The organism is Clostridium omnivorum (assembly GCF_026012015.1).
GTDB lineage: Bacteria > Bacillota > Clostridia > Clostridiales > Clostridiaceae > Clostridium_AX > Clostridium_AX omnivorum.
Map to the genome: position 1 here is coordinate 3,121,520 of NZ_BRXR01000001.1, position 57,671 is coordinate 3,179,190.

The following is a 57,671-nucleotide window of genomic DNA, read 5'->3' on the forward strand; positions in this document are numbered from 1 at the left end:
TAGTAGGATCTGAACTTGTATTCCAAGTAGATGCAGCTTATCAAGACAACAGAATGATACTATATAAATTTATTAAAATTTATTCTGATGGAAGAATAAAATGCCTTCAGGATTATTCCACAAAGAGGATTGTAGAATATATTGAAAAAAAAGATGGAGATTATAGGTTGCTTTGTATGGCTAGGGACATGTATTCTCAAAATGAGTATGATGATAGAGCAGTAATAAATTATACAGTTAAGCCATATAGGGAAGTATGTATTCAAAGTTTTACTAGTGATTTAAGTTCTCCTCAGATAAGTTCTACAAATGTTACTTTAAAGACTATTGTAAAGGGTGGAAGAGAACTATTATATAGATATATAATAGATGGAAATGAAGGGGAAGATTCAGGCTATATAAAAAATGATACTTACCTATGGAAAACAAAAAAACCTGGTGAATATAAAATTATAGTCTGGGTAAAGGACTCAAGTTCTAAAGAAAATTACGAAGCTTCTAGTACAATGAATTTTACAATAGATGAGCTTAATAGAGAGCCAGCTAAGATACAAGATATAATTTTAGATAAAGACAATAAGCTGGTAAAAAATGATACAGTTAATATTAAGGTTATTGCTCATGGTGGAACTGAGCTTAGGTATAGCTTTCATGTGTTCAAAGATGGTGCTGAAGTTGAGAAGATTGACTATGGAAGCTGCTGCTGGGTAAATTTTACTCCTGAAGAAGGCGGGAACTATGAGATTGAAGCTAGAGTAAAGGATAAATACTCTAAGCGAAATTATGATAGCCATTATGTAATTAATTTAGAAGTGTATGATTTTATGCCTGCACGCATAGATCATATTCTACTACCAACAAAAGAGTACTATGTAGTAGGAGATAATATTTCTTATAGTATTATTACACTAAATACAAAGAAAATTTTAATGAGATATGTAATGTATATAAATGGACACCAAGTGGAGGATACTGGATATGTTAAACATAAAAAGTATGCACTTACTCCAAAGTGCAGCGGTGTTTACTCCTTTCAGATATATGCAAAAAATGTAGATAGTACAAAGGATTTTGATTGCAGAAGAGATATTAAGATTATAGTCCATGAGGCTTTACCTGTTACAAATACCAGACTTCAATTTGACAGAACTAAAATAAACATAAATGAAACTTTAACTGTCACTGCAGCTAGTGAGGGAGGTAAAGAAGTAAAATATGAATTTTATCTAATGGAAAGAGGAGATTGGTGCCTTGTGCAGAGGTACAGCAGAAAAAACTATTATAGTTTTATACCATTTTCCACGGGAAACTATAAAATTCTCGTACTTAGTAAAAGTGAACATAAGAGGTCTGCTTATGAGGACTATGCAATGATGGAGTTTAATGTAGAGTAAACAATGGAATTTAAAAAATAAATTGCCATTGAAAAGTTATATATTTTCTAGGATAATATTATATAGGTAAGAAGTAAGAAGTAATCTATTTATATGTAGGAGTGTGGGTGATATTTTGAAGATAGATAACAGTACAAGTGCAGAAAAACTTATTCAATTTCAGCTCATGACGCAAATTCTTAAGTCTGTATCTGGTGAATCAGGTGCCTTTGAAATGGTTTTACAGAATTTAATGCAGTCAGCCGCTGAAGGTAAGGGGGATCTTAGTTCCTTGGGACTCGGTGAAGAGGACTTAAGCAAGCTTGGATATGGCGGTGGACAATCCCTAGAAGGCATTGTAAGCAATATAAAATCTGATTTTAATAATAGCCTTAGCAGTGGCAACATTACTATTGATGAAGCTGCTGAAAAAGCCGCTGAAAAATACGGAGTAGACAAGGAATTAATAATGGCAGTAATTAAACAGGAGTCAGATTTTAATCCTACATCCACTTCTGGAGCAGGGGCTATGGGCCTTATGCAGCTTATGCCTGGTACTGCTGAATCTTTAGGAGTAAAAAATCCTTATGATGTTCAGCAGAATGTAGAGGGCGGTACAAAATATTTAAAACAACTGCTAGATATGTATGGAAATTCAAAAGAATTAGCTCTTGCAGCATATAATGCTGGTCCAGGGGCCGTGGCTAAGTATAACGGCATACCTAAGTACAAAGAAACTCAAGATTATGTTAAAAAAGTTATGGGTTACTACAAGAATAATATAGGATAAAAGTAAGAAGTGTTTTTAGAAGAATAATATAGTATACTAATTGACAGCCTGAGCAAGGCTGTTTTTATTTTGTTTTAAAGGTTATAATAATCATGGAATATTTTGTGTAGAGAGAGGGAAATAAATGGAGAGATTAGATAAAGTGTTGTCAAACCTTGGATATGGAACAAGAAAAGAAATAAAAGTTTTAGCGAGGTCTGGAGAAGTAGAAGTAGATGGTAAGGTTATAAAAGATAGCTCCTTTCAAGTAGATCCTGAAAAAGCTGTAATTAAAGTTTCAGGTGAGACTATAGCTTATAGAAAATATATATATTTAATGATGAATAAACCAGATGGAGTAGTTTCTGCAACCTTTGATAATAGAGATGAAACTGTTATTGATTTGTTAGAACCGGAATATCAAACATTTGAGCCTTTTCCAGTGGGAAGGCTTGACAAAGATACTGTAGGACTTTTACTTATAACCAATGATGGAGATTTGAACCACAAGCTAATATCACCTAAATGGCATGTTGACAAAGTTTATTATGCAGAGATTGATAAGCCGGTTGATGAAAGTGATATAAAGGCCTTTGAAGCTGGAGTAGAACTTGACGATGGCTATAAGTGTATGCCTGCTAGGTTAGAAATTATTAATTCCAGTGAACATGGTGCTGAGGTTTACGTAACTATTCAAGAAGGAAAATTTCATCAAGTAAAAAGAATGTTTAATAGTGTGAATAAGAATGTTGTATATTTAAAAAGAATAAAATTTGGCGCATTATCCCTCGATAGTAATTTACAAGAAGGAGAAAGTCGGGAATTGTCGAATGAGGAATTGATACTTTTGAAGCAAATTTAATATTATTATAAACAAACAAGAAAGTGTATATACAGGTGAAAATATGAATAGATTATAGTCATATTAATATATTATTTACAATTTAATTTGCAAAAATACTTGCATTTTAATTAGAAATTTAATATAATAATCTTGCAAGGATAAATAAAAAGATAAATAGCCCCCTTTTTATTTATTAAAAACAGCCTCGCCCCAAAGGCTGTTTTTCGTTTTTTTGTCATTTTTAGAAGTTCGACAAAATTTGATGTTGCTTTATCTCGAAAAATAAATTATTTATATAGAATTATATATAAAAAAAGCAGAGATTTTTTCTCTGCTTTATTCATAGGATACTTTGGCTTCAACATATTTAAATACTGTAGTGAATACTGTAGTCATGGTTAAATAGAGTATAGCTGCTATAAAAAATATCTCTAATGGTTTAAAAGTGGTACTAACCATTTGCTGTGCAGTTCTCATCAAGTCTACCATAGCAATAGTAGAAACAAGAGAAGTATCTTTAATAAGTGCAATAAATTCATTAGTCATAGAAGGAATCATTCTTTTATAGCTTTGAGGTAATATTATTATAAATACTGTTTGCCAATAATTCATTCCTTCAGTTGCTGCTGCTTCCCATTGGCATTTGTCTATAGATTCAATAGCACCTCTTATAACTTCTGCGATATAGGCTGAGATATTTAAGGTCAATCCTATAACTGCTGCCGTAAATGGTTCAAGTTTAATTCCTATTTGAGGAAGACCATAATATATTACAAATAATTGCATAAGTAAAGGTGTGCCTCTGAAGAACCAAGTATAAAAGCTGCCGATAGCTTTGAAAACATTATTTTTGCTTATTTTTGTAAAGGTTATAAGCAGTCCTAATATGCTTCCTAATATCATTGAAATGAATGTAAGTTCTACTGTTATAAGACTTCCCTTTAAAAGTACAGGAAAGAAGTTTTTAATAATACTTATATCCATAAATTCGCCTCCTTTCAGTAATCGCACTGAGAAACTTGCCATAAATAATTTCATGGCAAGTTATAGATTTAAGGTCATCTAAAGCTTTAACCTGCTCAAATCTTAAAATAGAAATTTAACATAATTATTATTTTGTAATATTTTCACCAAACCATTTCTTAGAGATGGATTCCATAGTTCCATCTTTTTGCATTTCATCTAAAACTTTATCAAATTTATCTTTTAAAACTGTGTCTTCTTTTCTAAAGCCTATTGCAATTGGTTCTTTTGAAAGGGACTGTGAAAGAACTCTATATTTATCACTGTGCTCTTTAATGTAATATCTGCCAACAAGCTCGTCTACAACAACTGCTTGAGTTCGTCCTATAGCAAGATCTTCAAGAGCCTCAGTATTTTTTTCGTATTTTTTTACTTCTTTAATAGTTCCTACTAAAGGTTTCATTGCTGCTTCACTAGTACTTCCAAGTTGGACACCTACAATTTTACCTTTTAAATCTTCTGGAACATTTATATCAGTATTGTTTTTAGAAACTACTACTATTTGATTTCCTTGCAAATAAGGCTTTGAAAATGCTATTTGCTGTTCTCTTTCGGGAGTAACACTTAAAGATGAAAGAATAATATCAAATCTTTTAGCATTTAGTGATTGAATTACTCCGTTCCAGTCAGTAGGCATAAATTCAAACTTTATATTTAACCTCTTTGATATTTCATTTGCTAAGTCTATGTCAAATCCTTGAAGATTATTAGAACTATCTCTAAATTCCATAGGTGGAAAAGAATCGTCCATACCAATAACAATTTTTTGTTGCTTGTCCGAAGGTGATTCAGACTTTTTAGTGCTGCAGCCAGATAAGCCAGCAATGAAGACTGTAGAAATTAATGTTAAAGCTATAAATTTAATTCTTTTATTTATCATTTTAAACTCTCCTTTTTTATAAATTATTAGTGACAAGATTTATTATACTTTAGTATGGTAGCGTTGTAAAGTACTAAAATAAAAAAATTATTTTATGCTGGAATATTGTACAGTAAAATGATAGAATTTATGTAGATACATTATTTGAACCAACTAAAGTTATGAGGGGTGTAATCAATGTCAAATTATAGTTCAAAATTGGAAAGCAAGCAGATGGATTTTCTCTGTGATGCTATTCTTAGTTTGGAAACAAGAGAAGATGTATACAGATTTTTTGAGGATATATGTACAATAAATGAAATAAAGGATTTAGAGCAAAGACTTCAGGTGGCGAAGATGCTGAAGCAAAAGAGAACTTATCAGGATATTGCTAGCACAACCGGTGCAAGCACTGCAACTATAAGCAGGGTAAATAGATCTCTAAACTATGGAAGCGATGGTTATAATAAAGTATTTGAAAGAATTGATTGGCATAAAGATTAAATAGGCACCACCCAAAAGGTGGTGCTTAAATTTTGTATTGAGATATTAGTTATATTTTCAAATGTTATATATAAGCATAAATATGATATAATGAAAGGTATGAATTAGAGAGAAAGATTGCTATATGCTTCAACTGAGAAGCGAGGAGGAAAGTAATGGACTTAAAAAGTTTATTAAATAAAGAACAGTATGATGCAGCAAATACTATTAATGGACCAGTACTTATTTTGGCTGGAGCAGGATCTGGGAAAACTAGAGTGCTTACTTATAGAATAGCGCATATGATACAAGATCTTGAAATTTGGCCATCACAGATATTGGCCATTACTTTTACTAATAAAGCTGCAGGAGAGATGAAGGAAAGAGTTAAGGCACTTGTTGGCGATGAAGCAAATAATATGTGGATATCAACCTTTCACTCAAGCTGTGTAAGGATATTAAGAAGAGAGATTGATAAGCTTGGTGGATATAACAAAAATTTTGTAATATATGATAGTTATGATCAAAAAACTCTTGTTAAACAGTGTATGCAAGAACTTAATGTAAATGACAAGGATATTGATGATAAAGAAATTATTAATAAAATAGGTGATGCTAAGGATAATTTTATTACTCCAGAGCAGTTCAAAAGAGACAATCAATACAATTACAGAATGAATAAAATAGCAGATGTTTATATGATGTATCAGAAAAAATTGAAGAGTAATAATGCTTTGGATTTTGATGATATAATTTTTAAGACAGTTCAGCTTTTTAAAGAACATGAGGATGTGCTTGAATTTTATCAGAGAAAATTTAAATATATTATGGTGGATGAATACCAGGATACTAACATGACTCAATATGAGTTTGTTAGATTACTAGCTGCTTCACATAAAAACATTTGCGTTGTAGGTGATGATGACCAATGTATTTACGAGTGGAGAGGTGCTAATATTAGAAATATTTTGGATTTCGAGAAGGATTATCCTAATGCTAAGGTTATTAAGCTTGAACAGAATTATAGATCTAAGGGAAATATACTAGATGCAGCCAATTATGTTATAAAAAATAACATTGAAAGAAAAGATAAAGTTTTAAGAACTACCAATGAGTCTGGAGAAAAAATAAGAATCTATAGAGCACCTTCAGACATTGATGAAGGAAACTTTGTAGCAAGACAGATTAAAAATCTAATGGAAGCAGAAGACAGAAGCTTTAAGGATTTTGCTATTTTATATAGAACTAATGCTCAGTCTCGTATATTTGAAGAGAGCTTCATGAAGTTTAATATACCTTATAGACTTATAGGCGGACTTAAATTCTATGATAGAAAAGAAATAAAAGATATAATGGCATATTTAAAGCTAATTAATAATCCATTGGATGATTTAAGTCTTAGAAGAATAATAAATGTTCCAAAGAGAAGCATAGGAGATGCCACTGTAGCAAAAATTCAAGACTTTGCAAATAGTATAGATGAATGTCTATATAGTGTATTGCTTGATATAGAGACTGTACCAGGGTTAACTGCAAGAAACATGACTTGTATAAATAAATTTGTAGGTCTAATTAATAGCTTTATATTAAAAAAAGATGAGATAACGGTATCTGAGCTTATTGAGGACATACTAGAGCAGAGTGGATACCTTGAGGAACTTAAAAAATCTGGTGATATAGAAGACCAAAGTAGAATTGAAAACTTAAAAGAATTAGTTTCTGCAGCTGTTGAATTTGAGCAGAGAGCTGAGGACAAATCATTACTTTCCTTTTTAGAAGAAGTGACTTTGGTTTCTGATATAGATAACTTTGATGAGGAGGCAGATACTGTAGTTTTGATGACCTTGCATAGTGCAAAGGGACTTGAATTCCCAGTGGTATTTATGGTTGGTATGGAAAATGGAATATTTCCAGGCCAGGCATCCTTTAATAGTGACAGTGAAATGCAGGAATCAAGAAGATTATGTTACGTTGGAATAACAAGAGCAAAAGAGAAGCTGTTTATGACCTCTGCGGAAATAAGAAGAGTATTTGGTAGAACTGTGGCTTATGCATCTTCAGACTTTATAAACGAAATACCTACTCATCTTAAAGAATATGCAAACATGGCTACTAGGAGTGGATTTGGAGGGCAAAGTTCTTCTTATAATGGAGGAATTGGCAGTAAAAGCGTTATGTATAATCAAAATACTATTGGTAATGTAAAAACACCATCAAATATACAGAACACTACAAGTATGTCTTATAAGACAGCACTGGCTGGATTAAATAATTCTGGAGGAAAAAAGCTAACCCCAGAGGAAGCCACTCTAGGAAGAAAGGTTAAACATCCTAAGTTTGGAGTTGGGACTATTGTTAGTGCAAGCAAGGATGGCAGCGATGTGAAGTTGACTATAGCTTTCAATACTATGGGGATAAAAAATCTTTTGCTTAGTATAGCAAATTTAGAAGCAGTATAATTTTAGGGCACACTAAAGATGTGCTCTAAAAATACATAGAAAATTATTAATGAAATAATGAAGGAGGATTTAAAATGGAACGTGAACAAAAAATAGACAGAATTAAAGAGCTCATAGAAGAACTCAATAAATATGCCTACCAGTATTATGTTCTAGATAATCCAACTATTTCTGATAAAGAATACGATAAGAAATACGATGAACTTATATCGCTGGAAAAAGAGACAGGATTTATTCTGCCATATTCACCATCTCAAAGGGTGGGAGATGTCATTTTATCTGAGTTTCAAAAATATACTCATAAGGGGAGACTATGGAGCTTAGATAAGGCTCAATCATTGGTGGAATTAAAGGAGTGGGACATTAAAAGCAGGAAATTTGTTGAAGAATATAACAAAACTCACGAAGATAAGCTTCCTAAAGTAAGTTATGTTCTTACTAAAAAGTTTGATGGTCTTACTTTAAATTTAACCTATGATGACAGCGGAATTCTTGTAAAAGCAGCTACAAGAGGTACTGGAACCATTGGAGAGGATGTAACGGCTCAGGCAAAGACTATAAAAGCTATACCACTTAAAATAGATAATAAGCATTTGCTAGAAATACATGGTGAAGCCATTATGACTAAACAAGCATTTGATGCGTACAATAGCTCTTCAGAGGTACCTCTGAAGAATTTAAGAAATGGTGCAGCAGGAGCCCTTAGAAACTTAAATCTAAAGGAAACAGCTAAAAGAAATTTGTCAGCCTTTTTTTATGATATTGGTTATAATGAAGGTGATCCATTTAGAAGTTATATTGAAATGATGAATTTTATAAAAAGCAGTGGGTTTCCTGTAGATGACTATATGAAGGTTTGCAGTACCTATGAAGAGATGGAAAAAGAAATAGACTATATTGAAAGCATTAGAAATGACTTAAACTATGATATTGATGGTGTTGTGGTGGTAATAGATGATATGAGAACAAGGGAACTCATGGGGTATACTATAAAGTTTCCCAAATGGGCGATTGCGTTTAAATTTGAGGCACAAGAAGCTACCACTACACTATTAGATGTGGAATGGAATGTTGGTAGGAGCGGAAGAGTAACACCTACAGCAATACTTGAACCAGTAGAACTCGCCGGAGCAACTGTTAAAAGGGCTACCCTTAATAATATGGATGATATAAGCAGGAAAGGGGTTCGAATAGGAGCTCAAGTTTTTGTTAGACGTTCCAATGATGTTATACCAGAGATAATGGGAGTTTCGGAAGATTCCTTAGAGGGAACAAAAGAAATTGACCCACCTAAGAATTGTCCTTATTGTGGCAGCGAATTGGTTCAAGATGGAGTGCATTATTTTTGCGAAAATACGCTATCTTGCAAACCCCAAATGGTAAAAAGTATCGTCCATTTTGGTAGTCGAGAAGCTATGAACATTGAAGGCTTTAGCGAAAAAACTGCAGAACAGCTTTTTGAAAAGTTGGACATTAAGTCCATAGCTGATTTATACAGAATAGACAAAAATGAACTGCTTACCCTGGAAAAGTTTGGTGAAAAGAAGGCTCAAAACTTACTAGACGCTATTGAAAAGAGCAAGAATTGTGAGCTTTCATCTTTTATATATGCTCTAGGTATCCCTAATGTAGGCAAAAAAACTGCTAAAGATCTAGTAAAAAAATTTAAGACTCTAGAAAATATTATTAAGGCCAGCTTAGAGGAATTGGTTTCCATACAGGATGTTGGAGATATTGTAGCTGAAAGTGTATTAGAATTCTTTAAAGAGGAAAAAATAATTAATAGTATCGAAGAGCTGATTAGCTTAGGAGTAAAAACTCACCATGAGGAAGAGGATGTAAAGGAAAATAGCTTTTCAAATAAGACAGTTGTAGTTACAGGATCATTAGAAGGGTATAGTAGAATAGAAATTAAAGAAAAGCTTGAAGCACTTGGAGCAAAGGTATCGGGAAGCGTAAGTAAAAAAACAGATTTTGTGTTGGTTGGAAAAGAGCCTGGATCAAAATATGATAAAGCAGTGGAACTTGGAATTAAAGTCATTACAGAAGAAGAATTTAACCATATGCTTTAATTACTTACATAATATGTAAAGTGCCTTTACAAATTTAAATAATTGTATTATTATTTAAAGTGTTAAAAATTTGTCTTGCATAAGAAGCTAACATAATAAATATTAGGATTTAGATAGAACATAAGGAAAACGAGGGGCGAGAGTGATGAAAAAAACCATAAATATGCTTGGATGGGTTAGCGTTTTTATAACCATACTTGCATTAGTATGTACGATTTTAACTACATATCACTTTACGTATATTAAATATTTTAATGATTATTATACCCTACAATGGTGCTTGTTTTTTACTATGCTTATATGGGGAATTAAAACCTTTGACATAAAAGCAAGCTTAAATAATATAATGTATACTATAATTTGTATTTTGATGGCAGCAGGAACTATTTTCTTTATGTACATGAAAGTATATTAACAGTTTTAAAATACACCAGTATTTTTATATATTGGTGTATTTTTTTGCCTTTAATTCGTAGGAAAATAAATATTGCAGTTATAAATGAATATTAATAATTTAAGATAAATCATATACTTTAATGTGAACTTATTATGCTTAATGGGAGGCCTAAATGCAAAGGGTTTTCGACAGCATGTATCTTAAACTTAGAAAAGAAGAAATTGGGAAAGCAAGATTTAGATTGAAGACTATAAAGATGGATTCAGTACTACAGAATATAACCAAGAGCTGTTGGAAATTTAATTTACCTTATGAAATTTATTTAAAAACAAAAGATTGTGTAGTAATAAAACTATTGGGCTTAAGCGAATCTGTTTTAATCAAATACCATAATAGAGATTTGGTTTCAATTAGCGATATTAATATATTTATAAATGAAATAGATGAGACAAGTGCTGATAGGGGAATTTATATTACTACAGGAAGATTTAAGGTACGTAAAAAATATATTTCTTTATTAGAAAAAGAAAAGAACATTGTACTTGAAGATGGAACAAGTTTTATTATTGAGCAGTTGGGGATTCAAGGGAGGGTAGAGGAAGCATTAAAAGAAAACAGATTGAAATTTTATAAATATTTTCCTAATTAGGATTTGAAGGTTTATTTTTAATAGCAAAGGCAATAATTAAAATAATTATGTTTTACTGCAAATACTTTAAAATGGAGAAAACACATGAAAAAGTATATAAAAAAATTAACTTCAGTTCTAATTGTAATTTTCATGGTTACTTTTACAAGCTGCGTAGAGAAAAAGGCACCAATATCCTCAATAAAAGCAACTGAACTTAATAGTATAATATGTAGTTTTGGAGATAGGCCTAAAGATTTAATATCTCTAGACAATAACAGCATAAGGCAAAAGGACCTTTTATTAATGCTGTTTGAGGGTCTTGTGAGAATAGACGAGAATAACAATATTGTTCCTGGCATAGCTGAAAACTGGATTGTAAGCAAGGATGAGCTTACTTATACTTTTAACATAAGAAGTAATGCTCAATGGAGTGATGGTATAGAGATAACAGCAAAAGACTTTGTAGATTTTTTCTCAGTTGTACTTAATCCAAAAACAAATAACATATATGCAAGTACATTATTTCCTGTTTTTGGAGCACAGGAATATAGAGAAGGTAAGCGTGGTTTTGATGGAGTTGCTATAAGAGCTGTAAATGATAAAACTTTAGAGTTTAAATTAAATTCACCATGCAGTTATTTTCTGGATATTATAAGCAATCCAGTATTTGTGCTTAGAAAAATAGATTCAAGCTTAATTGATTGGGATAAAAATTATAAAGATATCCAGTTTAGCGGGCCGTATAAAATACAGGAAGTAAAATCGAAGGATGAGGCTTTACTTATTAGAAATGAAAATTATTATAATAAAGCTGAGGTAAAAAGTGAAAAAATATGGGCTGAATTTATAGAAAGCAGAGAATTTGCACTAGCTAGTTTTAAAAATTCAAAAATAAATGTTATGGCTGACCCTCCTGAAAATGAAAGCGCATTTCTCATGGGTGCAGATGAGGCTATAGCAATGCCTATTGAAAAGGGTGTTGGACTAAGTTTTAACTTGAAAGAAAATGGTATAGCATCAGATGTGAATTTTAGAAAGGCTTTAGCTAATGTAATTAATAGAGAACAAATACTAGAAAATGATTTAAACGGGGTAGGGAGAGCAGCTAGTGCCTATATCCCTAATTTACAAGAGAGCAAGTCTAATAAGCCTTTTTTTAATACGTATGGAAACACCAACTTAGCAATGAGTTATTTAAATAAAAGTAAATATAATAAAAAAGATAACATAAAACTCATATATATAGAAGAAAATCAGAATAAACAATTATGTGAAGCTGTGGCAAAAAATGTTAGGGATGCTCTTGATGTTCCAATTCAATGTATAGGTTATAATGAAGAAGAATTTAAAGAAGCTATGCAAAAAGGAGAATATGATATTGCAGCTAGTGAGTATACAGGATTATATAGTGATTCTCTAGCATTTTTAGAAGGTTGGCGTACAAATAGTAATGTTTTTGGATATAAAAATACAGAATTTGATAGTTTGGTTGCAAAGGCTAAGGTGGAAAAGGATAAGACTAAAAGGAAGGAATTTATATCAAAGGGTGAAGAAATATTACTTTTAGACCTGCCAGTAATACCTATATATTATGAAAATTTAGTTGTATGCAGAAAAAGCAATGTAGAAGATATTTACATAACTAAAGAAGGAAACTTAAAACTGGATAGAGCATATGTAAAGTCTTCAAAATAATAAATATTGAAGAAGCTCCCTTTAATTTTAAAGGGAGCTTTTGTTCAAGTTTAAAAAATAACTCATTAAAATTAATCTGGGTTTTCTATCCACAGGCTATTTTTTAAATATAGAACTAGGAAGAAAATAAGCATGTTTTTACTGCTGTCAAAAGTAGGCTTTCCTGAACTAAATATTTCTTTTTTTCTATTATAAGTTACGTTTTTCATGAATATAGATGATAATTCATTGGCTTCAGGGGTTGGAATAGTGGCCATTCTAAAGTTTTGTTCATCAAGTAAATCTTCAGATTTAGAACTAAAATTTTTATATCTTTCTACATCGTCTAAATCTGGGCTAGAAGGCCAGCTTGTTATTATCCCTGAGTCCATTACTTGACGTCGATACACATCTAAAATAATACTATTGTCTTCGAGATTATCATCAAAGTTCTTTTGATGATGCATGATGCTTAGTAAATACAACATTATATCTGTACAGGAGTAGTTAATTTCCTTTTTGTTATTTTCTTTTACAAAGATACCTAATTCAGGGCTATAGAGTTTTAATAATGAATTGTAAATTTCTTTAGCTGAATCCTTAAATTTATAAATATCAGTGTTTTCATATAGAAGCATATGATTTAAAAACATAAAACAGTTATTTTCAACATTACTACCCAAAATCAAGCAGTTATTTTCTATACAATTATCTAAAAGAAATTCTGATATATCTACTAGTAGAATTTTAGCTTCCTCTGATTTGGAATGTTTATAAAATATGTTTAGACATAGGCATATTTTATTTAATTCATCCTGAGGTAGAGTGTACAGTTCTTCACGATACTGTAAAAACATATTCAATATATCAAATGAAAAGTTTTTATAGTCAGGTCCATATTTTTCTGGGTCAAAGCAGGAGTATCTGTAAAATGATGCCATTATAATTGCTTGATCAGAAAATTTAAATTTTTTATTTTTTTCTTCAAACTCCAAATCATTGGAGAGAGTTGTTGAAATGTTTTTCTTATCAACAAAAACTCCTTCTATATTTCTTAAATACGATGCATAAAATTCAAGCTGCTTCCTTGCAAGAGTTAAGTACAATTGACTTAAGGTATATTTTTTTGCATCAACGCCTTCAAAGGATTTATAATAAGGTACTAACTCCAAAAGTGATAGAGTCATAAGGCCATTACTCCAAACATTAACCTCCTGCTTGAAGGTATCTTCATCCCAGCATATACTTTTTTCAGAGTCTATTAGCTTAGGTGTTGCTTTTTTATAAATGCATAAAAGTGGAGAAAAAGAACTAAGTATGTTAATATCAATATTAGGTATGTTTTTCATTTTTAGTTCACTTATGGGAACGGTGACTCCACACTTTGAATTTAAAACAATGTTTTTTAATGTTTCTTTTGATAGATGAAAAAGCTGATTTTCAATATTCTTAGTATTTAAAGTGTTAATTCTCAAAAATGGGCCTATATACTTCAATAATTTCACCACCATAAATTAATCCTTATATAAATAATATGAAGTATATAGTTAAAATGTGCATAAATACCTTATAAAAGAAAGGAAGAATTTTCATGAAGGTTGGAAAACTTAATTGGGATGATTTAAAATCAATTATTGATGAGAATAGAGGGTATAAAAGAGAAGATGTCAGGATTAGAAGCTCTATTGGTGAAGATTGTAGTGTAATTAATTTTGGTGATTATGAATGCATACTCTCAACTGATCCTATAACTGGAGCAGAAAGCGGCATTGGCAAGTTAGCTGTTCATATAAATTGTAATGATATAGCCTCCTCGGGGGTAGAACCAGTGGGTATTCTTGTTACAATACTTGCACCAGAAAATACTACTTTGGATCAAATAAAGCAAGTTATGAAGGAAATACATGAAGAAACTCAAAAATTAAATGTAGAAATTCTAGGTGGACATACAGAAATAACAACTGCAGTTAATAGAATAATAGTGTCATGTACAGCAATAGGAAAAGGACTAAAAGAAACGGCAGTTGCTACTGCAGGAGCAAAAGTTGGAGATGATATTGTAGTTACAAAGCAGTTAGGCATGGAAGGTACTGCAATTATTGTGAACGATTATTATGATACAGCAAGGGAAATATTATCAGCAAGTGAAATAGAAGAAGCTAAAAATTATGTAGAGGAACTTAGTGTGGTAAAGGAAGGAATTATCTCTGGGAAATTTGGTGTGAATTCAATGCATGATATCACTGAAGGGGGAGTACTAGGGGCACTTTGGGAAGTTGCTAAAGCTAGTAATGTAGGATTTAGAGTTTATAAGGATAAGATGCCTATTAGTGAAGCTACTAATAAACTTTGCAATAAATATGAAATAGATGTATTGAGGTTTATATCCTCTGGAAGTATGCTTATCACTACTGATAATGGCGAAGCACTTGCTAAAAAGTTGAAAACGAAAGGTATTAATGCTGCTATTGTAGGTAATATTACTAACGATAAAGGGATACTGATTGAGAACCAGGTTGAAATAGAAGTTGAACCACCAGAGAGAGATGAATTATTTTCACTTCAAGAAAAGATAAATAAATTTACAAGATAAATATATTATATGATATCATAGATAGTGAATTTCTATAAAAATAGTATTTTTGATAAAATACATAGAGTATTAAGGTTACCAAGTTTATTTTATTAGACTAATCTACGTTAATAGGATTACTTAAATGAAAAGTAATAGACATATAAGGAGGATATTATGAGAGTTGATGGACGTCGTAACGATCAATTGAGAAATGTTAAAATAACTAGGAATTATACAAAATATGCAGAGGGATCTGTACTTATTGAAGTAGGAGATACTAAGGTAATATGTACAGCATCTATTGAGGATAAAGTACCACCTTTTTTAAAAGGAACTGGTGAGGGATGGATAACCTCCGAATATAATATGCTTCCAAGATCAACCCAGACAAGAAAGCCTAGGGATATATCAAAGCTAAAAATAGATGGTAGAACAATGGAGATTCAAAGGCTTATAGGAAGAGCTTTAAGATCAGTGGTGGATTTAAAGGCAATTGGTGAAAAAACGATATGGATAGATTGTGATGTTATTCAAGCAGATGGAGGTACAAGAACTTCATCTATTACTGGCGCATTTGTGGCCTTAGTAGATGCAGTGAACAAGCTTCATAAACAATCGCCCTTTGATGTATACCCAATTAGGAACTTTGTCAGCGCTGTGAGTGTAGGGATTGTTAAGGATATTAAAATCCTAGACTTGTGCTATGCTGAAGATTCTATGGCAAAAGTGGATATGAATATTGTTATGACAGATGAAGGTGAATTTATAGAGGTACAAGGGACTGGTGAAGAAAGTCCATTCTCTAGAAAGGATTTGGATGAATTACTCGCCTTAGGGGAAAAAGGAATTAAGCATATGACTCAGATTCAAAAGGATGTTTTAAAAACTGATTGTCTATGGATTGGAACTGGCAAAAGATAATATAAATTTACATAAGAAGAAAGCTTAACGAACAAAAATAGAATAAAGGAGAAAAGTAATGAAAAGAATTATAGTAGCAAGTAACAATGCTCACAAGATAAAAGAAATTAAACAAATTTTAGAAGCCTTAGAGTTTGAAGTAATATCACTAAAAGAGGCAGGAATAAATGTTGATGTAGAAGAAAATGGAAATACATTTATGGAAAATGCCTACATTAAAGCTAGTGAAATACATAAGCTTCATAAAGAAGATTTAATATTAGCAGATGATTCTGGACTAATGGTTGATGTTTTAGGGGGAGCACCTGGCGTATACTCTGCTAGATATGCTGGAGAACACGGAAATGATAAGAAAAACAATGAAAAACTATTAGCAGAATTAAAAGGTAAGAAAATAGAGGAAAGAACAGCTAGGTTTGTTTGTGCAATGGTTCTAATTACTGATGATGAAAGAGTTATAAAGGTTCAAGGTGAGATTGAGGGATATATCAAGGAAGAACTAAGTGGTGGTGGAGGTTTTGGATATGATCCTCTATTCTATGTTCCGGAATATGAAATGACTTTTGGAGAGATGACTGAAGAAATGAAAAATAGTATAAGCCATCGCTCAAGGGCATTAAGTAAATTAAAAGAAGAACTTCAAAAAATCAAATAATTAATATAAAATATAAGAATGAAGAATTAGGAAGTTAAAATCCCTGGTTTTTCATTCTTATTTTGCTAATAGAAAGCATAACACTTTAGTGTTTATGGAGATAAAACGGGTAGCCTGCCCATGGGAAACGGCAAGAATAAGTTACCCCCGTGTGACCACTGATAAGGAGGTAAAAGTCCTAAATGGACTTTTACGGGTAACCTGCCGATGGAAATCGGCAAGAATAGGTTACCCCGTGCGACCACTGATAAGGAGGAGACATATGAAAATAGGAGTAATGAGTGATACCCATAGACATTATTCATCAATAAATGAAGGAATTAAGCTGCTAGGGGACATAGATGAGTTAATTCATCTTGGAGATAATACCGATGATGTTGAAGTTATTAGAAGAAGTTTTACGGGTAAAATATATAATGTAAAAGGAAATTGCGATTTTAGCAGTTCAATACCTAGCGAAAGAATAGAAATTATAGAAGGAAAAAAGTTCTTTATAACTCATGGACATAGATATGATGTAAAATATGATTTGCTTAATTTAAGATATAGGGCAGAGGAGCTTGGGGCAGATGTAGCATTATTTGGGCATACACACCAGTCCTACATATCCTATGAACAAGGCATATGGATAGTTAATCCTGGAAGCGTATCTCTTCCAAGAGATAATGTAAAAAGTATTGCAGTTATTGAAATTACTGATGAGGGAATAAATCCGTATTTAAGATGCATAAAATAGATAAAAAAATTAAAAATAGGTATTGACGAAATTATTTATATCGTGTATTATAATACATGTCGCTGGGCGATGCCAAAGCAAATGAGCGACATACCGGGGTGTAGCGCAGATGGGAGCGCGCGTGGTTTGGGACCATGAGGTCGCAGGTTCAATCCCTGTCACCCCGACCATCAAAAGTATTAGTTGAAAAATACTAAATACTATGATATAATATAAATCTGTAAAATACACATGCGGGTGTAGCTCAACGGTAGAGTTCCAGCCTTCCAAGCTGGCTGCGAGGGTTCGATTCCCTTCACCCGCTCCATTATGCGACTTTAGCTCAGTTGGATAGAGCAATTGCCTTCTAAGCAATGGGCCAGGGGTTCGAATCCCTTAAGTCGCACCAATATATGCGCTATTAGCTCAGTTGGTAGAGCAACTGACTCTTAATCAGTGGGTCCCGGGTTCGAATCCCTGATGGCGCATCAAAATATGGTGGACGTAGTTCAGTTGGTAGAGCGCCAGATTGTGGTTCTGGTTGTCGTGGGTTCGAGCCCCATCGTCCACCCCATTTAATTTAATTAATGTTGGGATGTCGCCAAGCGGTAAGGCACCAGACTTTGACTCTGGCATTCGTAGGTTCAAATCCTGCCTTCCCAGCCAATGTGGTTCACTAGCTCAGTCGGTAGAGCACATGACTTTTAATCATGGTGTCCGGGGTTCGATTCCCCGGTGAGCCACCAAAATTAAATATAAAATATAAAAACGTGCAGGTGTGGCGGAATTGGCAGACGCACTAGACTTAGGATCTAGCGCCTACGGCGTGGGGGTTCGACTCCCTTCACCTGCACCAAATATGCGGGAGTGGCTCAGTTGGTAGAGCGTCACCTTGCCAAGGTGAATGTCGCGAGTTCGAGTCTCGTCTCCCGCTCCATATTATCGGGGTGTAGCGCAGATGGGAGCGCGCGTGGTTTGGGACCATGAGGTCGCAGGTTCAATCCCTGTCACCCCGACCACTTAAAACAATAAATAATACATATGCGGGTGTAGCTCAACGGTAGAGTTCCAGCCTTCCAAGCTGGCTGCGAGGGTTCGATTCCCTTCACCCGCTCCATATGCGACTTTAGCTCAGTTGGATAGAGCAATTGCCTTCTAAGCAATGGGCCAGGGGTTCGAATCCCTTAAGTCGCACCATTTAAATACCGGGGTGTAGCGCAGATGGGAGCGCGCGTGGTTTGGGACCATGAGGTCGCAGGTTCAATCCCTGTCACCCCGACCACTTAAAATAATAAATAATACACATGCGGGTGTAGCTCAACGGTAGAGTTCCAGCCTTCCAAGCTGGCTGCGAGGGTTCGATTCCCTTCACCCGCTCCATTATGCGACTTTAGCTCAGTTGGATAGAGCAATTGCCTTCTAAGCAATGGGCCAGGGGTTCGAATCCCTTAAGTCGCACCAAAGATGCGCTATTAGCTCAGTTGGTAGAGCAACTGACTCTTAATCAGTGGGTCCCGGGTTCGAATCCCTGATGGCGCACCAAAATATGGTGAACGTAGTTCAATTGGTAGAGCACCAGATTGTGGTCCTGGTTGTCGTGGGTTCGATTCCCATCGTTCACCCCATTTAATTTAAACAATGTTGGGATGTCGCCAAGCGGTAAGGCACCAGACTTTGACTCTGGCATTCGTAGGTTCAAATCCTGCCTTCCCAGCCAATGTGGTTCACTAGCTCAGTCGGTAGAGCACATGACTTTTAATCATGGTGTCCGGGGTTCGATTCCCCGGTGAGCCACCAAAATTAAATATAAAATATAAAAACGTGCAGGTGTGGCGGAATTGGCAGACGCACTAGACTTAGGATCTAGCGCCTACGGCGTGGGGGTTCGACTCCCTTCACCTGCACCAAATATGCGGGAGTGGCTCAGTTGGTAGAGCGTCACCTTGCCAAGGTGAATGTCGCGAGTTCGAGTCTCGTCTCCCGCTCCAAAAACTATAAGAAGAGCCCAAACAATGTTTTGGGCTCTTATATTAAATATGCGGGTGTAGCTCAATGGTAGAGTTCCAGCCTTCCAAGCTGGCTGTGAGGGTCCGATTCCCTTCACCCGCTCCAAAAAAGCCCAAGACTAAAATTTTGGGCTTGAAATATAATATTGGGATGTCGCCAAGCGGTAAGGCACCAGACTTTGACTCTGGCATTCGTAGGTTCAAATCCTGCCATCCCAGCCAAATATTTAATAGTAACTATGCGCCCATAGCTCAGCTGGATAGAGTAGTGGACTTCGAATCCAATGGTCGCAGGTTCGACTCCTGTTGGGCGCACCAAAAGCGTTGAAATACCTAAGTTTACAAGGTTGTAAGCTTAGGTATTTTTGTTTGTTTCAATATTAGTTAAGGATGAAAATAAAGGGACTAAAATTTAATCGCTGCATTACTGAGTAAAATTATGGTATCATTATTTTATAGCTTGTTAAGTTTAGAGATGCAAAATATTGCATAATCATGTAGGTGAAAATGGGGAGGGAATAAAATGAAAAAAATAGGAATGATTGTGGCTGTTGAAATAGAGGCAGTATTAAATAAATTTGGAATGCCAATTCAAGAATTAAAATTTGCAGGTCACGTAGTTTATCAATATAAGTTAGCTGAACAGGAGCTATTTGTAATTCATAGTGGAGCAGGAGAAATTGCTGCGGCTATGGCAACGCAGTTTTTAATATCACAATTTAATATAGATTTAATTGTAAATTTTGGTGTTGTCGGTGGCTTGACACATGAAATGGCATTAGCAAGAACCTGCATTGTTGAAAGTGTTGTTCACTATGATTTTGATACGTCAGAGGCTGATGGATCTGAGGTTGGAAGATATCTTGACTATCCTAGTGTTTATATACCCACAACAAAAGAAATTCTACATAAAGCACTTGAAATTGAACCAACATTAAGAAAAGTAGTTTGTGCTTCTGGAGATAAATTCATTGCTCAAAAAGAGAAAAAGGAAGAACTGCATAATATTTATAAGGCGGATATTTGTGAAATGGAAGCTGCAGGAATTGTACTTACTTGTAATAAAAACAAAATTCCATGTTTGTTGATAAAAACTGTATCTGATAGCATTACTGGAGGAGCAAGTGAATTTTGGAACGCTGTTAATGAATCTGCAAGAATTTGTTTAGAGATAACAAGCAAAATTCTCAACAACTTTTAAATATCCAATTTATAAGTGAAAGTAAATAACGTATATATCATACTACTCGGCCGCCATATGTTGTATTATTAAAGTTTTATAAAGTTATTTAGAAACTTTATAATAACATACCTATTTATATGAAAATACACAATGAAAGCACTGGTGATACACTAGTGATTGTGCTTGTGTAACGTTTTGTCCCAGTTTTAATATACTGTACTATGGACAAGTTATATTAAATATTGGGGGGATAATATATGTGTAGAAGTTGTAGCTGTGAAGAAAGAAGTGACCGCTGTAGTGAAAGACGTCACTGCCGTAGAAAAAGAAGAAGAAGATGCTGCCCTAAAAATGTAGTTGTTAATGGCAGAAGAAATAACAATTTTGGTATAGCTGCTATATTGGCTTTGCTTTTTTTAGGTTGTTAGTACTTGGGCGCCCTAGAAATAGGGTGCTTTTTATGCAGAATATTATAAGTATTTAAGGTTACTATAATATCTGAGGTGGTAATATGAAGTATAAGGATAAAACAATTAATAACCAAGAAAATGAAGTAGTAAAACAGTTAAATCATACCTTAGCCTATGGTATTGATGGATTAGGTATTGCTCCAGTCCCTGAAAAAAGCATAGGAAATGAAGATATTGAAGCCGATAAAAATAATGCGAGACAGTGACTTTTCTTTTTTTATAGATATAAAAAATTACAAATGAAATTTTCTAAGCTATAATTTAAATGAATAGATTTTATTTTAATAGGAGAGAAAATTATGGGTTTGTTGAAGTTTCTTGGAAGAGGGAGCGCCTTTAATAGTAAGGAAGGGAATACAAGTGCCTTTTTAAAGAAGGATGATTATTTATTGCTTATCGATTGTGGAGAAGATATTTTTGATAGAGTAATTAAAGCTAAATTCCTAGAAGGTGTGGATAAAGTTAATGTTTTAATTACACATCTGCATCCAGATCATGTAGGGAGTCTGGGTACTTTAATATTCTATTGCTTCTATATAATGAAAATAAAGGTTAACATCTTTTATGAAGATGTTAAAGCTTTAGAACAATTGCTATCTCTGCAAGGTGCTGACAAATCTCAATACAATTTAGATTGCTGCAGCAAAATAATTGGACTGGACAAGGTTGGTGTAGAATTTATAGAAGCCTTTAAAACGGAGCATGTACCAAACTTTAAGAGTTTTGGTTACAAATTAAATATGATTGATGGCAAAAAAATTATATATTTTGGAGATACTAATGACCTTCCTAGTAATGTAGTAGATATGCTAAAACTTGATAATAATATTGAAGTATATATAGATACATGTTTAGCAGATTATCCAAATAGCGCTCATCTATCCATGAAAAAGTTATGTGAAAAAGCACCACATGAAATAAGGGGGAATATTTACTGCATGCATTATGATTCAGAAAGCTTGATTGAAGAAATTAGATTAAACGGATTTAACATAGTAGAAAATATAATATAGTAACTTGAGATAATTTGTTTATATAATGTTAAAATTGAGTTTACAAATAGTACTTAAAATTGACATAGAAATGCCATAATTGGTTGTTATTATATACACATAACAATGAATTAAGTCCCCCTTAATTAATTGATTATAAGCATTAAATCAGCTGATAAGCCCCCTTAACAGCTGATTTTTACTTTTTTGAGGTAAGTAGAAGCAAAAAAATAAAAAACAGGGTTGACATTGGGCATAAGTGAATATATAATAGTTTATGTGCTTAGGACAAGATAGCACAAAATGAATATGCGCTATTAGCTCAGTTGGTAGAGCAACTGACTCTTAATCAGTGGGTCCCGGGTTCGAATCCCTGATGGCGCACCAAAATCCTCTTAGTAATAAGAGGATTTTTTATTTTTTGTGATGGTTTTTTTCTTATCTAGAGTTAAAAGCATAAACAAACTAAAAAAGGGAAATATAATTTGGAAATCAATTATATGTATTAGGAGGCGTAGTACTCATATGGACAATGAAAAACAAGAATTGATGGAACAAATGAAAAAGTTTAGAGAAGAAGCTCATAAGCAGCAGCAAGAATATCAGCATCAGCTAGAAGAGTCTATTGAGAAGGTAGTTAACATATTAGATAATGTACAAAATCAAATGAAATCAAATCAAAAGCTTATAGAGATGAATGAGCTATTGGATGAGGCACAACAACAATTCATAGGAATTCCTATGGATGAAAAACATGAATTACAAAGAGGTGATGGAAAGAAAGAGGAGGAAAAGAAAGAAGAATGGTCTGAGGAAGATTAACTGTGTAAAAATATTTAAGACATATATAAATAGGTTGCCTTTAGACAACCTATTTTTTATAAGCAAAAATTATAAGTATTAATAATTGTTATAGTAAGGACAAGTTCTTAGATTAAGCTGCTCTATTACACCACAGCCAATTCTTCTTCCAGAAGCACCTGCAGGCTGTGTTCTATAATCATCAGGATTTTCGTGAATAATTACAGCTTTGCCTATTATATCTTTAACCTTAAATTTATCAGTAAAAAAACTCATTCTAGCATATCCTTTGTTGGAAAATAGAACAGGAAAATCGCCGGCATGATTGCCATGGGGCTGTTTGCTTGGGTTCCAGTGACCGCCTGAGGCGCTAAAGGGATTGCTCATATCACCCATTGTACAATTACCTATTTCATGAATATGAAAACCATGAGGACCAATAGGTGCTTTATTTTCAGAACCAGGCTTATATTCGGGAAGACCATGAACTTCAACATAAACTTCTGTTCCTCCCGGAACATCTACAAAGAGGACTTTACCATTAAGGGAAGGTGCAATTTTATCTCCCTTGATTGTAGCAGCAGCAAACATAAAAAACCTCCATCTAATTTGCTTCATTAATAAAATATGATATCATTATAAATTTGTGAATATTGTTTTCCATAAATATATAGAAATTGTATAGTGTTAAAATACGCAAATTGGAATATAATGAAATAATAACAAAGAACTACAAAGCTGAAGTTCATAAAACTCATTTATAGAATGATTGCTAATTTTAAATATATAGATACAGGAGGGGAGTTAAATTAAAAGGTTTCTAAAAATTATTAAAGAAATTAGTATATTTATTATTATTCAAATATTAGTATTTTGTACCTTTGGAGTGTGGTCTATATTCTATGGGCCATTCACTAATGTTAAAACAATGATTGTTACATCTGCTATGACTACTATGCGTCATCAGTATATAGCAAAAGCTTTTCTTAGTGAAAAAGAAATAAATGAAATTATGGATAAAAATAAGGTTGATACTACTGATAAATACTCAGACGAGAAGGCTATAGAAGTGGCTAAATATAATGATAGTGAAGCTTTTAAGAATGGGGATATTCAGTATAATGACAATAAGGGTGTTCCAAAAGAAAAGGATAATATTGAAATGGTAGACATAAGTAATGGAAAATATAAAGGTTATTTACTAATAGTGAGTAATCCAGATAGAGTTTCCGTAGCTACAACAAAAAAAGTGGGGAACTATGGCATGAAGCTTGAAGATATTGTAAAGGAATATGATGCCGTTGGAGGAATAAATGCAGGTGGATTTGCAGATGAAAATGGAAAGGGCAATGGAGGTACACCAATTGGACTTTTAATAGAAGATGGACAAGTAATTTACGGTAACGAAAAGGATCGGTATGATATTGTAGGGTTAAATGAAGACTCAGTGTTGGTGTTAGGATCTTATACGTTAAAGGAATTGAAGGCTAAAAAGATTAGAGATGCAGTAACTTTTTCACCATTCTTAGTAGTTAATGGACAGCCTACTATTAAACAAGGTAATGGAGGCTGGGGTATAGCACCAAGAACAGCAATAGGACAGCGAAAGGATGGAACTATACTAATGCTAGTAATCGATGGCAGACAGGTTTCAAGCATTGGAGCTACACTTAAAGAGGTCCAAGATATCATGCTTCAATATGATGCCTATAATGCAGCAAATTTAGATGGTGGAGCGTCAACTACAATGATTTATGAAAATAAGACTATCAATCATCCCTGCAGCCAATATGGACCAAGATATCTACCATCAGCTTTTATTATTAAAAAGAACTAAGCTAAGATATAAGAAATAAAAGGATGTATTTTTTTATAATATATTGACTATTGGATTTTAGTATGTTATTATACTTGAAAAGAAACCTTTAAGCTTGGTCCTGTGAGACCATGAAGGCATGTTATATACAGTTATTAGCTTACTACGCTATAATTACGCCTTCCTTAAAGGAAGGCTTTTATTATGCCCTTTAAATTTAGCCCAGTGAGGTTAAGAAGGAGGAATTACAATGTTAAAAGGAAGACATTTAATCGACCCAATGGATTTTACACTAGAGGAACTTAATGAGGTTTTTAACTTAGCAGATCAAATTATTGCATGCCCAGAGGAATTTGCCCATACTTGTGAGGGTAAGATTCTAGCAACTCTTTTCTATGAACCAAGCACAAGAACTAGATTCAGCTTTGAAGCAGCTATGTTAAGACTTGGAGGAAAGGTATTAGGATTTTCAGAACCTAATTCTAGTTCAGCTGCTAAAGGCGAAAGTGTGGCTGATACAATAAGAACCGTTGCATGCTATGCAGATATAGCTGTAATGAGACATCCTAAGGAAGGAGCTCCAAAGGTAGCTTCTATGTATTCTGATATGCCTGTAATCAATGCAGGTGATGGAGGACATCAGCACCCAACTCAAACATTAACAGATTTATTAACTATCAAAACTGTAAAGAAAAGTCTATCAAATCAAACTATTGGCCTATGCGGAGACTTGAAATTCGGAAGAACAGTTCACTCCTTGATTAAGGCATTATCAAGATATGAAAACAACAAATTTGTACTAATCTCACCTAATGAATTAAAAATTCCAGATTATATAAGAAGAGAAATATTACAAAAGAATAATATAGAGTTTGTTGAAGTGGAACGAATGGAAGAAGTTATCGATAAGCTAGATATACTATATATGACTAGAGTCCAAAGGGAAAGATTCTTTAATGAAGAAGACTACATAAGACTTAAAGATAGTTATATATTAGATGGCGAAAAAATGAAGCTGGCAAAAGATGATATGATAGTACTTCACCCTCTACCTAGAGTAAATGAAATAAGCTATGAAGTAGACCTAGATCCTAGAGCATGTTATTTTAGACAGGCTAAATATGGGATGTTTGTAAGAATGGCATTAATAGCAAAATTACTAGGTGTTAAATAGAGGAGGGGTTAGGATGCTTACAATAAATAGTATTAAAAATGGTTTGGTTATAGATCATATAAAGGCTGGACATGGTGCTAAAATATTTAATTATCTAGGGCTTGATAAAGCAGATTTTAGAGTTGCTCTTATAATGAATGTTGAAAGTTCAAAACTTGGTAGAAAAGATATTATCAAAATTGAAAATGTTATGGATTTGGATTACACAATACTAGGACTTTTAGATCCTAATATAACAATAGATGTGATTGAGAACGAAATATTAAAAGAGAAGATAAAGTTAGAGCTTCCAAAGAGAGTAGAAAATATATTTAAATGCAAAAATCCAAGGTGTATTACTTCAATAGAGAGTCATATTCAGAACAATTTTTATCTTGTAGATGCTAAGAAGGGCGAGTATAGATGTGAATATTGTGATGAGGCTCATACAGCATTGGAGGTGTAGTTATGGAGCTGCTAATTAAGAATGCAGAAATTATTGATTGGTCTCAAAGCTTCCGTGGCGATATTTACATTAAAGATGGAAAGATAAATGAACTTGGTGAAAATATAATAAAAGATTGTAAAGTATTAGAGGCAGAAGGCTTAACCTTACTGCCTTCCTTTGTGGATTTGCATACTCACTTTAGGGAACCAGGGTTTACCTATAAGGAGGATATAGAAACAGGAAGCTTAGCTGCAGCTAGAGGCGGATATACTGCTGTAAATTTAATGGCTAATACAAATCCAGTGTGCAGTAACATGGATGTAGTTAATTTAGTGAATAAAAGAGCTGCAGAAGTAAATTTAATTGATATACATCAGACAGTTTCAATTACTAATAACTTTGATGGCGAAGATTTAAGTCATATAGATGGTTTAGACAGCAGTGTGGTATGTCTATCAGATGATGGTAAAGGTGTAGCAAACAGTAAGATAATGCTGGAGGCTATGATTAAAGCAAAACATAAGGGACTTACTATTATGAGTCATGCTGAAAGTGAAGAACTAGCAGGGGTAGACAGCAGACTAGCTGAAAATACAATGAGCTGGCGGGATATAACTCTAGCTAGATATACAGGCTGTCATCTTCATCTAGCTCATGTAAGCACAAAAGAAGTAGTTAGCTATATAATGGAGGCAAAAACTCAGGGCTGTAATATAACCTGTGAAGTAACTCCGCACCATATAGCTTTAACGGATGAAACAGACTATAAGGTTAATCCTCCTTTAAGAAAAAGCGAGGATATTGAATATATAATTAAAGCAATAAAAGCTGGATATATTGATGCCATAGCTACCGATCATGCACCTCACAGTGCAGAGGATAAGAAAAAAGGTGCTAATGGGATATCTGGTATAGAAACAGCATTTTCTGTATGCTATACAAAGCTGGTAAAAGGCGGACATATTACACTTAATAGATTATCAGAGCTGATGTCCAAAAATCCTTCCTATATAATGAACTTTAATAAAGGTGAAATCAAGATAGGAAGGGAAGCAGATTTTGTTCTAGTAAATCTTAATGAGAAATATGAAATCAATTCAAAAAACTTTGCTTCAAAAGGGAAAAATTCACCTTTTGATGGATACAGCGTATATGGCAAAATAGTATCTACTATAAAACGTGGAAAAGTTATTTTTAATGAAAGATAGTGGAGGTAGGAATATGATTATAGATAAATTACATGAAATTGTAGATAAAAAAGGTCCTGTATGTGTAGGATTAGATACTGCAATAGAATACTTACCAGAGAGTTTTTTAAAGAAATATAACTATATAGACCATGCTTTATATAGATTTAATGAGAGAATTATAGATGCCACCTTTGATATAGCTGGCTGCTATAAGGTTCAAATTGCCTACTATGAGGCCTTAGGAACTTTAGGTCTTGAGGTATATAAAAATACACTTAAATATATAAGAGAAAAAGGCGGAATTGTTATAGGCGATATAAAAAGAGGCGATATAGCAGCAACAGCATCTATGTATGCTAAAGCACACTTTACTGGTGACTTTGAGTGTGACTTTGTTACGCTAAATCCATATATGGGACTAGATAGTATAGAACCATATTTGAAGTATGTTGAAAGTGGAGAAAAGGGAATATTCGCCTTGGTTAGAACCTCGAATAAAGGCGCAAAAGATATACAGTATATAGACAGCAACGGAGAAAAAGTTTATGAGATAGTTGGAGACAAAATAAATCAGCTGGGGAAAAAATATGTTGGAAGCTGCGGCTATAGTGCAATAGGCGGAGTAGTTGGATGTACACATAGAGATGAAGCAATGGAAATAAGAAAAAGGCTAGGCAGTACCTACTTCTTAATACCAGGCTATGGAGCACAAGGTGGTACAGCAGAAGATGTAGCATTATATATGAAGAATGGAAACGGTGGAGTGGTTAATTCCTCAAGAGGCATACTTTTAGCTTATAAGAATCAGGAAGGCAGAGAAAATGATTTTGAACTCTGCGCTAGAGAAGAGGTTCTTAGAATAAGAGAAGAGTTAAATAAAGCTCTAGGAGGAAAAGAGAATGAACATAAGTTATGGACAGCATATAGCGCTTAGTAATAAACAAGTTTCTGATGGAATATATAAGCTTACTGTTAGTGGAAGCTTTAAAGGAGTTCCGGGACAGTTTTATATGCTTAAGTGTTCTAGTGAAGGGGCACTTCTCCCAAGACCTATAAGTATATATGATATAGATGAAAATAGCATTACTTTTTTATATAACGTAGTTGGCAAAGGAACAAAAGCTTTAAGTAAAATTGCAAAGGGAGATAGCGTAGAACTCCATGGACCTCTAGGAAATGGGTTCAATGTAGGAGGCCTAAGTGGAAGAGTAGCAATTGTAACTGGTGGCATTGGTATAGCACCTATGCTTTACACTGCAAAAGCTATCAAGGATTGTGAAATAGATCTATATTCAGGATTTAGAAACAGTATATATGAAGTTGAGAATTTTAATGAATATGTAAATAAAATAGTAATATCTACTGAGAGCGGTGAAATTGGCTCAAAAGGATATATTACAAATGTTTTTAAGCCTGAGGACTATGATGTAGTACTTTGCTGTGGTCCAGAGGTTATGATGAATAGGGTAATATTAATGTGCAGAGAAAAAAAGGTTCCAGTGTATGTATCAATGGAGAAGCATATGGCTTGTGGAGTGGGTGCTTGCCTTGTATGTACCTGCAAGACAAAAGATGGAAACAAGAGAACCTGTAAGGATGGACCTGTATTTTTGGGAGAGGAGGTCCTATTAGATGCTTAGTTTGGATATATGCGGCGTTAATTTTAAGAATCCAGTTATTGCAGCTTCCGGAACCTTTGGTTTTGGTAGAGAATATGGGGAGATATATGATGTAGCTGCACTTGGTGGAATATGTACTAAAGGCTTGACATTAAACAAGCGTGAAGGAAATAACGGAGTTAGAATGTACGAGACTCCATCAGGGATGATGAATAGTGTAGGACTTCAAAACCCTGGAATAGACAGTTTTATAGAGCTAGAAATGAAAAGAATGAGAGAGCTTAATACAGTAATAATCGCTAATTTAGGTGGTGGTACTGTTGAAGAATATATTGAAGGAGCTAAGAAATTAAGCAGTACTGATGTAGATATGATTGAACTTAATATATCATGTCCCAATGTTAAATGTGGGGGCATGAATTTTGGAATTAAATCCGAAGTAGCCTATTCTATTGTAAGTGAAGTTAAGAAGGTATGTAAAAAGCCATTAATAGTAAAGCTTTCTCCTAATGCAGAAGATATAGTTGATATGGCGGTTAAGTGCTGTGAGGGAGGAGCTGATGCTTTATCTTTAATAAATACCCTTAAGGGCATGGCTATAGATATAAACAAAAAAAAGGCTGTTTTTGATAATGTATATGCGGGGGTATCTGGACCTGCAATAAAGCCAGTTGCATTAAGAATGGTTCATGAAGTGAGTAAGGCGGTTTCGGTTCCTGTAATTGGTATGGGCGGGATTGTAACTGCAGAAGACGCTATTGAATTTATAATGGCTGGTGCTGCTGCAATTCAAGTTGGAACAGCCAATTTTATAAAACCAGATGTGTGCCTTGATATAATAAATGGAATACAAGTGTTTATGAGAAAAGAAGGAATAAAGCATATAAATGAAATAAGAGGAATTATATAGTTGGAGGGTTAAATATGGAAAATAGAGTGTTAGATTTACTTAAGGAAACTGAAGCATTACTTGAAGGACACTTTTTACTTTCATCAGGAAAGCATAGCAATAGATACTGCCAATGTGCAAGACTACTACAATATCCACAAAAGGCTGAAGAAGTATTAAGTGTGGTAGTGGAAAAATTAAAAAAGGTTGATTTTGATTTAATAGTTGGTCCTGCAATGGGTGGGATAATTGTTGCATATGAACTGGGAAGGCAATTAAATAAGCCGGCAATATTCACTGAAAGAGTGGATGGAGAAATGTGCTTAAGAAGAGGCTTTGAAATTAAAGCAGGCCAAAAGGTTATTATTGCAGAGGATGTAGTAACTACAGGAAAGTCATCCTTAGAAACCTCCAAGGTAATAGAAGGCTTTGGAGGAACAGTGGTTGGAATAGCATGCATAGCTGATAGAAGTGTTGAGAAAGTGGACCTTGCTTTATACAGTGCTATAAAACTCAATGTAGAAGCATATTCTGCTGAGGAATGTCCATTATGCAAGGAAAAAATACCTTATATTAAACCTGGCAGTAGAAATATAAAGTAATATTTAATGAAGGCTCATGCTCGCAAGATGCATGAGTTTTTTTATTTGTAGAGTATTTGGAGAAAATATAATAAATATTTCACAAATTTACAAAAATATATTATTATTTTATTGTATAATAAGGTATAATAAATAATGGATTTTTATATGAAACAAGATTTATAAAGCTAAATTTTCAGCTTTATCATAAATAGAGGAGTGATATGGAATGGCTAAGCCTAGCATATTCAGTAAGGATTATGAAAAAAGGATGAAAAGAAGAAAGAAAATAATTGCAGCTATTGTAGTTGTGGTTATAGGGGTAGGATCGCTTGCTGTATTTAAAGTTGATGTGAAGAATAATCTAAAGAAAATATTTACGACTACAAATAAGGTTAATAAACAAAATTCTAGTGATAAAAAAGTAGAAGAAAATAAAAATCAAAAGACAGACACCAATGCTCAAAATAATAATTCTCAAAAGGAAGCAAGTGCAAATACAAAGGAACAAGATGAGAAGGGATATGATTTAACTTTAAGCAGTGGTGCACAGGTAAAAGTTATATATGATGAAAAAGACAACAACAAAAAGTTTAAATATATATTTCCAGCAGATAACTCTATAAACTATAATATAAGTCCTTCTGGTAAAGGAATAGTTATACTGGATACTAAAACACAGTCCATGACATATGTGGATATAGACGGAAATAAGCAGGATATAAGCTATGCTCAGTACACTTCCAGTGGTGGTACAACATTTACAAGGGAAAATGTTGTGAAGGAAAAGCCTGAGTATGTATGGTCGCAGTCACCAAAGTTTTTGGATGAAGAGAATGTAGCGTTTATAACACAAGTTCCATGGTTTGATAATAGAGCTACCAAATATGTTTGGAAAGTAAATATAAAAAGTAAAGAATTTAGTCATTTTCAAGGTGTTGAAGGGGATGACATAAAACTAAATAATCTTACAGACAAGGGGCTAGAAGCTGTAATTGCAGATAAAACAAAATATCTCAAGGCTGACGGTCAAGTTACTGAATAGAGAGGTTTTTTATGGAAATAGGGTTATCATCTGCTAGCTTTTACCCTGAAGTAAATACAGAGGACAGCATAGCACTTATGAAAAAAATAGGATTTGACTTTGGTGAAATTTTTCTAAATAGCCCAAGTGAATATGAAGAAGAATTTATTAAAATGCTTTTAGAAAAGGTAGAGACAAATTCGTTTAGGGTAAATTCAGTTCATGCTTTTGGCTCACAGTTTGAACCATATCTCTTTGACAAATATAAAAGAAGAAGAGAGGATATGGTTAAGTATTTTAAGAACATATGCAGAGCAGGAAGCATGCTTGGAGCTAAATGTTATGTGTTTCACGGAATGCGGCTGGAAAGTTTTGAAATTATTGATAAAAATTTAGTTATAGATATTTATAATGAACTTTCTTATATTGCGTTAGAAAATGGAATAAAGCTAGCTCAGGAAAATGTATCCTGGTGTATGTCTTCAAATATTAAATTTCTTGAAATGCTTAAGGAAAAGTGTAAATATCCAGTTTATTTTACTATTGATATAAAGCAAGCGTATAAGTCTGGAATTGAACCTAATAGTTATATTGATATAATGGGAAAAGATATAATCAACTTTCATATTAATGACAGAGACGATAAAAATGTATGCTTGCTGCCGGGAAGAGGAACAGTTGATTATGAAAGTATTATAAATAAATTAAAGGAAGTGGAATATAAAGGTCCGGCAATTTTAGAAGTGTATCGAAGCAATTACAGAGATTATGCTGAACTATTAGAATCAAAACTTTGGACTCAAAAGCATTTACAAATGTAGTTAATAGTTGTAAAAAGCAATATTTATGGTATATAATTATAAAGACAAGAAAATTGTAGGATTAATTACAATAATATTTGTAAATAATTTTAAATGTATGTTATAATATTATGGTTAATATACTTACAAGTTAATTAGGAGGAATAGTATAATGAACGTTAAAATGGAAAAAATAGAACAAAACGTTGTTAAATTAGAAATAACTGTTGAGGCTGAAAAGTTTAATGAAGCTTTAAAGAAATCCTATGCAAAGAACTCTAAAAAGTTTAATATACCAGGATTTAGAAAAGGTAAAGCTCCAATGAATATAATAAAGAAGTACTATGGTGAAGGAGTACTTTATGAAGATGCTATAAATTTCGTATGTGAAGATACATATCCACAAGTAGTTAAAGATAATGACTTAAATCCAGTTGATTATCCAGAAATAGACATAGTTGAAATTGGCGAAGGCAAAGAATTCGTTTATACTGCAAAAGTTGTTGTAAAGCCAGAAGTTGAACTTGGTGAATACAAAGGAGTAGAAGTTAAAAAAGTTGAATATCCAGTAAACGAAGAAGAAATAGATAGTCAATTAAAGGCTATGCAAGAAAGAAATGCTAGAATTGAAACAAAAGAAGAAGGAACTGTAGAGAATGGAAATATAGCTATTATCGACTTTAAAGGCTTCGTTGATGGAATAGCATTTGAAGGCGGAGAAGGAAAAGACTACTCTCTTGAAATAGGTTCAGGTTCCTTTATAGATACTTTTGAAGAGCAATTAATTGGTACAAAAGTTGGAGAAACTAAAAATGTAAATGTTACATTCCCAGAACACTATGGAAAAGAAGAACTTAACGGAAAGCCTGCAGTATTTGAAGTTACTGTAAAGGAAATAAAAGTTAAGGAGCTTCCTTCATTAGATGATGAATTTGCTAAAGAGGTTTCAGAGTTTGATACTTTAGATGAATTAAAGGCTGACTTAAAAAAGAAAATGGAAGAATCAAATGATTTAAGAGCTAAGAGAGAATATGAAGAAGCTGCTGTAGATGCTGTTTGTGCAAATGCAACTGTTGATATTCCAGCAGTAATGATAGAAAAAGAAATAGATGTAATGATAAAAGATCTAGAAATGAGATTAAGATATCAAGGTCTAGATTTAAATACATACTATGCTTATACTAACAATACTGAAGAAAAAGTTAGAGAATTCATGAAAGAAAGCGCAGAAAAGAGAGTTAAGACTGAATTAGTCCTTTCAAAGATAGCTAAAGCTGAAAATGTTGAAGCAACTGAAGAAGAATTAATGGAAAAGGCAACAGAAATGGCTAAACAATACGGACAAAACGATGTTGAAAAGACAGCTAAACTTATTGTTGATTCTCAAGGAGAGTATATTAAACTTGACGTAGTAAATGAAAAAGTTGTAAAAATGATTGTAGAAAATAGTAAAACTGTAGCATAATTTGCAATAAATTGTTTAAAAGATGTTCACAAATCTTTTAAACTAAAAATGCAAAAAACAGATATAATATATTTATAGGACTTAGTTGCCAGATTTTTTTCTGGCAATTAATTTTATAGATGATTTGTAGAGGAGGAGATTTTATGAGTTTAGTTCCAATGGTTATTGAGCAGACTAATAGAGGAGAAAGATCATATGATATTTATTCTAGACTTTTAAAGGACAGAATAATAATGCTTGGAGAAGAAGTAAACGATACTACTGCAAGCCTAATTGTGGCTCAGTTATTATTCCTTGAAGGAGAAGACCCAGATAAAGACATTTATCTATATATTAACAGCCCAGGAGGTTCAATTACTGCTGGAATGGCTATATATGATACTATGCAATACATAAAGCCAGATGTATCGACTATTTGTGTAGGAATGGCTGCTTCCATGGGAGCATTCTTGCTTACTGCTGGTGCTAAAGGTAAGAGATTTGCACTTCCAAATAGTGAAATTATGATACATCAACCATTAGGTGGCTTTCAAGGTCAAGCAACAGATATAGGAATACATGCTAAAAGAATACTTGATATAAAGAAAAAGCTGAATGAGATTCTAAGTGAAAGAACTGGTCAGCCGCTAGAAAGAATTCAGCAAGACACTGAGAGAGATAATTTTATGTCTGCAGAGGAAGCTATGAAATATGGTCTTATAGATGAGGTTATAACTAAAAAGAAATAACCTAGTGAGGTGTGAAGATGGCTAAAAATGAAGATAAAAAACAATTAAAGTGTTCATTTTGCGGAAAAAGCCAAGATCAAGTCAGAAGACTTATTGCTGGTCCAGGGGTATATATATGTGATGAATGTATTGAATTATGCTCTGAGATTATCGTAGATGAGTTTGATGACAATGTTCAGGTAGATGTAGGATCTTTACCAAAACCTGTAGAAATAAAGTCCTACCTTGATCAATACGTAGTTGGTCAAGATGAAGCAAAAAAATCACTTGCAGTTGCTGTTTATAATCACTATAAAAGAATAAATTTAAATAATGAAAGTGACGATGTTGATCTTCAAAAGAGTAATATTTTATTGCTAGGTCCAACTGGTTCAGGTAAGACACTTCTTGCTCAAACATTAGCCAAAATGTTAAATGTACCATTTGCTATTGCAGATGCAACTACATTAACTGAAGCAGGTTATGTTGGAGAAGATGTGGAAAACATTCTTTTAAAGCTTATTCAAAATGCTGATTATGATATTGAAAGAGCAGAAAAAGGTATAATATATATAGATGAAATAGATAAAATAGCAAGAAAGTCAGAAAACCCATCAATAACAAGAGATGTATCTGGGGAAGGTGTTCAGCAGGCCTTGCTAAAAATTCTTGAAGGAACTGTAGCTTCAGTACCTCCACAAGGTGGAAGAAAGCATCCTCATCAAGAATTTATTCAAATTAATACTACTAACATATTATTTATATGTGGTGGTGCATTTGATGGGATTGATAAAATTATCGAAAGAAGAACAAGACAAAGTGCTTTAGGCTTTGGTGCAGAGATCCAATCAAAGAAACAAAAGGATATTGGCAAACTTCTTAAGGAAATAATGCCAGGAGACCTTTTAAAGTTTGGATTAATACCAGAATTTGTTGGAAGATTACCTATTGTAGTTACTTTAGATGCTTTAGATAAAGATGCATTGGTAAAGATATTGACAGAACCTAAAAATGCACTTGTTAAGCAATACAAAAAGTTATTTGAGATGGATAATGTAGAGCTAGAATTTAATAATGAAGCTTTAACTTCCATTGCAGAAGAAGCTATTACAAGGAATACAGGTGCTAGAGGTTTACGAGCAATTATTGAAGAGATTATGAAGAACATAATGTTTGAAATACCTTCAAGAGAAGAAATTGCAAAGGTCATAGTAAATGATGATACTGTTAAGAATAAGACACCTCAATTAATTATGGCTGAAGATGGTAAAAGAGTGCCATTAAAGGTTTCTAAAAAGGCATTAGGTAAAAAAGGAATAGAATCAGCATAAGAGCAGTGAATAACTGCTCTTTTTTATTTCTAATTATCTTTATTAGAATATATTACATAAAAGATGTGCATACTACAAAAAGTAAATAGGATAAATTTACTAAAAGTACTAGGAAGGAGGGCAGAGTTTAATACGTAAGATATTAAACTGTATTAATTATGACTAATGTATTAATATTCATAGAATTGTTATGCACAGTAGTTATGGGATTATATTTCTTCAATGCATTAAAAGGACAGCAGTCAAACAAGGTGGTAATTGATAAAGAGAATAAAAAAGAAATGGAAAAACTGAGAAAGATGAGGAATGTATGCTTAACAGAGCCTCTTACAGAAAAGAGCAGACCTGCTACTTTTAATGAAATAATAGGTCAGGAAAAAGGAATAAAGGCTTTACAAGCAGCACTTTGTGGACCTAATCCCCAGCATGTAATTATATATGGACCTCCAGGTATCGGAAAAACAGCAGCAGCAAGACTAGTCTTAGAAGATGCAAAGAAAAAAACATATTCACCCTTCAAAGCAAATGCAAAGTTTGTTGAAATCGATGCAACAACAGTAAGGTTCGATGATAGAGGTATAGCAGACCCACTTATAGGTTCTGTTCATGATCCCATATACCAAGGCGCTGGCCCATTAGGTGTAGCTGGTATTCCGCAGCCAAAGCCAGGGGCAGTTACTAAAGCCCATGGAGGGATACTTTTTATTGATGAAATTGGAGAACTTCATCCTATAGAAATGAATAAACTTCTTAAAGTTCTTGAGGATAGAAAAGTATTGCTTGATAGTGCTTACTATAATTCAGAGGATCAAAATATGCCATTGTACATAAAAGATATATTTGAAAATGGACTCCCAGCAGACTTTAGACTTATCGGAGCTACTACAAGAAGCCCAGAAGAGATTATCCCAGCTATAAGGTCAAGATGTGTAGAAGTATTCTTTAGAGCCCTTTTACCAGAGGAAATTGAGATAATAGCACAAAATGCAGTAGATAAAATAGGCATTAAAATTGAGGAAAAGGCAAAAAAATTAGTAGGTAAATACGCTACAAACGGGAGAGACTCAGTCAATCTTATTCAATTAGCTGCAGGTATTGCCATTAATGAGGGAAGAAATTGTGTTATTACTTCAGATGTGGAGTGGGTAATTGAAAATGGTCAATATTCTCCAAGACCAGAGAAGAAAATAAATGATAAACCTCAAATTGGATATGTTAATGGTCTTGCTGTGTTTGGGGCTAATATGGGTGCTGTAATGGAAATAGAAGCCACTGCAAGAAAAAGTAAATTAAGAAAAGGTACGCTTAGGATTACAGGAATAATTGAAGAAGAAGAGATAAAAAATTCAAATGGTAATATTAGACGTAAGAGTACTGCAAGATGCTCTGTAGAAAATGTGATTACAGTTTTGGATAAGGTATATGATATTAACTGCAATAATTATGATATACATGTAAATTTTCCAGGAGGAGTACCTGTGGATGGGCCTTCTGCAGGGATAAGTATAGCCACTGCTATATATAGTGCTATAACAGGAATAGCAGTTAACAACGAAGTAGCAATGACTGGGGAATTGTCAATACACGGAAATGTTAAACCAATTGGAGGAGTAAATGCAAAAATATCTGCTGCGCAAAAGGCTGGAGCAACTAAAGTAATAATTCCAGAAGAAAACTGGCAGGAAAGCTTTAGTTTAATTGAAGATGTAAAAATTGTTGCAGTAAAAAGTATCAGTGAAGTAATTGAATTAGCATTATGTAATAATAGTTTGGATAAAGGAACGGTAACAATTGATTCAGGTACTGACATTCTTTCAGCAAAGTCGGTAAAAGCATAGTTTTCCATTTAAAAATATGAATGCAATAAACTAGAATTTCATGAAGTATGTAGTAAACACCATTGAAAAAGGTGTATTTTATGGGTATAATATATAAGTCTAACTACTTATAACTAGCCATAAAGAATTAACCTTAAATACTAGTTTATTGCATTAGATTATTTTGTTCATTAATATATACAATATATTTTACATAGATTATGAAAAGTGAGGGGAGAACTATGGAAAACAATATTAAAATTCTTCCTCTAATTCCATTAAGAGGTATAACAATTTTTCCTTATATGGTTCTACATTTTGATGTAGGTAGAGAAAAATCTATTCTTGCTTTAGAAGAAGCAATGCTAAAGGATCAGGAGATTTTTCTTGTGTCACAAAAGGACGCAAAAGTAGAAGAACCAATAGAAGAAGATATATTTACAATAGGGTCAATTTGTAATATAAAGCAAATATTAAAATTACCTGGGGATACAGTAAGAGTGTTAGTAGAGGGAGTAAGCAGAGCAAGAATATCAAATTATATTCAGCTAGAACCTTTTTTTAAAGCTGAAATTGAGCTGCTTGAAGACGAAGAGGTAGTAATAAATAAGGAATCTGAGGCCTTGGTACGCTCAATGAGAAAAAGCTTTGATGAGTATATAAAATTGTCTGGGAATATACCAGCAGAAATTCTTGTATCAATAGAAGATGTAGAGAACCCAGGAAGACTTGCTGATGTTATTAGCTCATATTTGATGTTAAAGGGAGAGAAAAAACAAGAATTGCTTGAAGCCTATGATGTCTCTGAAAGGCTTGAAAAGCTTATTGTTATGATAAACAATGAAGTTGACATATTAAAGATTGAAAGAAAAATTGGTGTTAAGGTTAAGAACAAAGTTGATAAATCTCAGAAGGAATACTATTTAAGGGAGCAGCTAAAGGCCATACAAGAAGAATTGGGAGAAGACGACGAAGATAAAAAAGAAATAGCAAGATATAAAAGTAGAATAACTAAGGCAAAATTACCTAAAGTAGTTAAGGAAAAGGCACTTTATGAATTGGATAGATTGAAGAATAGTGGAAGTTACTCTGCAGAAGGTGGAGTTATCAGAAGTTATCTGGATTGGATTTTAGATCTGCCTTGGAATAATGAAACAAAGGACAATTTGGATGTAAAAAAGGCTAGAGAAGTGTTAGAAGAAGAGCATTATGGACTTGAAGATGTGAAGGATAGAATAATTGAATATCTTGCAGTTAGGAAAATGAGTAATTCTCTTAAAGGACCAATAATATGTCTTGTAGGTCCTCCAGGAGTCGGTAAAACCTCAATAGCAAGGTCAATAGCAAAAGCATTAAATAGAAACTTTGTTAGAATGTCTTTAGGCGGAGTAAGAGATGAGGCGGAAATAAGAGGTCACAGAAAGACTTACGTTGGTGCAATACCAGGTAGAATAATATATGGAATGAAACAAGCAAAGTCTAAAAATCCATTATTCCTATTAGATGAGATAGATAAGATGAGTAATGATTTTAGAGGAGACCCAGCAGATGCGCTACTTGAAGTTTTAGATTCAGAGCAAAATAGTACTTTTAGAGATCACTACTTGGAATTGGATTTTGATTTGTCAAAAGCACTTTTTGTAACCACTGCTAACAGCTTAGAAACAATTCCAAGACCTTTACTAGATAGAATGGAAATAATTGAAGTCTCAGGTTATACTTATGAGGAAAAATTCCATATTGCTAAGAATCATCTTATACCAAAACAATTAAAGGAGCATAATATTGAAAAAGATATTATAACCTTTGCTGATAATTCAATATATAATGTGATTGAAAATTATACTAGGGAATCAGGTGTTAGAAGTCTAGAAAGAAAATTGGCTACTCTACTTAGAAAAGCCATTGCTGAGATGGTTGAAAAAGATAAAAAGAATATTAACATTACATCAAATCATGTGAAGAAGTATTTAGGACCAGCTATTTATACCTTTGAAAAAGCAGATAGGGAAGATAAAATTGGTGTAGTCACTGGTATGGCTTGGACTGGATATGGAGGAGATACTCTTCCAGTAGAAGTAACAGTAATGCCAGGTAATGGAAAACTTGAACTTACTGGTCAATTGGGAGATGTTATGAAGGAATCAGCTAGAGCTGGATACAGCTATGTTAGAGCAAATGCAGAGAAGTATGGTATAAATCCTGAATTTCACAAGGATAAGGATATACATATACATGTACCAGAAGGTGCTGTTCCAAAGGATGGTCCGTCTGCTGGGGTTACAATGATTACAGCACTTGTTTCAGCACTAAGCAACAGAAAGGTAAGACATAATGTAGCTATGACTGGAGAAATAACACTTACAGGTAGAGTACTTCCAATAGGTGGTTTAAAGGAAAAGACTTTAGCAGCATATAGGGCTGGTATAGATACAATTATCATACCTAAGGAAAATGAGAAGGACATGCTTAAAATACCAAAGACTATAAAAAGTAAACTTACATTTATATTAGCAGATAAAATTGATATAGTTTTAGAAATGGCACTTTTATAGGAGAAATATTATGGAGATAAAACAATCTGAATTTATAATATCTGCGGTTAAGCCACAGCAGTACCCTACTGATAACAGGTGTGAAATAGCTTTTGTAGGAAGGTCAAATGTTGGAAAATCATCTTTGATAAACAGTCTTACAAATAGAAGAAAGCTAGCAAAAGTTAGCGGCACTCCTGGAAAGACAAGGCTTATTAATTTCTTTCTAATTAACAGTAGCTTTTACCTAGTAGATTTACCTGGCTATGGTTATGCTAAGGTTTCTAAGACCGAGAAGGCAAGTTGGGGGAAAATAATCGAAACTTACTTAGTTAAAAGGCCACAGTTAAAAAAAGTAGTTCTATTAGTAGATTGCAGGCATAAACCTACTGGTGATGACATAATGATGTATGAGTGGATTAAACATTATGGATATGACATAGCTATTGTTGCAACTAAAAGCGACAAGCTTACAAAAAATGAATTAGTCAAGAGTGAAAAACTAATAAGGGAAACCCTAAAGCTTGAAAAAGAAAAAAGAATTTTTTATTTTTCATCTTTAAGTAAAAAAGGGAAAGAAGAGCTGTTAGATAATTTGTTCGATATTTGTGAAGATATACAAGGATAATAGTTAAATGCATAAACAAAGGCAGGGTGATATTAGGAAGCACTCTGCTTTTGCATATATGGTGAATATGGGGGTTATTATGAAAATTTTACAGGATGTCTTGATTTTATTATTGGTCTATTTTCCACCACTTGCTATATCTATAGTGGGGCTTCGAAAAAGGGAGGTCAATATTTTTTTACTTGGAGTTTTATCAATTATTTATGTTGGTATAACTTTATTTACAGGGACTCAGAATCTTATTCCTTTTTTATTTGTATTACTTAATATAAGGTTAATGAGAACCAATAAAGAAAACGTTGGAATTATGGGAAGTGACAGCTATTATGAATTTGGATTTAGTATAAAAAAATTTAAGTTTTTAGAGGGACTAAAATATTCCGGAATTTCATATGCTATCACATTTGCACTTTCACTAGTTCTTTCAATACTTATATATATACTTAAAATTGATTTGAAACAGCAGCAGATTATAACTGAACTTATGAATGTTCCTTTAAACAAATTTATTTTTATGGTACCAATGATGGTGATTTTTGCTCCTATACTAGAAGAATATATTTTTAGGTGGCTATTGTTTGAGAAGATTATTTCTAAGAGAATCGGTATTATAAGTGGGGCAATAGTATCAAGCATGATTTTTGCTCTGGTTCACTTTAACATTAGATCCTTTATTATTATTTTTGCACTAGGGCTAATAAATTGCTACTTAATAGAAAAAAAAGGATATTGGTATGCAGTCTTTAATCACTCTATATTTAATTCGGTTACTGTAATAGCGATGTTATTACAAAAAACAATAGGCTAATTAAAATAGCCTATTTTTTTGTGTCAAATTTTCAAGTAAGGAATAGTATATATTAGAACACTAAAGATGTAAGAATCTTCTGAGAGAGGAAGTGATGCTATGAACAAACCCAACAATGAGGTAGCAATTACTGGGTTTGGAGGATCTGGAAGTGGTGGCTTGTTTGGAAGCAGCTGGATAATATGGATTCTGGTTATAATTGCTGTTTTTGGCTTTGGAAATGGCAATAATGGCTTTGGGAATTTTGGTAACTTTGGCTTTGGAGGCTGCGGTAACGACAGGCATCATCACCATCACCATCATCATCATAAAAATAATAACAACTTCTTCTTTGGCAACAACTGGTGGTTTGTTATTATAATAGTCGCAATATTATTCCTGGTTACTGATGGTAATGGAGGTTCAAACACAAATATCATTAACGTTGATACTGATGATAATGAAGATTAACGGGAACATAAGCTTAAAAATAGTATATTGGGACCATAACCCAGATAATAAGGGGGGTTTTTGTTTATGAGTAGAAAACATCATGAATGCAAGCGCGAAGAGAATAAATGCGATACATCATTTTTTGGTAATTCCGGAAATTGTTGCTGCAGCTTTCCAACATTAATCATATTAATACTAATAATCCTTCAATTTAACAAAAATAAAGGCTTTGGATTTAGTAGTGATTCTAGTGAGGAATGTGAAGAGGACTGCGGTTCTGGCCATCAATTAATTGATAATAGTATTCTGTTTATCATAGCACTTTTCTTCTTAGCATGCTGCAATCCATGCAAAAGATTTTAATTTGATTTAGGAGGGTATAATAACCCTCCTTATTATAAAAGAAGGAGTGGTGGTATGGGCAAGCATAGGAAAAAACATAATAAGAGAAATGGGCAAAGAACTGCTAGTCCTAACTATTTTAATCCAGAAAATTTAAATGATATTAGCTCATTGCTAAATAATGTTGATGTGAATCAACTAGCTAGTATGCTAAATAACATAGATATAAGTCAAGTTTCATCAATGCTATCTGGATTAAATTCCGGTGGAAGTGGAAATGAAAATGAGAGTCGCGATTATAATCAACATTCATCGGGGCAAGGTGATAAAAGGGTAGATATATTAAATGCTATAAAACCTTTAATGGATGAGGAAAAGGGCAACCTTATAAACTCTATTATTCAACTTTACACTATAAGTAAAATATTAAAGAATAAATAAAGCCTGTAGAAAGCCGAATTTCTATGGGCTTTCTATTTTGATTTTAATTGATGACTTATAAATTAAACTAACTAAAAAATAATCACCAAATTTATAGTTAAGAATAGAATATAGTATAAAGCAAAAGATAGCAAAGCCTAAAGAGAAAACAGTGCATCTCCACATATTCTAAGTAACAAGTGAAGAGGTAAATAATAAACTCTAGTTTAATTACTTAAGAAAGAGAATAGACCACTTTAAACCATAGCCCAGGAAAGGGGGGTTTTGTATGAGTAAAGAGTGTAATTACAATGGAAATGGTTATAATGGATTTGGAATCGGAAACTGCTGCTGCAACTTTCCAACATTGGTAATATTAATACTGATAATCCTACAATTCAATAGAAGAAGAAGAAGCAGTTCATGTGGAAAAGAGTCAACAGTTGATAACAGCATCCTATTCATTATAGCTCTATTCTACCTATCATGCTGCAATCCATGCAGAAATCTATTTGGCAGCGGATGTGGCAATTAGTACAAAGGAGAGGGCAGAAATGCCCTCTTATTCTATTCTAAAATTTCAGTAGCAGGTTTGGTTGTAAGCATGGTACATTTACCATCAAAGGAGCCGCCTTCTTTTATTATGATATTTTTAACAGTAATGTCGCCAGTGACTTTTCCACTGCTCTCTATTGTCAAAGTATCTTCACATATAACATTTCCATCAATCTTGCCACTTACATATGCATTTTTACAGCTAATATTGCTTTTGCAATAGGAAGCAATGCCAAACATTATATCATCTACCCAATTAATGTCCCCATCCACGGAGCCATCTAATTTTAATAGACCACTTCCCTTAAAGTTTCCAACTATAGCACATTGCTCACCTATTAAGGTTTCAATTTTGTTTGAAACTTTTTCTTTTTCATTAAACATGCTATTCCCCCTATTTATTATTACAAAGTATTTATATTCATAAAGTAATAAATATATTATTAAAATCTATTAAAAAGTTAAAAAATATGTCGATATATATAATACACGGATTATCGTAAGGGGAGGGGGAGCTCTAAAATTAGAGCAGCTGCGTATGTCTAAACTTGCACATTTAACACAGATACTTATTACGTTACAATATAAAAAGCTTGTGACTGCATCGGAACTTGCTGAAATAATAAATGTTGATAAGAAGACTATATATAGGTATATTGATACTCTTGTAGCGGCGGATTTGCCTGTATATACAAAAAAAGGCCGACATGGTGGTTTTTATCTCGATGGTGAAATATTCATTAAAGATGCCAAACTTAATGAAGAGGAAATGAAGTCATTGCTAATAGCGGCTGAAGTATTAACTGCTGATAATGGTTTTGCTTTTGAGCATGAATTTAAGAGGGCAGTAACTAAGATTAAAAATGTTTCTTTAAGAAATGAGGATAAGCTTTCAGTGCTTGATTCTTCTAAAGACTTTAAAATAAGCAGCATAGGTGACCTTGGCAAGATTGAAGATATAATGTGTAAAATAAATTATGCTATGAGTAAGGGCAGGGCTTTGGAGACTATCTACTACTCTCTAGCAAAAACTAGTACAACAAAAGAGAGATTAGACCCGTACAATATTATTTTAAGAGAAGGCAGCTGGTATCTAATTGCATATTCTTATTTGAAAAATGAGGTGGAGTTTTTTGCTTTATCAAGAATTAAAAGCTTGATAGTTACTGATGATATTTTCATAAAACCTCAAGATTTTAAACTTGGGGAGTTTTTAGAAAAAAATTGGGTAGCATTTAGAGGCAGTAACAAGCAAATTAAAATCAAATTTTCTAAAAGTACTGCTGAATTTGTTAAAAATATTAAATGGCATGCTCATCAAAGCATAGAAGATGAAAAGGATGGAGGAATAATTCTAAACCTTTTTTTAGATGATTTTGCGGAAATTAAACAGTGGATAATGGGCTTTGGAGCTGAAGCAGAGGTTCTTGAACCTAAAGAATTAAGAGACGATATTGCTGATGATATTAAAAAGCTTTATGTAAATTATAAAATTAAAATGGCGTAAAAAAATAAAATAATTATTAGCAAGAATGTATAAAATTTTTCGAAAATGTCAATATTATAAATGTAATTGGAGATAAAATCTCCTAAGCATTAAATCAAAGTATTACTTTCATTTAATGCTAGAACCCCCCATCCCCCTTGGGACCGTTATTACGGTCCCTTTTGTTTTATAAAAATAAATAAAATACAAATAGCCTGTACAATTTAGATATAAACTAATAAGATATAGGCAAAAAAATATATAAAATCAGTTTTTTTCATAACTCATGGAAACTATTTTAAAAGAGGCAGTACCATTTTCATCAGTAAAAGGCTTAAGAGTTAAGAATAAGGTATAATTTTTTATTAAGTCTTTATTAGTGTTTGATATTGCTTTAAAAGTAATATTCCACCTAGTCTCAGAGATTTGTCCATCTTTATTCCACTTTGTGTCTTTGAAAGTTAAATTTTGAAATTTGTAGGTATTATTTTCACCTGAAAGTTTTCCAATAAGTGAAAGATCATTTCCTGTAAGGCCAGGATAAAAAACATCAGTTGGTTTATTAGCTTCACTATTAGGTAGGCCTTCAATGTAGTTTATAAAAGTAAATACACTATCTTTACCCATAAAGTTATAGCTGTCTGAAAGTGGAAAGCTTTGTAGTTTGTCTTTAACTAATATATATCCATAAAGTTCAATACTAGAGTTAGATAGTTTTCCTGATAAAAATTTTGGGGTTTTGTTATTACCACAATCCATAAAACCTAGAACGTTATTACAACTGCAGAATATATCATCGAATTTACCATTATTCCACATGAAAGTATGTTGAATGGGATTATTTTGCTGTGAAGATTGAATAAATATTTCGGGTGTTTTATCTCTTGATACATCCATTAAAATTACTTTTATTGGATTTCCAGGAGAATTAGCTCCTAATGTGGATAATTTTTTATCTGGTGTCAATGGTAATGTTTTATCATTTGTATTAATTTCAACTAAGTATCTTCCACCTTCAGGCTTAATATAAATTAAATCCTTTTTTCCATCACCGTTTACGTCCGCAGATAGGATGTTAGTATCTGTAAATATATTAAAGGTTGGAGTAGTATTTTTTAAAGATGTTGCAATAAGTATTAAAATTAATACTACAGCAATTAGAATAGAATAGTAAATATACTTTTTCTTTAGAAATATAACCCTAAATTTCATATAAAACACCTCCAATTAATTATATGAATGGATTATATAATTAATTAATTTACATAAAATAAATTTAATAAATATTATAAATAATATGTCTCATAATAGTTGTTTTGTAATTATATATAAAAGGAGGAAATGATTATGGATAAGGATACAGTTTATTTATCAAAGCTTCTTAGGGGAGAAAATATGGGCATTAATATATATAAACAATATTTAAACAAGTTACCAAATGGAACTTATAAAAAAGAAGTGGATAACTTTTTAGATGAACACAAAAGACATAAAAATAGATTGGAAAATATGATGATATCAAGGGGAGAATATCCAAAAGCAGGAACTGGAATTCAAGGTAAAATGTCTGAGGGTTATACTGCTGCAAAACTTATAATTAAAGGCAAGCCTAAGGATATCATGGACGATATATATAAGGGAGAGCTAATGGCGTTAACAAGTACTCAAAAGTATTTAACTGAATTTAGTGAAAGTTTAAGGCCAGATATAGAAAAGTTAATAGATGAAAATAAAAAACGACTAGAAAAAGTTCATAATATGATAGCAACTATGGAAAAATAGGTATTTTACAGGGACTGGCATATATAAAAGCTAAGCAGCTTTTGTATATGCCTAAAATTCTATAGAGAGGAAGGTGAAAGATTTGGTAAAACAAAGGAGACTAATATATTTATTAGTTTTGCTATTGGTATTTAGTACGGCTGGATGTAAGAAGAAGGAAAGCTCAGAAAAGTCAGGAAAGGAAAAGAGCCTAAGCATATATATCGATATTAAGGATAAGTATGCTCTTAACGTTGTAAAGTTTTTTACTGAAGAGTACAAAAAGGAAAATAGTCAGGTGAAATTAAATTTAAACAATGCTTTAGGTGGTTCATCCTCGGTAGTAGAAGATATAAATAAGGGTGGAGAAGCTGATATTTTATTAACATCGAGAAATTCAATGATAGACCTTATACAAAAAGGTCTGCTTTCAGATATGACTTCGGTTTATGAAAAAAATAAAATAGATGATAATTATTATAGTATTATGACTGCCTATGGAAGGGTTGGAGATAAACATTATGGAATAGGATTAATTCCTTTTCCTGTGGAGGTATACTATAATAAAGATGCTGTAAGCAAGCTAGGAGTCCCAATTCCATCTAATATTAAGGATATGGCAGCAGTGATGAAAAAGCTTAGCTCAAGTTCAACAAGGATTCCAGTAGTTGTGACTGAGGATTTAGATATAAACTCATTACTTTTCTCTTCATTTGCAATGGGGATTATTAAACCACAAGAACTAGAAAATGTATATGATAATAAAAACAGTTACAAAAGTCTAAAATCCCCACAAACAATATTTGATGAAATTAGTACTATGGTAGGCAGTGGAACAATTAATAAAAATTCTTTTGAATTAGGTAATGAAAATAGTATTAATGGATTAACTAAAGGAACCTATCCTATTGTGATTTCAATCGCGAACTTTAATGATATGCTTAAAGATGCAGCTAATATAGGAGTAATAAATGATTATAGCTTAGGTAATAATTCAAATGCAGTACCGCCTATAATTGTAAATACAGTAATGTGTACTCCAGCAAATGGTAAGAATCAAGAAGAGGTAGCAAAGTTTATAAAGTTTATGTATAGTGAAGATACTCAAAAAAAGTTAGTTAAAAAGGGGTTTATATCAGGAAATAAAAAAGCAAATGCATCATTGCTAAATTTAAGCAAAACTACTGCCGAGCATATTGGAAAGGCAGATGACAAAAACATTCTTGCTATATACAATTTGCCTAAAAAAATCCAAAGCAGCATATCAGCTAAAATAGATAATATTCTATCAGGTAAATCAACTAAAAAAGAATGGGAAGAAGTAATAGATGAAGCCTATAAATAAAACAAAAAGGGTATTTAGTAAAATAAACTAAATGCCCTTTTTAGTTACTATTTATCCTCAATTGAAGATTCAGTGGATAAATTAGTGTTATCTTTGCAACATGTACATAAACCATAAAAATATACTTGATTTGTTAATACTTCATAGTTTGTGTAATCTTTTACTTTTTCATTTAAACCTGAAAAGCAAACACCTTCAATATCATCCACTCTACCACAACCTAGACATTGTATATGTGGATGAGGACAAACATTTCCATCATATCTAAAGTTTCCTTCTCCAACATTTATTTCTTGAACTAAATTTACTTCTACAAGTGTTTTTAAAGCCTTATAAACAGTAGCTAAGCTCATTGTTGGATATTGCGGGTGCAGTGCTTTGTATATAGTCTCGGCAGAAGGGTGTTCAACTGTAGATTGCAAATATTTATATACTGCAATTCGCTGTGGAGTAAGTTTTAACTTCTTTTCTCTGAAAATGTTAGATAAGGTATCCATATACACCATCCTTATTGTTTAATCATTTATATTATATAATAAAAGTTATTGTTTGTCAAAAAATATCTTTTAGACACACACATAATTATGTAACAATAATTAAGGATTGTCAAAAAAGACTTTTAATATTTAAGAATTTTATTACCTATATATTATGTAATAAATGAAGTTAAGGAATTATTGATTTATTAACAATATGTTAATACATTTCCGGATTTAAATTCATATTATGTAATATAGCCCTTTTAGATTGTAGCATTAAGAAGGAGGGTAATAATTTGAAGAGGACCTATGTATTAGATACCAATGTTATTCTGTATTCTCCAGCAGCTATCTTCTCATTTGGAGAAAATGATGTGGTTATCCCTGAAGTAGTACTGGAAGAATTGGACGGTTTTAAAAAAGATAAAAGTGACTTGGGGGCCAATGCAAGGCATGCTGCCCGTATATTCGATAAATTAAGAAAGGAAGGGAAGCTGAATAAAGGAGTTATCTTACCAGGTGGAGGTAAAATCAGAGTGGAAATGAACCATTATGATACAAAAATACCTAGTACCTGGGATAGGCAAAAGCCAGATAACAGAATAATTCAGGTATGTAAAGGTCTGAAGGATCAGGGGGAGGATGTTTGTCTAATTACAAAGGACATTTTTGAAAGAATAAAAGCTGATACTGTGGATATAGATGTTGAAGATTTTCATGAAAAGGTAGTTCCTGAATATGATAACCAATATACTGGAAGAACAGAGGTATACGTGACTCCCGAAAAATTGGATGAATTCTACCACAATAAAATATTAAATATGGAAGAACTAAGGTACTATTCAAATGAACTTGAGGGTTATATAGCGCCAAAACTGTTTACTAATGAATTTATGATAATTCATTCTACGGATAATCCAAGGAAAACAGCTTTAGGAAGATTTGATGGCAAAGCAATAGTGCCTTTAATATTTAAAGATATGATGCCGCTCGGAATAAGTCCAAGAAATGTAGGACAAAAATTTATGCTAGAGGCATTGTGCCTTGGAGCAGATAAGGCTCCACTGGCAATAATAAAAGGACCGGCGGGAACAGCGAAGACACTATTTTCATTAGCAGTAGGGCTTAATAAGATAATAGAAGAGAATAGTGGACAATATAGAAAAATATTAGTATGCAGACCAAATGTAACTATGGATGAAGAAATAGGATTTTTACCGGGTACAGAACAAGAAAAAATATCTCCATTTATGAGACCTGTTTTTGATAACCTTCAAATACTAGTGGATTCTGACGAAAAAGAAAGGTATAAAAATGAAAAAGAATTAGATGATAAGGTTAGGGAGCTGTTTGATAGAAAAATTATTACTACAGAAGCAGTAGCATATTTAAGGGGAAGATCAATAGTTAAAAACTGGGTTATAATTGATGAAGCACAAAATTTATCACCGAAACAAGTTAAGGCTATAATAACAAGAGTAGGAGAAGGTACTAAATTAGTGCTTATTGGAGATCCTGAACAAATTGACCATCCATTCTTAGATTCAAGGTCTAACGGACTATGTTATGCATCAGAAAAAATGAAAGGTAGCGATTTGTGCTGTCAGATTACTCTAAAATATGATGAATGTGAAAGGTCAGACCTTGCATATGAAGGATCTAAAAGATTATAATAGTAAGGCATGCTTGCTGCATGCCTTTATTAATGAAAAATTAATGGTTTTGTAATAAAATTGTATAACATTTGGATGCAAATACTATTAAATACTATTTAAAATTAGTCGTAAGTATTGTACAATAGTACTTGTTATATTTATAAGAATAAAAGAAAATTTAAGTTAATTACATGGCATACTAATGACATTCTATTTAATAATTAACTATATAATGCTTTTACTGAATTAAAACTGAGGAAAAGGAAGGTTAAAATATGGGTAATAATAAAGTTCAGCAAGAAGGTGGAAACAAGGCACAAAAGAAAACTAAAAAGAAGTTTTCTTGGAAAACCCTTATATGTTTCTTAGCCTTTGAATTTGTATTTACAGCTGTTACTGGAGTTCTTATTGTTTTTTATGGGCCATTTCAAAATGTTAAAAGAACTATAGTTGGAACAGCAATGCAGACTTACACACATCAATATATTGCTAAAGCTTTTTTATCAGAGGAGAAGATAAAAGCAATATTAAATACAGGCTCTAATGTAGAGGCTGGTAATAATACTGCAGAAGCATCTTCTGGTTCTGAAAATCAAAATTTAAATGAAATAAAAATACAGAATAAACACGATAGTAAAATAGAAAGATATGACATAAACGGCAAAAAGTTTGATGCTTATATATTGGAAATTAAAGATCCTACAAGAGTTAAGGTAGGATATACTAAGAAAATCGGCAAAGAAGGACAGAGGACGAGCCAAATAGCTAAGGAAAATGGTGCAATTGCAGCAATCAATGGCGGAGGATTTACAGATAAGTCTGCAGATGGAAAGCTATGGGCAGGTACGGGTGCTTATCCAACTGGTATAGTTATGTCGAATGGGAAAACTGTATATAACGATATAACTGATAGTAATGCAGCCTTTAGTGTTATGGCACTTACTAAAAGTGGATATTTGCTTGTTGGGAATCATAGTATAAATGACTTAAAGAAACAAGGTGTAGTTGAGGCTCTTTCATTTGGACCGCCTTTAATAATAAATGGAAAACCTCAAAGAAATCTTGAGCCTGGAATTAATCCTAGGACAGCAATAGGCCAAAAGCAAGATGGTACAATAATTATGTTGGCTATAGATGGAAGACAGGGATTAAAGGTTGGAGCATCTCTCGCTGAAGTACAGCAAATTATGCTTGAACATGGTGCTTGGAATGCAATTAATCTTGATGGAGGTTCTTCTACTACTATGTATTATGACGGAGATTTAATAAACAGCCCATGTGATCCGCTAGGTGAAAGAACTGTGGCTACAGCTGTTTATGTAGAACCGTAGAGGAGAGAAACATATGAAACATATAAAGAAAATTATAGTTTGGATTATGCTGTCGTTATTTATACAACTTTCAGGTTTGTTATATCTTGATAAATTTTATTTTGTTAATGAGACTAGTTTTAAGGAAAAAAAGGTTGATGTTGCAGCTAAGAAGAAAGTTTCAAAGATTGATATAAAGATACCTGATAAAGCTACAAACATTACTACTTCTTATGATGGAAAATATTTAGCATACTTTGTTGGTGAAACGCTTAAGGTATTAAATACAGATAATGGAGAGGAAAAGAATGTTCAATTAGAGGATGCTGCTAAGGTTTCTTATTACAAATGGCTACCAGATGTAAATAGTATAATAATAGCAGAAAAATATACTTCTAATAAAGGCAACTATTTAATGCTTACAAACTATGATGTTGCTAAAAATAAGAAGAAAGATATAAAGGATGAGAGAAATGGTGAATCTGGTCATATATATCTACCTGATAAAAAGTCAGAAGTAGAGGATATAGAACTATCCACTTTAACAAATATAATTTACGTTAAAATTGGAAATAACGGTGGGAAAAATGCCCTTTATAGCATTAATGTAATGGGACAAATGGAAAAGAAAAGAATTAACAGTTATGTTACGGGTAATTTTGTTATTTTCCCACATGAAGATAAACTTGCTTATGATGACTTAACGTATCATAAAGTATATGTAACAGGTGTACAAGGTGCAATAAACATTAAGGGAGTAACAAGACCAACAGCTATTGCAGTAGATAGTGATGATAGATTATATATAGGTCAAACCGAAGGAGAAAAGATTAAAAAAATATTCTTTGGCACTATTAAGGAAGGTACAGATAATTGGAAGTCAATTGATTTAAAGGTACCGGCTGAAAGAAAAGATATATATGTATCCGAAGATGGAAAAGTATACGCAAATGATAACCTAAGGGGAGTAGTTACCGATCTTGGTACTGGTATGGAGACCTCATATAAAGGTGAATTTTTACAGATGTATAATGGTGGAATAGCATCAAAGACTGACAATATAGTTTATAAGACACCATTAAAGTAAATTTTATATAGAAAGAAGTAGAGTATTTAGATCTACTTCTTTTTTTCTTTTTAGACAAAATCTGTTCATTATAATTCAATTTTTTAGAAAATATTAATTAAATTATACGGTATATAATATTTAACAAATCCACATAAATTTTCTGTGTTAGCGTTTACATATTAAAATTGTAGGTGTATAATTATATGTACACTGACATATTATCCATATATTTCATTCAATAACATAGTTTTAACAATTGGGTAATTGTTAGTTAACAACAAAATTTTAAACTGTATATACAGTTTAAGAAAAGGGGGAAAATATTTTGTTTAAGTCAACAAAACAAAAAAGGTGGACAGCCTGGTTATTAACACTATTCATGACTTTTTCAGTTATGTCTCAAGGACTTACTCAAACTGCTTTGGCAGCTACTGGGGACAAAGTTTTTGACTTAGTTGAAATTACTGACTTCCATGGAACACTTTTGGACACATATAACAATCAAGTAGGTGCTGTACTTGCTGACAGAATTCAAAAGGTACAAGCTTCAAATCCTAATACAATAGTAGTAGGTGGCGGAGATTTATACCAGGGATCTGCAGTATCTAACATATTGCATGGTGTGCCTGTTCAACAAGTATTGAGCAAGATTGGTATGGAAGTTACTGCTCTTGGAAATCATGAATTTGACTGGGGACTAGACACTATAACAAATGAAACTATGAAAGATGCAAACTATTCAATAGTTTGTGCAAACGTTTATGATAAAGCAACAGGAAAAAGGAAGTTTGATCCTTATAAGGTAATAACTAAGGATGGAGTAAGAATTGCTTTTATCGGCGCTCTTACTGAAGAGGCCCCATCAATAATATTACCTGCTTATATCAGTAACTATGATGTAAAGCCTGTAGCAGCTGAAGTTAACCAAGTAGCTAAAGAAATAAAGGATGGAAATAAAGCAGATGTTATTATAGCTGTTATTCATGAAGGTAATGACGGTGATAATAAAACTACTGGGAAAATTGTAGACATAGCTAATGCTTTAAATAAAGATAATATTAGTGCTGTGTTTGGCGGACATTCACATACTGAATTACACTTTAATGCTACAAATGGATTACCTGTATATATTGCTAAGTCTAATGGTAAAGGCTATATAGATGCAAAAATGACTGTAAGTGCTGATATGAAAGTTTCTTTCCCAACAGCAAGTGCAGCTGATTACAAAGCACTAGATAATACTGATGGATATAAGGCAACTAATCCAGTTGTAAATGCAGAAGTAAAGAAGATGATTGATGATGCTGTTGCAAAGGTTGCTCCTATTACAGATGTAGTTATAGGAAAAAACAGCAATGCTGAATTAACAAAATCACAAGTTAAGACAGGAAATGGAACTGGAACCTATGGTGAGTCATACCTTGGAAACTGGGTAACTGATGTTATTAGAAATAAAGTAGGTGCAGACGTAGGTGTTTCAAACAATGGTGGACTAAGAATAGATATACCAGTAGGAAATATTACCGTCGGAACTATGTGGCAATTTATGCCTTTTGATAACACCATTTGTAAAGTACCTGTAACTAAAGCTCAATTAAGAGTTATACTTAACCAAGCTGTACAAGATGGTGGTAAGGGAATACAAGTATCAGGAATTAAATTCTATTATGATGCTACTGCACCGTCAGGAGACAGAGTTTATAATATAACAAGAGAAGATGGAACTCCTATTTTAGAAAATGAAACTTTAATTGTAGCGGTTCCAGATTTTGTTGCTACTGGTGGAGATGGATTTACAGGATTTATTGCTGCTGGTGGAAAAAATCCAGCTTATGATACACATATTGTTATTAGAGATACGTTAATTGAAAACATTAAGAACAACAAGGATAAAGATCCATCAATAATAACAAAAATGGATGGAAGAATAGTAACCGATTCTACTCCAAGTGAAGTTAATCTCCAAGTACTTGCAACTAGCGATACTCATGGTAGATTTGCTCCATATGATTATGCTATAAATACAGCAGACACATCAGGAAGCTTAGCTCAAATTGCAACTGCTGTAAAAGAGCTTAGAAAAGCAAATCCCAATACAATACTTTTGGATACTGGAGATACTATTCAAGATAATTCAGCAGATTTATTCTTAAAGGACCCAATTCATCCAATGATATATGCAATGAATGAAATTGGCTACGATACTTGGACAACTGGTAATCATGAATATAATTATGGTGTTCCAACATTAGAAAAGATAATTGCTCAATCAAAAGCAACTGTTCTTGCTGGTAATGTATATAGACCAGATGGAAGTAGATTAGGTGCACCATATAAAATTATGAATGTTAATGGTGTTAAGGTGGCAGTTATCGGAATGGTAACTCCAAATATAACAAAGTGGGATTCAGAAAACTTAAAAGGTTATACAGTTACTGACCCTGTTGAAGAAACAAAGAAGGTAATTGCTGAACTTAAGGGTAAAGTTGATGTAATGATAGCATCTGAGCATATGTCAGAGAATAATGAGTATGATGTTAAGGATTCAGGAGCTATTGATTTAGCAAATGCTTGCCCAGAACTTACTGTTATAGTAGCTGCTCATGAACATAAGGCTGTTGCAGGTGCTAAATATAATAATGTTTTACTAGTAGAAAATAAGAGTGGAGCATCTACATTAGCTCAAGTAAATATCAAGCTAGCTAAAAATGCAGATGGAAAATATGAAGTTAAGGAAACTACTTCAGCACTTAAAAATATGACTAGTAAAGATGCAGCTGGAAAGACAGTTGTAAATTATCAACCAGATGCTGATTTAATGGCTAAGTTAGCACCATTTGATCAAAAGGCTAAAGATGATGCTAATATAGTTATAGGTAAGCTTGAAGGTGGGGATTTAGTTCATGCTGATGAAGTAAAAGGAATACCTACTTCACAAATTGAAGAAACAGCTATGATAAACCTTATAAACAAAGTACAAATGTATTATACTGGAGCAGAAGTTTCTGCAGCAGCTGCATTTGATACAAGAGCAAATATGAAAGTTGGAGACATTAAGAAAGCTGATACATCATTAATTTACAAATATGCAAATACATTATATAAGTTACAAATGACAGGAACACAATTAAAGAAGTTTATGGAGTGGTCAGCTAATTACTATAATACTTATAAACCAGGAGATTTAACTGTTTCCTTTAATGAAAAGATTAGAGGTTACAATTATGATATGTTTACAGGTGTTAAATATGATGTTGATATATCAAAGGAACCTGGAAATAGAATAGTTAATTTAACTAGAATGAATGGTACTCCAATAAAAGATACTGATACATTAGTTGTAGCTGTAAATAACTATAGAGCAAGTTCACAACTTTTATCTTACGGCGAAATATTTAAACAAGGTGAAGCTTTACCAGTACTTCTTGAAAAAGACGTAAGAGGAGATATCGGTGGAGTTAGAGAGTTAATTAGGGATTATATAGTAAATGTTAAGGGCGGAGTAATTAAGCCTGAACTAGATAACAATTGGAAGATTATAGGCAACAATTGGGATCCAGCAATGAGAGCTAAAGCTGTGGAATTGCTAAATGCTGGAACTATAAAAGTTCCTGTTTCTGCAGATGGAAGAACTCCAAATGTTAAATCTGTTACAATCGAAGATATTAAACCATATCTTGTTGCGGATAATAATACAACTGTAACTGTATCAAATGATACTACTAAAGTTGTAGATGCAATAAAGAATGCTCCTGAAAAAGCTAATATAGTTGTTGATGTTACAAGCAATACAACAGTTAGCAAGGATGTATTTACTGCAATAAAAGGAAAAGATGTAAATGTTACATTCCAAAAGGATGGAATAACTTGGACCTTCAATGGAAAAGATATCGATCCTACATTAATCAAAGATATAGACCTATCCTTAAAGACTGTTTCAGCTGATTTAAAAGCTAAAGAAGCTGCTAAGGTTAAAGCTATTGTTGGTAAGGATGTAGCTATAGTACCATTCTCCTTCACATATGATGGAAAGTTACCTGGAAAGGCAACTGTTAAAGTATTCATAGGTAAGGATTGGGCTAATACAACTGTTTATGTAAATAGATACTATGCAGACAAGAATACTTATGAAATAGTAGCAGAAGCTACTGTAGATGCAGATGGATACATGACATTTACTACAGATCACTGCAGTGACTACTTTGTAATGGCTAAGAGCGCAGCTCCAAACCTTCCAAAGACTGGTTCACCAATAGATATGAATGTAGTAGTAGGCATGGGATCACTAGTTGCATTACTTGGAGCAGCATTATTTATATCAGGAAGAAGAAGAGAAGATAACGATATAGCTGCATAATAAAATTGAGGACTTCACTTTCGTGAGAAAGTGAAGTCTTTTTTCTTTATAGGATGCTATTATTTTGTTATAATAGTAGTATTAATAAATGGAAGGATGATTCGGTTGACTAAAGAAGCTATATTAGCAAAAATACTACTTATTCCAGGTATTTTAATAGGATTTACATTTCATGAATATGCACATGCCATAATGGCAGATAAACTTGGAGATAAAACTCCACGTTTCCAAGGAAGGCTTACTTTAAATCCATTTGTACACATTGATCCAATTGGATTTATTATGATAATATTAATTGGGTTTGGATGGGCTAAACCGGTTGAAACCAATCCAAGCGCCTTTAAAAAGTATTATAAAGACGACCTAAAAGTATCTATAGCAGGACCTATAGCAAACTTAATTGTAGCTTTTGTAGCGGCTATTTTTACAGCTGTTTTTTTTAAATACCAAAATACTTCAAACTTATTAGGTATAGTTTTTAGTATTTTTCTTGCGGCTCTAAATGTAAATTGTATGTTATTTGTTATTAATCTTATACCGATTCCAGGCTTTGATGGTTTTCATATACTTAGAGACTTATTTCCAAAATTCTTTTATAAAATTTCTGATAGCCTATACAGATACCAATTTATAATAATGATACTATTTATTATTGTTTTAGGTGACTATTTAGTTGGATATCCTACTAGATATTTAATGTATTCATTATTAAAGCTTACTAGTTTTTTAATTTAGTGTAGTAGTATGG

The 57,671-nt window shown here is 32.8% G+C and carries 54 protein-coding genes and 25 tRNA genes (1 of these 79 cut by a window edge); 72 read left to right on the forward strand and 7 right to left on the reverse strand.

Annotated elements, in window-relative coordinates:
- The 3 genes from bsdE14_RS14620 to bsdE14_RS14630 form a co-directional block, all read left to right on the forward strand.
- Positions 1-1,394, forward strand: the 3' portion of a protein-coding gene (locus tag bsdE14_RS14620) for a triple tyrosine motif-containing protein (protein ID WP_264850717.1). It extends 610 nt beyond the left edge of the window; only the last 1,394 of its 2,004 coding nucleotides appear in the window; its start codon lies beyond the left edge, outside the window; it ends in the stop codon at positions 1,392-1,394.
- A gap of 166 nt (positions 1,395-1,560) precedes the next feature.
- Positions 1,561-2,163 carry a lytic transglycosylase domain-containing protein gene (locus bsdE14_RS14625; protein ID WP_435382609.1) on the forward strand — a complete coding sequence of 201 codons (603 nt, stop codon included), beginning with the start codon at positions 1,561-1,563 and terminating at the stop codon, positions 2,161-2,163.
- A 124-nt stretch (positions 2,164-2,287) separates the two neighbouring features.
- Positions 2,288-3,004 carry a pseudouridine synthase gene (locus tag bsdE14_RS14630; protein WP_264850719.1) on the forward strand — a complete coding sequence of 239 codons (717 nt, stop codon included), beginning with the start codon at positions 2,288-2,290 and terminating at the stop codon, positions 3,002-3,004.
- 318 nt (positions 3,005-3,322) lie between these two features.
- Here bsdE14_RS14630 and bsdE14_RS14635 read toward each other — a convergent pair whose 3' ends face one another.
- A complete protein-coding gene (locus tag bsdE14_RS14635; protein WP_264850722.1) occupies positions 3,323-3,970 on the reverse strand; it encodes an amino acid ABC transporter permease in 648 nt (215 codons plus the stop codon).
- Between the two features lie 127 nt (positions 3,971-4,097).
- Positions 4,098-4,889: an amino acid ABC transporter substrate-binding protein gene (locus bsdE14_RS14640; protein WP_264850724.1), complete on the reverse strand. Its 792-nt coding sequence runs from the start codon at positions 4,887-4,889 to the stop codon at positions 4,098-4,100.
- A gap of 177 nt (positions 4,890-5,066) precedes the next feature.
- On the opposite strand from bsdE14_RS14640, the gene bsdE14_RS14645 reads away from it, so the two are divergent.
- The 6 genes from bsdE14_RS14645 (at position 5,067) to bsdE14_RS14670 (ending at position 12,605) form a co-directional block, all read left to right on the forward strand.
- On the forward strand, positions 5,067-5,372 hold the full coding sequence (locus bsdE14_RS14645) for a YerC/YecD family TrpR-related protein (RefSeq protein ID WP_264850725.1): 306 nt from the start codon (positions 5,067-5,069) through the stop codon (positions 5,370-5,372).
- A 155-nt stretch (positions 5,373-5,527) separates the two neighbouring features.
- A complete protein-coding gene (pcrA, locus tag bsdE14_RS14650) occupies positions 5,528-7,810 on the forward strand; it encodes a DNA helicase PcrA (RefSeq protein ID WP_264850727.1) in 2,283 nt (760 codons plus the stop codon).
- Positions 7,811-7,884: 74 nt separating this feature from the next.
- Positions 7,885-9,882, forward strand: coding sequence for an NAD-dependent DNA ligase LigA (gene ligA / locus bsdE14_RS14655; protein ID WP_264850728.1), 1,998 nt, complete (start codon positions 7,885-7,887; stop codon positions 9,880-9,882).
- A 145-nt stretch (positions 9,883-10,027) separates the two neighbouring features.
- Positions 10,028-10,297, forward strand: coding sequence for a hypothetical protein (locus bsdE14_RS14660; RefSeq protein WP_264850729.1), 270 nt, complete (start codon positions 10,028-10,030; stop codon positions 10,295-10,297).
- A 154-nt stretch (positions 10,298-10,451) separates the two neighbouring features.
- Positions 10,452-10,928, forward strand: coding sequence for a hypothetical protein (locus bsdE14_RS14665; RefSeq protein WP_264850730.1), 477 nt, complete (start codon positions 10,452-10,454; stop codon positions 10,926-10,928).
- Positions 10,929-11,012: 84 nt separating this feature from the next.
- The gene (locus tag bsdE14_RS14670; protein WP_264850731.1) at positions 11,013-12,605 is read left to right on the forward strand and encodes a peptide ABC transporter substrate-binding protein; all 1,593 of its coding nucleotides are present in this window, start codon (positions 11,013-11,015) and stop codon (positions 12,603-12,605) included.
- A gap of 71 nt (positions 12,606-12,676) precedes the next feature.
- Here bsdE14_RS14670 and bsdE14_RS14675 read toward each other — a convergent pair whose 3' ends face one another.
- Positions 12,677-14,089 (reverse strand): hypothetical protein, encoded by a 1,413-nt coding sequence (locus bsdE14_RS14675; RefSeq protein ID WP_264852273.1) that lies wholly within the window; start codon positions 14,087-14,089, stop codon positions 12,677-12,679.
- Between the two features lie 86 nt (positions 14,090-14,175).
- On the opposite strand from bsdE14_RS14675, the gene bsdE14_RS14680 reads away from it, so the two are divergent.
- From bsdE14_RS14680 to bsdE14_RS14845, 34 genes are all read left to right on the forward strand, one after another.
- Positions 14,176-15,177, forward strand: a complete 1,002-nt coding sequence (locus bsdE14_RS14680; RefSeq protein WP_264850733.1) for an AIR synthase family protein — start codon at positions 14,176-14,178, stop codon at positions 15,175-15,177.
- A 156-nt stretch (positions 15,178-15,333) separates the two neighbouring features.
- On the forward strand, positions 15,334-16,080 hold the full coding sequence (gene rph / locus bsdE14_RS14685; protein WP_264850735.1) for a ribonuclease PH: 747 nt from the start codon (positions 15,334-15,336) through the stop codon (positions 16,078-16,080).
- Between the two features lie 58 nt (positions 16,081-16,138).
- Positions 16,139-16,735 carry an XTP/dITP diphosphatase gene (locus tag bsdE14_RS14690; protein WP_264850737.1) on the forward strand — a complete coding sequence of 199 codons (597 nt, stop codon included), beginning with the start codon at positions 16,139-16,141 and terminating at the stop codon, positions 16,733-16,735.
- Positions 16,736-16,997: 262 nt separating this feature from the next.
- Complete coding sequence (locus bsdE14_RS14695; protein WP_264850738.1) at positions 16,998-17,471, forward strand: metallophosphoesterase; 474 nt, start codon at positions 16,998-17,000, stop codon at positions 17,469-17,471.
- A 94-nt stretch (positions 17,472-17,565) separates the two neighbouring features.
- Positions 17,566-17,641: transfer RNA gene (locus bsdE14_RS14700), tRNA-Pro, on the forward strand.
- A 63-nt stretch (positions 17,642-17,704) separates the two neighbouring features.
- Positions 17,705-17,778: transfer RNA gene (locus bsdE14_RS14705), tRNA-Gly, on the forward strand.
- A 4-nt stretch (positions 17,779-17,782) separates the two neighbouring features.
- Positions 17,783-17,859, forward strand: a tRNA-Arg gene (locus bsdE14_RS14710).
- Between the two features lie 6 nt (positions 17,860-17,865).
- Positions 17,866-17,938 (forward strand) — tRNA-Lys (locus tag bsdE14_RS14715).
- Between the two features lie 10 nt (positions 17,939-17,948).
- Positions 17,949-18,024: transfer RNA gene (locus bsdE14_RS14720), tRNA-His, on the forward strand.
- 17 nt (positions 18,025-18,041) lie between these two features.
- Positions 18,042-18,116: transfer RNA gene (locus tag bsdE14_RS14725), tRNA-Gln, on the forward strand.
- 4 nt (positions 18,117-18,120) lie between these two features.
- Positions 18,121-18,196, forward strand: a tRNA-Lys gene (locus tag bsdE14_RS14730).
- A gap of 26 nt (positions 18,197-18,222) precedes the next feature.
- Positions 18,223-18,306: transfer RNA gene (locus bsdE14_RS14735), tRNA-Leu, on the forward strand.
- A gap of 5 nt (positions 18,307-18,311) precedes the next feature.
- A tRNA-Gly gene (locus bsdE14_RS14740) sits at positions 18,312-18,387 on the forward strand.
- A 6-nt stretch (positions 18,388-18,393) separates the two neighbouring features.
- Positions 18,394-18,469, forward strand: a tRNA-Pro gene (locus bsdE14_RS14745).
- 24 nt (positions 18,470-18,493) lie between these two features.
- A tRNA-Gly gene (locus tag bsdE14_RS14750) sits at positions 18,494-18,567 on the forward strand.
- A gap of 3 nt (positions 18,568-18,570) precedes the next feature.
- Positions 18,571-18,647, forward strand: a tRNA-Arg gene (locus bsdE14_RS14755).
- A gap of 9 nt (positions 18,648-18,656) precedes the next feature.
- Positions 18,657-18,732, forward strand: a tRNA-Pro gene (locus bsdE14_RS14760).
- Between the two features lie 24 nt (positions 18,733-18,756).
- Positions 18,757-18,830 (forward strand) — tRNA-Gly (locus bsdE14_RS14765).
- A 4-nt stretch (positions 18,831-18,834) separates the two neighbouring features.
- Positions 18,835-18,911, forward strand: a tRNA-Arg gene (locus tag bsdE14_RS14770).
- A 5-nt stretch (positions 18,912-18,916) separates the two neighbouring features.
- Positions 18,917-18,992 (forward strand) — tRNA-Lys (locus tag bsdE14_RS14775).
- Between the two features lie 7 nt (positions 18,993-18,999).
- Positions 19,000-19,075 (forward strand) — tRNA-His (locus bsdE14_RS14780).
- Positions 19,076-19,092: 17 nt separating this feature from the next.
- Positions 19,093-19,167 (forward strand) — tRNA-Gln (locus bsdE14_RS14785).
- Between the two features lie 4 nt (positions 19,168-19,171).
- Positions 19,172-19,247 (forward strand) — tRNA-Lys (locus tag bsdE14_RS14790).
- A 26-nt stretch (positions 19,248-19,273) separates the two neighbouring features.
- Positions 19,274-19,357, forward strand: a tRNA-Leu gene (locus bsdE14_RS14795).
- Positions 19,358-19,362: 5 nt separating this feature from the next.
- A tRNA-Gly gene (locus bsdE14_RS14800) sits at positions 19,363-19,438 on the forward strand.
- 50 nt (positions 19,439-19,488) lie between these two features.
- A tRNA-Gly gene (locus bsdE14_RS14805) sits at positions 19,489-19,562 on the forward strand.
- Between the two features lie 41 nt (positions 19,563-19,603).
- Positions 19,604-19,678 (forward strand) — tRNA-Gln (locus tag bsdE14_RS14810).
- A gap of 19 nt (positions 19,679-19,697) precedes the next feature.
- Positions 19,698-19,774 (forward strand) — tRNA-Arg (locus bsdE14_RS14815).
- A 205-nt stretch (positions 19,775-19,979) separates the two neighbouring features.
- A complete protein-coding gene (locus tag bsdE14_RS14820) occupies positions 19,980-20,657 on the forward strand; it encodes a 5'-methylthioadenosine/S-adenosylhomocysteine nucleosidase (RefSeq protein ID WP_264850739.1) in 678 nt (225 codons plus the stop codon).
- A gap of 239 nt (positions 20,658-20,896) precedes the next feature.
- The gene (locus tag bsdE14_RS14825) at positions 20,897-21,067 is read left to right on the forward strand and encodes a hypothetical protein (protein WP_264850740.1); all 171 of its coding nucleotides are present in this window, start codon (positions 20,897-20,899) and stop codon (positions 21,065-21,067) included.
- A gap of 83 nt (positions 21,068-21,150) precedes the next feature.
- Positions 21,151-21,315 carry a hypothetical protein gene (locus bsdE14_RS14830; protein ID WP_264850741.1) on the forward strand — a complete coding sequence of 55 codons (165 nt, stop codon included), beginning with the start codon at positions 21,151-21,153 and terminating at the stop codon, positions 21,313-21,315.
- A gap of 93 nt (positions 21,316-21,408) precedes the next feature.
- Positions 21,409-22,122 (forward strand): MBL fold metallo-hydrolase, encoded by a 714-nt coding sequence (locus tag bsdE14_RS14835; RefSeq protein WP_264850742.1) that lies wholly within the window; start codon positions 21,409-21,411, stop codon positions 22,120-22,122.
- Positions 22,123-22,412: 290 nt separating this feature from the next.
- Positions 22,413-22,488, forward strand: a tRNA-Lys gene (locus bsdE14_RS14840).
- A 138-nt stretch (positions 22,489-22,626) separates the two neighbouring features.
- Positions 22,627-22,923: a hypothetical protein gene (locus tag bsdE14_RS14845; RefSeq protein WP_264850743.1), complete on the forward strand. Its 297-nt coding sequence runs from the start codon at positions 22,627-22,629 to the stop codon at positions 22,921-22,923.
- A gap of 78 nt (positions 22,924-23,001) precedes the next feature.
- Here the strand turns inward: bsdE14_RS14845 and bsdE14_RS14850 are convergent, their stop codons facing one another.
- Positions 23,002-23,493 carry a superoxide dismutase family protein gene (locus tag bsdE14_RS14850; RefSeq protein ID WP_264850744.1) on the reverse strand — a complete coding sequence of 164 codons (492 nt, stop codon included), beginning with the start codon at positions 23,491-23,493 and terminating at the stop codon, positions 23,002-23,004.
- A 337-nt stretch (positions 23,494-23,830) separates the two neighbouring features.
- Between bsdE14_RS14850 and bsdE14_RS14855 the strand changes: the two genes are divergently transcribed.
- The 21 genes from bsdE14_RS14855 to bsdE14_RS14955 all read left to right on the forward strand — a co-directional run bounded on the left by bsdE14_RS14855 (position 23,831) and on the right by bsdE14_RS14955 (position 43,441).
- On the forward strand, positions 23,831-24,739 hold the full coding sequence (locus bsdE14_RS14855) for a phosphodiester glycosidase family protein (RefSeq protein WP_264850745.1): 909 nt from the start codon (positions 23,831-23,833) through the stop codon (positions 24,737-24,739).
- Positions 24,740-24,968: 229 nt separating this feature from the next.
- Entirely contained in the window at positions 24,969-25,892 is a 924-nt protein-coding gene (pyrB, locus tag bsdE14_RS14860; protein WP_264850746.1) for an aspartate carbamoyltransferase, read from the forward strand.
- Positions 25,893-25,905: 13 nt separating this feature from the next.
- Positions 25,906-26,337, forward strand: coding sequence for an aspartate carbamoyltransferase regulatory subunit (locus bsdE14_RS14865; protein WP_264850747.1), 432 nt, complete (start codon positions 25,906-25,908; stop codon positions 26,335-26,337).
- 2 nt (positions 26,338-26,339) lie between these two features.
- On the forward strand, positions 26,340-27,527 hold the full coding sequence (locus bsdE14_RS14870; protein WP_264850748.1) for a dihydroorotase: 1,188 nt from the start codon (positions 26,340-26,342) through the stop codon (positions 27,525-27,527).
- A gap of 13 nt (positions 27,528-27,540) precedes the next feature.
- Complete coding sequence (pyrF, locus tag bsdE14_RS14875; protein ID WP_264850750.1) at positions 27,541-28,443, forward strand: orotidine-5'-phosphate decarboxylase; 903 nt, start codon at positions 27,541-27,543, stop codon at positions 28,441-28,443.
- Complete coding sequence (locus bsdE14_RS14880) at positions 28,409-29,149, forward strand: dihydroorotate dehydrogenase electron transfer subunit (protein WP_264850751.1); 741 nt, start codon at positions 28,409-28,411, stop codon at positions 29,147-29,149. The genes pyrF and bsdE14_RS14880 overlap by 35 nt, the downstream gene beginning before the upstream one ends.
- Positions 29,142-30,038: a dihydroorotate dehydrogenase gene (locus bsdE14_RS14885; RefSeq protein ID WP_264850752.1), complete on the forward strand. Its 897-nt coding sequence runs from the start codon at positions 29,142-29,144 to the stop codon at positions 30,036-30,038. The genes bsdE14_RS14880 and bsdE14_RS14885 overlap by 8 nt, the downstream gene beginning before the upstream one ends.
- Positions 30,039-30,052: 14 nt before the next feature.
- Positions 30,053-30,619 carry an orotate phosphoribosyltransferase gene (gene pyrE, locus bsdE14_RS14890; protein ID WP_264850753.1) on the forward strand — a complete coding sequence of 189 codons (567 nt, stop codon included), beginning with the start codon at positions 30,053-30,055 and terminating at the stop codon, positions 30,617-30,619.
- Between the two features lie 208 nt (positions 30,620-30,827).
- Positions 30,828-31,643 (forward strand): hypothetical protein, encoded by an 816-nt coding sequence (locus tag bsdE14_RS14895; protein WP_264850754.1) that lies wholly within the window; start codon positions 30,828-30,830, stop codon positions 31,641-31,643.
- Between the two features lie 11 nt (positions 31,644-31,654).
- Entirely contained in the window at positions 31,655-32,443 is a 789-nt protein-coding gene (locus bsdE14_RS14900) for a sugar phosphate isomerase/epimerase family protein (RefSeq protein WP_264850755.1), read from the forward strand.
- Between the two features lie 151 nt (positions 32,444-32,594).
- Positions 32,595-33,887, forward strand: a complete 1,293-nt coding sequence (gene tig, locus bsdE14_RS14905) for a trigger factor (RefSeq protein ID WP_264850756.1) — start codon at positions 32,595-32,597, stop codon at positions 33,885-33,887.
- Between the two features lie 143 nt (positions 33,888-34,030).
- Positions 34,031-34,615, forward strand: coding sequence for an ATP-dependent Clp endopeptidase proteolytic subunit ClpP (gene clpP, locus bsdE14_RS14910; RefSeq protein WP_264850757.1), 585 nt, complete (start codon positions 34,031-34,033; stop codon positions 34,613-34,615).
- A gap of 17 nt (positions 34,616-34,632) precedes the next feature.
- Positions 34,633-35,925 (forward strand): ATP-dependent Clp protease ATP-binding subunit ClpX, encoded by a 1,293-nt coding sequence (clpX, locus tag bsdE14_RS14915; RefSeq protein ID WP_264850759.1) that lies wholly within the window; start codon positions 34,633-34,635, stop codon positions 35,923-35,925.
- A 158-nt stretch (positions 35,926-36,083) separates the two neighbouring features.
- A complete protein-coding gene (gene lonB, locus bsdE14_RS14920) occupies positions 36,084-37,763 on the forward strand; it encodes an ATP-dependent protease LonB (RefSeq protein ID WP_264850760.1) in 1,680 nt (559 codons plus the stop codon).
- Positions 37,764-37,984: 221 nt separating this feature from the next.
- Positions 37,985-40,297 carry an endopeptidase La gene (lon, locus tag bsdE14_RS14925; RefSeq protein ID WP_264850761.1) on the forward strand — a complete coding sequence of 771 codons (2,313 nt, stop codon included), beginning with the start codon at positions 37,985-37,987 and terminating at the stop codon, positions 40,295-40,297.
- 10 nt (positions 40,298-40,307) lie between these two features.
- Positions 40,308-40,904: a ribosome biogenesis GTP-binding protein YihA/YsxC gene (gene yihA, locus bsdE14_RS14930; protein ID WP_264850762.1), complete on the forward strand. Its 597-nt coding sequence runs from the start codon at positions 40,308-40,310 to the stop codon at positions 40,902-40,904.
- A gap of 79 nt (positions 40,905-40,983) precedes the next feature.
- On the forward strand, positions 40,984-41,712 hold the full coding sequence (locus bsdE14_RS14935) for a CPBP family intramembrane glutamic endopeptidase (protein ID WP_264850763.1): 729 nt from the start codon (positions 40,984-40,986) through the stop codon (positions 41,710-41,712).
- A 99-nt stretch (positions 41,713-41,811) separates the two neighbouring features.
- The gene (locus tag bsdE14_RS14940) at positions 41,812-42,162 is read left to right on the forward strand and encodes a hypothetical protein (RefSeq protein ID WP_264850765.1); all 351 of its coding nucleotides are present in this window, start codon (positions 41,812-41,814) and stop codon (positions 42,160-42,162) included.
- 66 nt (positions 42,163-42,228) lie between these two features.
- Entirely contained in the window at positions 42,229-42,507 is a 279-nt protein-coding gene (locus tag bsdE14_RS14945) for a hypothetical protein (protein WP_264850766.1), read from the forward strand.
- 54 nt (positions 42,508-42,561) lie between these two features.
- Complete coding sequence (locus tag bsdE14_RS14950) at positions 42,562-42,927, forward strand: hypothetical protein (protein ID WP_264850768.1); 366 nt, start codon at positions 42,562-42,564, stop codon at positions 42,925-42,927.
- Positions 42,928-43,195: 268 nt separating this feature from the next.
- Positions 43,196-43,441 (forward strand): hypothetical protein, encoded by a 246-nt coding sequence (locus tag bsdE14_RS14955; protein ID WP_264850769.1) that lies wholly within the window; start codon positions 43,196-43,198, stop codon positions 43,439-43,441.
- Positions 43,442-43,473: 32 nt separating this feature from the next.
- Here the strand turns inward: bsdE14_RS14955 and bsdE14_RS14960 are convergent, their stop codons facing one another.
- A complete protein-coding gene (locus tag bsdE14_RS14960; RefSeq protein WP_264850770.1) occupies positions 43,474-43,845 on the reverse strand; it encodes a bactofilin family protein in 372 nt (123 codons plus the stop codon).
- 154 nt (positions 43,846-43,999) lie between these two features.
- Here bsdE14_RS14960 and bsdE14_RS14965 point away from each other — a divergent pair, with 154 nt between their 5' ends.
- Entirely contained in the window at positions 44,000-44,968 is a 969-nt protein-coding gene (locus bsdE14_RS14965) for a helix-turn-helix transcriptional regulator (protein ID WP_264850771.1), read from the forward strand.
- Positions 44,969-45,214: 246 nt separating this feature from the next.
- On the opposite strand, the gene bsdE14_RS14970 is transcribed toward bsdE14_RS14965, so the two are convergent.
- Complete coding sequence (locus bsdE14_RS14970) at positions 45,215-46,159, reverse strand: FG-GAP repeat domain-containing protein (RefSeq protein WP_264850772.1); 945 nt, start codon at positions 46,157-46,159, stop codon at positions 45,215-45,217.
- Between the two features lie 135 nt (positions 46,160-46,294).
- On the opposite strand from bsdE14_RS14970, the gene bsdE14_RS14975 reads away from it, so the two are divergent.
- The gene (locus bsdE14_RS14975; RefSeq protein ID WP_264850774.1) at positions 46,295-46,729 is read left to right on the forward strand and encodes a PA2169 family four-helix-bundle protein; all 435 of its coding nucleotides are present in this window, start codon (positions 46,295-46,297) and stop codon (positions 46,727-46,729) included.
- Between the two features lie 124 nt (positions 46,730-46,853).
- Positions 46,854-48,053, forward strand: coding sequence for an ABC transporter substrate-binding protein (locus tag bsdE14_RS14980; RefSeq protein ID WP_264850775.1), 1,200 nt, complete (start codon positions 46,854-46,856; stop codon positions 48,051-48,053).
- A 47-nt stretch (positions 48,054-48,100) separates the two neighbouring features.
- On the opposite strand, the gene perR is transcribed toward bsdE14_RS14980, so the two are convergent.
- The gene (gene perR, locus bsdE14_RS14985) at positions 48,101-48,550 is read right to left on the reverse strand and encodes a transcriptional regulator PerR (RefSeq protein ID WP_264850776.1); all 450 of its coding nucleotides are present in this window, start codon (positions 48,548-48,550) and stop codon (positions 48,101-48,103) included.
- 278 nt (positions 48,551-48,828) lie between these two features.
- Between perR and bsdE14_RS14990 the strand changes: the two genes are divergently transcribed.
- From bsdE14_RS14990 to bsdE14_RS15010, 5 genes are all read left to right on the forward strand, one after another.
- Complete coding sequence (locus bsdE14_RS14990; RefSeq protein WP_264850777.1) at positions 48,829-50,205, forward strand: PhoH family protein; 1,377 nt, start codon at positions 48,829-48,831, stop codon at positions 50,203-50,205.
- Positions 50,206-50,462: 257 nt separating this feature from the next.
- On the forward strand, positions 50,463-51,518 hold the full coding sequence (locus bsdE14_RS14995; RefSeq protein ID WP_264850778.1) for a phosphodiester glycosidase family protein: 1,056 nt from the start codon (positions 50,463-50,465) through the stop codon (positions 51,516-51,518).
- A 13-nt stretch (positions 51,519-51,531) separates the two neighbouring features.
- Positions 51,532-52,584 carry a hypothetical protein gene (locus bsdE14_RS15000; protein WP_264850780.1) on the forward strand — a complete coding sequence of 351 codons (1,053 nt, stop codon included), beginning with the start codon at positions 51,532-51,534 and terminating at the stop codon, positions 52,582-52,584.
- A 307-nt stretch (positions 52,585-52,891) separates the two neighbouring features.
- Complete coding sequence (locus bsdE14_RS15005; RefSeq protein WP_264850781.1) at positions 52,892-56,923, forward strand: 5'-nucleotidase C-terminal domain-containing protein; 4,032 nt, start codon at positions 52,892-52,894, stop codon at positions 56,921-56,923.
- A 96-nt stretch (positions 56,924-57,019) separates the two neighbouring features.
- Positions 57,020-57,658 (forward strand): site-2 protease family protein, encoded by a 639-nt coding sequence (locus bsdE14_RS15010; RefSeq protein ID WP_264852275.1) that lies wholly within the window; start codon positions 57,020-57,022, stop codon positions 57,656-57,658.
- Positions 57,659-57,671 lie beyond the last annotated feature (13 nt).

Bases quoted from the DNA above. Each gene is read 5' to 3' on its own strand.
- bsdE14_RS14625 (WP_435382609.1), top strand. From the start codon at position 1,561: ATGACGCAAATTCTTAAGTCTGTATCTGGTGAATCAGGTGCCTTTGAA.
- bsdE14_RS14630 (WP_264850719.1), top strand. From the start codon at position 2,288: ATGGAGAGATTAGATAAAGTGTTGTCAAACCTTGGATATGGAACAAGA.
- bsdE14_RS14635 (WP_264850722.1), bottom strand. From the start codon at position 3,970: ATGGATATAAGTATTATTAAAAACTTCTTTCCTGTACTTTTAAAGGGA.
- bsdE14_RS14640 (WP_264850724.1), bottom strand. From the start codon at position 4,889: ATGATAAATAAAAGAATTAAATTTATAGCTTTAACATTAATTTCTACA.
- bsdE14_RS14645 (WP_264850725.1), top strand. From the start codon at position 5,067: ATGTCAAATTATAGTTCAAAATTGGAAAGCAAGCAGATGGATTTTCTC.
- pcrA (WP_264850727.1), top strand. From the start codon at position 5,528: ATGGACTTAAAAAGTTTATTAAATAAAGAACAGTATGATGCAGCAAAT.
- ligA (WP_264850728.1), top strand. From the start codon at position 7,885: ATGGAACGTGAACAAAAAATAGACAGAATTAAAGAGCTCATAGAAGAA.
- bsdE14_RS14660 (WP_264850729.1), top strand. From the start codon at position 10,028: ATGAAAAAAACCATAAATATGCTTGGATGGGTTAGCGTTTTTATAACC.
- bsdE14_RS14665 (WP_264850730.1), top strand. From the start codon at position 10,452: ATGCAAAGGGTTTTCGACAGCATGTATCTTAAACTTAGAAAAGAAGAA.
- bsdE14_RS14670 (WP_264850731.1), top strand. From the start codon at position 11,013: ATGAAAAAGTATATAAAAAAATTAACTTCAGTTCTAATTGTAATTTTC.
- bsdE14_RS14680 (WP_264850733.1), top strand. From the start codon at position 14,176: ATGAAGGTTGGAAAACTTAATTGGGATGATTTAAAATCAATTATTGAT.
- rph (WP_264850735.1), top strand. From the start codon at position 15,334: ATGAGAGTTGATGGACGTCGTAACGATCAATTGAGAAATGTTAAAATA.
- bsdE14_RS14690 (WP_264850737.1), top strand. From the start codon at position 16,139: ATGAAAAGAATTATAGTAGCAAGTAACAATGCTCACAAGATAAAAGAA.
- bsdE14_RS14695 (WP_264850738.1), top strand. From the start codon at position 16,998: ATGAAAATAGGAGTAATGAGTGATACCCATAGACATTATTCATCAATA.
- bsdE14_RS14820 (WP_264850739.1), top strand. From the start codon at position 19,980: ATGAAAAAAATAGGAATGATTGTGGCTGTTGAAATAGAGGCAGTATTA.
- bsdE14_RS14825 (WP_264850740.1), top strand. From the start codon at position 20,897: ATGTGTAGAAGTTGTAGCTGTGAAGAAAGAAGTGACCGCTGTAGTGAA.
- bsdE14_RS14830 (WP_264850741.1), top strand. From the start codon at position 21,151: ATGAAGTATAAGGATAAAACAATTAATAACCAAGAAAATGAAGTAGTA.
- bsdE14_RS14835 (WP_264850742.1), top strand. From the start codon at position 21,409: ATGGGTTTGTTGAAGTTTCTTGGAAGAGGGAGCGCCTTTAATAGTAAG.
- bsdE14_RS14845 (WP_264850743.1), top strand. From the start codon at position 22,627: ATGGACAATGAAAAACAAGAATTGATGGAACAAATGAAAAAGTTTAGA.
- bsdE14_RS14850 (WP_264850744.1), bottom strand. From the start codon at position 23,493: ATGTTTGCTGCTGCTACAATCAAGGGAGATAAAATTGCACCTTCCCTT.
- bsdE14_RS14855 (WP_264850745.1), top strand. From the start codon at position 23,831: ATGATTGTTACATCTGCTATGACTACTATGCGTCATCAGTATATAGCA.
- pyrB (WP_264850746.1), top strand. From the start codon at position 24,969: ATGTTAAAAGGAAGACATTTAATCGACCCAATGGATTTTACACTAGAG.
- bsdE14_RS14865 (WP_264850747.1), top strand. From the start codon at position 25,906: ATGCTTACAATAAATAGTATTAAAAATGGTTTGGTTATAGATCATATA.
- bsdE14_RS14870 (WP_264850748.1), top strand. From the start codon at position 26,340: ATGGAGCTGCTAATTAAGAATGCAGAAATTATTGATTGGTCTCAAAGC.
- pyrF (WP_264850750.1), top strand. From the start codon at position 27,541: ATGATTATAGATAAATTACATGAAATTGTAGATAAAAAAGGTCCTGTA.
- bsdE14_RS14880 (WP_264850751.1), top strand. From the start codon at position 28,409: ATGAACATAAGTTATGGACAGCATATAGCGCTTAGTAATAAACAAGTT.
- bsdE14_RS14885 (WP_264850752.1), top strand. From the start codon at position 29,142: ATGCTTAGTTTGGATATATGCGGCGTTAATTTTAAGAATCCAGTTATT.
- pyrE (WP_264850753.1), top strand. From the start codon at position 30,053: ATGGAAAATAGAGTGTTAGATTTACTTAAGGAAACTGAAGCATTACTT.
- bsdE14_RS14895 (WP_264850754.1), top strand. From the start codon at position 30,828: ATGGCTAAGCCTAGCATATTCAGTAAGGATTATGAAAAAAGGATGAAA.
- bsdE14_RS14900 (WP_264850755.1), top strand. From the start codon at position 31,655: ATGGAAATAGGGTTATCATCTGCTAGCTTTTACCCTGAAGTAAATACA.
- tig (WP_264850756.1), top strand. From the start codon at position 32,595: ATGAACGTTAAAATGGAAAAAATAGAACAAAACGTTGTTAAATTAGAA.
- clpP (WP_264850757.1), top strand. From the start codon at position 34,031: ATGAGTTTAGTTCCAATGGTTATTGAGCAGACTAATAGAGGAGAAAGA.
- clpX (WP_264850759.1), top strand. From the start codon at position 34,633: ATGGCTAAAAATGAAGATAAAAAACAATTAAAGTGTTCATTTTGCGGA.
- lonB (WP_264850760.1), top strand. From the start codon at position 36,084: ATGACTAATGTATTAATATTCATAGAATTGTTATGCACAGTAGTTATG.
- lon (WP_264850761.1), top strand. From the start codon at position 37,985: ATGGAAAACAATATTAAAATTCTTCCTCTAATTCCATTAAGAGGTATA.
- yihA (WP_264850762.1), top strand. From the start codon at position 40,308: ATGGAGATAAAACAATCTGAATTTATAATATCTGCGGTTAAGCCACAG.
- bsdE14_RS14935 (WP_264850763.1), top strand. From the start codon at position 40,984: ATGAAAATTTTACAGGATGTCTTGATTTTATTATTGGTCTATTTTCCA.
- bsdE14_RS14940 (WP_264850765.1), top strand. From the start codon at position 41,812: ATGAACAAACCCAACAATGAGGTAGCAATTACTGGGTTTGGAGGATCT.
- bsdE14_RS14945 (WP_264850766.1), top strand. From the start codon at position 42,229: ATGAGTAGAAAACATCATGAATGCAAGCGCGAAGAGAATAAATGCGAT.
- bsdE14_RS14950 (WP_264850768.1), top strand. From the start codon at position 42,562: ATGGGCAAGCATAGGAAAAAACATAATAAGAGAAATGGGCAAAGAACT.
- bsdE14_RS14955 (WP_264850769.1), top strand. From the start codon at position 43,196: ATGAGTAAAGAGTGTAATTACAATGGAAATGGTTATAATGGATTTGGA.
- bsdE14_RS14960 (WP_264850770.1), bottom strand. From the start codon at position 43,845: ATGTTTAATGAAAAAGAAAAAGTTTCAAACAAAATTGAAACCTTAATA.
- bsdE14_RS14965 (WP_264850771.1), top strand. From the start codon at position 44,000: ATGTCTAAACTTGCACATTTAACACAGATACTTATTACGTTACAATAT.
- bsdE14_RS14970 (WP_264850772.1), bottom strand. From the start codon at position 46,159: ATGAAATTTAGGGTTATATTTCTAAAGAAAAAGTATATTTACTATTCT.
- bsdE14_RS14975 (WP_264850774.1), top strand. From the start codon at position 46,295: ATGGATAAGGATACAGTTTATTTATCAAAGCTTCTTAGGGGAGAAAAT.
- perR (WP_264850776.1), bottom strand. From the start codon at position 48,550: ATGGATACCTTATCTAACATTTTCAGAGAAAAGAAGTTAAAACTTACT.
- bsdE14_RS14995 (WP_264850778.1), top strand. From the start codon at position 50,463: ATGGGTAATAATAAAGTTCAGCAAGAAGGTGGAAACAAGGCACAAAAG.
- bsdE14_RS15000 (WP_264850780.1), top strand. From the start codon at position 51,532: ATGAAACATATAAAGAAAATTATAGTTTGGATTATGCTGTCGTTATTT.
- bsdE14_RS15010 (WP_264852275.1), top strand. From the start codon at position 57,020: ATGATTCGGTTGACTAAAGAAGCTATATTAGCAAAAATACTACTTATT.